This window comes from Streptomyces bugieae (assembly GCF_036352915.1).
Taxonomy (GTDB): domain Bacteria; phylum Actinomycetota; class Actinomycetes; order Streptomycetales; family Streptomycetaceae; genus Streptomyces; species Streptomyces endophytica.
On sequence record NZ_JAZBJP010000027.1, the window covers coordinates 1 to 57,671 of the forward strand.

Consider the following 57,671-nt stretch of genomic DNA (forward strand, 5'->3'; position numbering starts at 1 on the left):
CACGAGGGCCTCCTGCACTCGGCGGTAGATGTCGCAATCCACACCGAGCCAGAAGGCCCTCGCCTCTTTCAAGGACCACTCAAGGCATGTCGCCTGTCACCAACGTCCCGGGACAGCACACCTAGCCTGCGAGATCTTCGCCCGTGCCCAGGAACAGGGCACGCTGCGCGACGACGCCACCCCCGAGGACCTCGCCTTCCTCATCTGGTCCCCCGCATCATCCAGGCCACCCGGACCATTGCGCCCAACGCCTGGCGCCGCCACCTCGGCCTCACGCTCGACGCCTTCCGCGCCGACAAGGCCCACCCCCTGCCCGAACCCCCCATGACACCCGACGAGGTCAGTCGCGCCATGACCACCCTTGGGGGCTCGTGCGCCGAATGATCCGCTGAACCGTCCGCCCGGCGTGGGCCGGCTTCGGCAGCACGCGCACGACGACCGGCCACGGCGCGGGAACCCTCACAGGGCTCGACGCCGGCTGACATACGGGCATGCGGGCGCGGGCCACCGGCGAGGAGCGGCAGACGGCCGTATCCGGCGACCAGGCAGAGAACCGAGTGCCCTCACGGCGAGTGAAGCCGGCCGTCCGACAATGGGGGAGGGCCGGCTGCCGCCCTCGCGGCCGACGGCGAACGGCACGACAGCGGTGTGGCACAGCACGCCCAGCGGCACGCCCACTCGAGCCCGGGGGGAAGACGGCTGCCGCTGCTCTATTTGCACGCCTGTCCTCGGGCGATTTCGTCCCGGCACTGGAGCAGTTCCTCGGCGCCGCGGCCGGGCTCTCCTCGGCCACCGTCAACCGCCTCACCCAACAGTGGCAGGCCGACCACACCGCCTTCATGGACCGACCGCGACCTGTCCGAAGTCGACTACGTGTATGTATGGGCCGACGGCATCCACCTCATCGTCCGCCTGGAAGAGGCCAAAGCCTGCGTACTCGTCCTCGTCGGGGTGCGCGCCGACGGCAGCAAGGAACTGGTCGCACTCAAAGACGGCTACGTGAATCCGGCGAGTCCTGGGCGGACCTGCTGCGCGACTGCGTACGCCGAGGGATGCGCGCCCCGGTCCTGGCGGTCGACGACGGCGCTCTCGGCTTCTGGACGGCCCTGGCTGAGGTCTTCCCCGCCTTCCGGCATCAGAGGTGCTGGGTTCACAAAACCGCCAACGTGCTCAACGCTCTGCCGAAGTCGGCCCAGCCCGACGCGCCCGCAAGGCGCTTCAGGACATCTACAACGCCGAGGACCACAGCCTCGCGGTGCAGGCGATCAAGACGTTCGCCCAGCTCTACGGCGCGAAGTTCCCCAGGGCCGTCAAGAAGATCACCGACGGCGAGGCTGAGCTGCTGGCGCTCTTCGACTTCCCCGCCGAACACTGGATCCACTTGCGGACCACGAATCCCATCGAGTCCACCTTCGCCACCGTCCGCCTGCGCACAAGGTCACCCGCGGGGCCGGCTCTCGCACCGCGGCCCTGGCCATGGTGTTCAAGCTCATCGAGTCCGCCCAGCACCGATGGCGGGCGGTGAACGCGCCCCATCTCGTCGCCCTCGTCCGTGCGGGAGCCCGCTTCGAACGCGGCCGCATGGTCGAGCGCCCCCAGGCGGTCGCGGCATGACCGGCCCAGGGGCCAGCCCTTTCGGTGGCCGTCAGTCGACGTTCAGGCGGCTGCCCCAGGGGTGGCTCCAGCCGCCACGCCGGATGGTCAGTCCGGCGAAGGTGAAGGTGCAACCGACGCCGACGCCCCAGTCGTCGCCTTCGTACCGGACGCTGGGATCAGCCAAGGCGGAGCAGAGGCTGCCGATGGGGATCACGGTGAAGGCGTCGCTGTCCGTGTCGGGGTAATGCTGGACCTCGATCCAGTCATCACGGACAAAGGGGGCTAGAACCAGGACCACCACCGGTAGACGCCGCGCCCCCTGCGCCGCGCTGGAGAGCGCCGGGCAGCAGCCGCTGTTCGTCGAGACGCTTTTCGACGAGTGTGAGCCGGAGTGGCTGCCGCGCCACCGGCCGGTGGTCGACGTACGGGGCCTGGACGACTGGCCGCGGGGTGCAGCGTGAGCACTTGCCCGGCCGCCGTGCGTCTCGCGGAGACACTGGTGCCCGGAACAATCAGGTCGTGAAGTCGCCACCACCGGCAGTGATAGTCATAGCCGATGGGGGCACAGGAGTGTCGAAGCCTGTAGCCGCGACGCAGAAGAACGAAATTCCGATCCCGGACCCTACGCTGTGCGGTGTGCCGAGGGTGAAGGTGTTTTGCCCGTCTAGTACTCCAGCCGTAGATCGTCATCTCGGTGGTGAGGGGCGCCGAGGCAGCAGGTGGCCAGTGTCGATCATCTCGCCCGAGATCGCCCACGCCGTCGCGGGCGTCGGCTCCTTCTCCGTCTACCCGAGTTCACCGAGACGGAGGGCATCCCTTATCCCGCTGAGCTTCGCGGTCGTGGCCGGGGTCCGCTCCTGCGCTTGTTCAGCGAGTCGGAGGGTGTCGTCAATCTCGCTGAGCTTCACGGAGGACAGGACGGCCGCCCGCTCTATCAGGTCGTCCCGGGACACAGTGGTCAGCCACGTGCACGGGGTGAAGCCTGGACGCGGGAACGCGAGCCGCAGCACGCCTTCGAACGGCAGTCCTTCACCGGCGCCGACCGTCACTTCGATGCCCAGACCGCTGATGTCGACGCCCGCCGGAGCGACAACCTGCATCACCCGGATCCCGGACGTGTCGTCTCCCGACAGCAGTACGACCAACCTCCGCTCGTCGAACTGGACCCACCAGACTTCGCCACGTTGCACAAGTCCTCCAGACACATGACGGCAGACAGACGCTGCGCGACCCTGACGCGCTGTGGAGACGGGTGCGGCCACCGTTGATCATCGGTGTGTGAAGACTGAGGATCACGCGGTGGCCGCAGGTCACAGCGTAGACCCTGCCCGCTGGCAGGAGGCGTTCGAGGACCTGATGGCCCAGATCGCGGGCCGGTTCGCACGGGTCGAACCCCGACGTCGGGTCGGGCGGTTGGTGCTCGGGCTGCTGTCGGACCTGCCGCGCAAAAACTGCTGGACCATCGCAGAGTGGGCCGGAGAGAGCGCCCCGGACGGCATGCAGCACCTGCTCGGGCGGGCCAAATGGGAGTCGCTCGCTGCACTCGATGCCTTTCGGTGATTCGGACTCCGATGCGCTTGCTGCGTAGCCAATTCCACAGGTCTGGGCGGCCATATGCTTTGCCCCCATGCAGGCGTCCGGGCTTTTTGAAGAAGCAGCCGCGATCCGGGTTGTGTCTCGTTTGGTGACCCGACACCGCACCATGGTCTTCAGGCCTTCGCTGTCGTGGGTGTTGCCGGCCAAGATGCCGACGACCAGGGCACTCCGTTCGCGTCCGACAGGACGTGCATCTTGGAGCCCGGCTTGTCCCGGTCCACACGGCTCGGAAATGTGGTCGACGGTATCCTGGTCTACGACCTTGCTCCGCACTTCCACGAGATGGGGCCGGGCGGCGAAGTACGCGAGCCCGCTTGGCCCCGGGAGATGTTCGCCAACTACTTGACGGGCTCGCGCCGTTGATGTTCGTCAGTGGCCGGTGAAGCTTGATCACGGCCAGTTGTCGCGGCCGTATTGGACAAGGCCCCCAAACGCCGGTCCGCCAGCCGCGATGTTGTTGTCCTCGCCGCCGATGCCCAAGGGCCCGCTGACCTTTTCGTATCCGGTTTCGGTACCAATCGCTAGCCGATGGTCATCCCATCTGCCCCAGAACGGCGCTCCCGAGGCTCCCGGCTGGCCGTCGCCATGGTGCTCAATTTCCTGACCGTCTCCGTCCTCGTCGTCATCGCGGACGGTAATGCCGCCTTGCCAGCTCGGACGCTCTCCAGAGAAGATGTCGCTCGGGTAACCGGCCATATTCCAGTAGGCGCCACCCTGCATTGCGCTGTCATACGGATGGGAACCGAAGTATCCCAGCCAGTTCCCCAAAGGGTCGCTGAGGCGAAGTATCGCCATGTCATGTGCTGTGACACTCTGCCCGGCATAGCCGTGCATAGAGGTTGCCCACGACCATGCGCCGGGGCCAACGCTCGATGTCCCGTCGTAATACCCGGCAGCGAACTGCACCTTGGCGTTTGTAGAACCCCAGGGGAGTACGTGAGAGACAGTCATCACGGTGCGCGGACCGACGAGGAAGCCCACCGCCGCGTGATCCCACGTGGGCAGGCTGACATCGCTATACGAGAATACCTTACCAATGCACACAAACGGAAAGCCGGTTGGATAGTAGGCCTGCCGAGGAGCAAACTCTCCGTAAAGCCCGTCTGCGGTTCCGATAACGGGTGAGCCGTTCATCCGGCTGAGTGTTGTCTGCGAGGCTTCTCCGGCAGAGCGGGGGTAGTCAAGGAGGGGTTGCCAAGGTGGGCAGTACGACGACAGTAGCTCCTTGGGTGCTTTGAGTGAGCCGAATTCGTGAAGTTCGGTCGATTCCAGCGGCAACCCGACGAAGGCTCCTTCAGGTAGAGCCATGCTCCCCCCTTGCTCAACCAGCAGGTGCTCACTGCTCGGGAGCGTGATCATTGTTCGGCGCGTCGCAAGAGCACGTCGGACATTCTCCGGTTGGCTCTCCGTAGCGGGCTGGTCGGCCAGCCGCGCCACTTCGTCGAGAGCGAGCGGACGGGACGTGTCCGGAGGGGCGCTGTCCACGACTGATCACCTACTTCTGCTAATCGCTGATAGGGAAACCAGGGCTCCATTCCATGGTCTGCGCAGGCGGCACCTCAGGCCACTGGAAACGGGTGCGATCTCCCACTTCGGTGGACCGCACGCCGATCAGACTCGAAACGGCCCCGGGTATGCCGCCGTGCCCCAAACGCGGCTGCTGATAGCCCGAGCGCCGGAACCGCCGCCACGAACGCCGACTGACACGGCTCGCACGGCTCCTCGCGGAGCAGCCGGTGCAGATGCGCGCCCGACGCCGTCCCGCCGTCCGGGTGCGCGTGCTCGGCGTCCAGCCGGCGGCGCGGGTCCGCGGCGAGGCAGGGCGAGCAGCGTTCCTTGAGCGCGCGGTGCTGCCTGAGTGCCTTCCCGGTGCCGCAGGGCTGGCGGATGGTGCCCGGGTGTCGAGCCATGTGCCGTCGAAGTGGGTGCGCTGCCACCGCTCGTTGGGGGTGAGGCCGCCTCGGACTCCGAACAGCTCGAGCCGGTCATGGAGCGCATCCGGGTGCCCCGACTCGGGCCGGGGCGCCCGTGCAGCGCACCGGACAGCGTGAGCGCCGACAGGGCCTACAGCAACCGCCGGACCCGCTGGTACCTGCGACGACGAGGCATCTTGATGCAGGTGGCCTCACTCCTTCACAGCTGCTACCGGGCGCGGTGTAGCGGTGGGTCAGGGCGTAGGTGGATTACCGCGTCGAGGCCGCCGGTGGAGTGGGGGTGGAGTTCGATGGTGCCGCCGCTGGCTTGGGCGAGTTGGCGGGCGATGGTCAGGCCGAGTCCGGTGCCACCGGGGGGCGTGTTGGGTGCGCGCCAGAAGCGGTCGAAGGCGCGTTCGCGATCGAGGGCGGTCATGCCGGGGCCTTGGTCGATGATGTGCAGTTCCACAGGTGCGGCGGTCCGGTGGTACGGGGCGCGGGCCGGGATGCGGTGCACGGTAACGGTGCTTCCTGGAGGTGTGGCGCGCAGCGCGTTGGCCAGGAGGTTGTCGAGGATCTGTTCCAGCGCTCCGGGAACGGCTTGGACGCGGCCGACGGGTTCGCCGGTCAGGCTGAGGGTGACGTCGTGGTCGGCGGAGAAGGCGGACCAGGTCTCGACTCGGTCGTTCAGGATGGCGTCGGCGTCTACGGGGGTGGGCGCAGTGGGGTCTTCTTCCAGGCGGGCGAGGGCGAGGAGTCCGTGCACCATGCGGACGAGTCGGTCGGTTTCGGCGATGGCGTGGTCGAGGTGGTGCCGGGCGTCGGGTCGGATGTCGGGTTCGAGGTTCTCCAGCCGGAGGCGGAGCGCGGTCAGTGGCGTCTTGAGCTGGTGGGAGGCGTCGGCGGCGAATCGGTGCTGGGCGCGGAGGAGGTGCTGCAGGCGCGTGGCGGTGTGGTTGAAGGTGGTGGCGAGGCGCCGGAGTTCGAGCGGTCCGATGTCGGCTGCGGGTGGTTTCGTCAGAGTGCCGTCTGCGAGCTGGGCGGTGGCGTGTTCGAGCTCGCGTACCGGCAGGGTGGTCCAACGGGCGAGGGCGAGACCTATCACGGTCATGGCGGCGAGAACGGCGAGCCCGGCGCCGGCCAGCAGGGCCCAGGCGGTGTGGATGCGTTCCGTGGTGCCGCGGGTCGGCGCGCTGATGCGGATGGCTCCACGGACGGTGGGCCCGGAGGCGGCGGGCACGGTGGTGTAGCGGTCGTCCTCGCCGGAGCGGGAGTGGTGTCGGACGCCGTTGGAGGGGTGGTTGTGCAGTGCGGCGATGATGTCCGGTGCGCCGGCCAGGTGCTGTGCGGTGACGGGCACGTCCGTCGGGGTGGCGGCGAGGACGGTGCCGTGACGGTCGACGACGACGGCCTGGATGTTGTTGCCTCGGATGTAGCTGCGCAGCAGGTGGGGCAGGGCGCGGGTGTCTGCGTTCTCGATGTACTCGTCGGCGAGTTCGGCCAGGACGACGGCGTCGCGTTCGAGAGTGGTGGTGAGCGCGGAGGTCTGGCTGCGGGCGTAGAGGATGCCGAAGGGAATCTCCAGGGTCAGCAGGACGAGCAGGGTGAGCGTGAGATAGCTGAGCAGGATGCGGTGGATCACCGGGGGTGATCCCCTCCGTCGGCGGAAACGGTCAGCCGGAAGCCGACTCCGCGGACAGTCTCGATCCAGGTGGGGTTGCCCAGTTTGCGGCGCAGGGCAGCGATGTGCACATCGAGGGTCTTGCTGGGGCCGAAGTAGTTGGGGTCCCAGACGGTGTCGAGGATGTGCTGGCGCGAGTAGACGGCGCCGGGGTCCTCGGCGAGGAGAGTGAGGAGGTCGAACTCCTTCGGGGCCAGCGCGACTTGTGCGCCTGCGACGTGGACTTTTCTGGTCCGCCGGTCGATGAGGAGGTCTCCGAGGCGTTGCGGTGTGCTGCCGTTTGGCGCCGTCTCGCCGGTGGCGGGCATGCCGGGGGAGATCGTGTCGGTCAGTCGGGCACGGCGGGTCACGGCGCGCATGCGGGCCACGAGTTCCCTGATTCCGAAGGGTTTGGAGAGGTAGTCGTCGGCGCCCAGTTCGAGCCCCACTACGCGGTCGGTCTCGTCGCCCCGTGCGGTGATCATGATGATGGGGACGCGGGAGCGGCCTCGCAGGGTACGGCAGACGTCGATGCCGTCCATGTCGGGCAGCCCGAGGTCGAGCAGGACCATGTCGGGCGCCGGTGCGGCGAGGGCGGCCGCTCCGGTGCCGACGCGGTCGATCGCGAAGCCGTAGCGGCGCAAGCCCTCGGCAAGGGGCTCGGCGATGGCATTGTCGTCTTCGATGAGCAGCACCCGCATGTCCGCAGGGTCACACATCGCCCGGACCGGCGGTGACGGGATCACGGGAGGCTTCCCCTTTCGGGTGAGTGGATGTCACGGACGCCGCGGCGGTCCCGCTTGCCAGCAGGGCGGCCGTGCCGCCGAGGACGAGTCCGTACCGGGCGCCGAAGGTCTGGGCGATCCAGCCGATCAGGGGGGCGCCGAGGGGGGTGCCACCGAGGAGGACGAGGAAGTAGACGGACAGCACGCGCCCGCGCATGTCTGGGGCTGTGGTGAGCTGGACGAGCGTGTTGGCCGTGGTGGTCACCAGGACGGCGGCGGCACCGGTCGGAACCAGCACGACGGCACACGCGAGGGGAGTGGGCATGACGCCGGTTGCGGTTTCGAGCAGACCGAACGTCGCGGCCCACCCCACGAGCAGCCGCAGTGAGGGCGGGCGGCGGCGGCCCGCGCCCCGCAGTGCCCCGAGCAGACTGCCCGCGGCATAGGCGGAGGACAGCGCACCGAAGGCTGCTGCGCCGGTGTGGAATTCGGTGGTGGCCATGAGGGAGACCGTCACTTGGAAATTCAGGCCGAACGTGCCGATGACGGCGGTCAGGAGGAGCGTGCGGCGCAGCACGGGGGTCGTGCGGATGTGCCGCACTGCGTCGGTCAGCCGCACGTCCTTCGCCGCGCGGCGGGGAGCAGAGGTGAGCTCGCGGGGCCGCATCGTTGCCAGCCCGGCAAGGACCGCCGCGTACGACACGGCATTCAGCAGGAAGACCCAGCCATTGCCGACAGCGGCGATGGTCACCCCGGCGGCTGCGGGCCCGAGAATACGGGCGGCGTTGAACTGTGCTGCGTTCACGCTGACCGCGCTGGGCAGCCGTTCACGGCCGACCAACTCGCCGATGAAGGCGTTGCGCGCCGGTCCGTCCAGGGCAGTGGCCACCCCAAGGGCCAGGGCCAGGGCGTGCACGTGCCAGATGCGCACGGTGTCGCCGAGCGTCAGTACTCCCAGGAGCAGGGCCTGACCGGCCATGAGGCTCTGGGTGGTGAGCAGCAGCGTGCGTTTGGGGTAGCGGTCGGCGATGACCCCGCCCCACAGGCCGAGCAGGCTCTGGGGGAGGAACTGCAGTGCGGTCACGATGCCGACGGCGGTTCCGCTGTGTCCGGTGAGCTGGAGGACCAGCCAATCCTGCGCAGCCCTTTGCATCCACGTGCCGGTGTTGGACACCAACTGGCCGGCCACGTACCGGCGGAAGACGCGGACGCGCAGGGCATGCTGCGCGGGTCGGCCGGGGGGCGGTGCCTCCGCTTGCGGTGCGTCAGCCGCCGTGCTGGACAACGCTGCCTCCCCTGGACGGCTGGGGGCTCACGGCGGGCTGGAGCGTCTCGCAAGCTGTGCGTGCGGAATCGGGGGAAGCGGCGTCCAGGTAGTGGAACCCGGGTGCCGGGTGCATGAGGAAGTCGTGGTGGGAGATGTTCCAGGCGTACGCTCCGGCCATCGCGAATGCCACGCGGTCGCCCGCCCGCAGCCGGCCGACGGGTGCCCGCCGGGCCAGGACGTCCTTCGGCGTGCACAACTGCCCCACCAGCGTCACCGGCTCCCCGGCGACGGCCGGCCGTTCCCACGCCCACGGCCACACGTCGGTGGCCAGGATTTCGAAGGGCTGGTCGTGGTTCTTGGCGGCTGGGGTACGCAGATGGTGGGTGCCGCCTGCCAGCACGGCGAACGCCTCGCCCTGGCTGTGCTTGACGTCGAGTACCTGTGTCACGTACCAGCCGCAGTACGCGCTCACCGACCGGCCCGGTTCGATGCGCACCGTCAGCCCGGGGTGGTCGTCCAGGATGCGGAGCAGCCCGGTGCCGAAAGCCCGCCAGTCGAAGAGACGGTGGGGATCGGCGTAGTCGACGCCCATTCCTCCCCCGACGTTGACTTCGTCCAACGGGATCCCCCGGGCCCGGGCCCACTGTGCGGCCCAGGTGAGGAGGTGCTCGATGACCCGCAGCTGTTCCGTAGCGTCCAGGCCGGAGGCCAAGTGGGCGTGCACGCCTCGCAGCTGGATGCCGGGGTGGGCGGCGAGGAGCCGCAGACAGGCGTCCAGGCAGGTGGGGTCGATACCGAAGGGGCTGGGCCTTCCGCCCATCGCCAGCGGCACGTCGCCCAGGCCGATGGGCAGATTGACGCGCAGAAGCACTTCTACGGAGCGGCCCGCGGCGAGTGCACAGAGCATCCGCAGCTCGTGCTCGCTCTCCACATGCAGCCTTTCCACCCCGGGTTCCAGGGCCTGTGCCAGCTCGGCCGCCGCCTTGCCCGGCCCGCCGAAGGCGAGGCGGGCACCGGGCAGCACCTCTCGGGTATGCCGGAGCTCGCCGCCCGAGGCGACCTCGAAGCCGTCGACGACGTCCCGCAGGACCTCAAGCAGCCGGGGATCGGGATTTGCCTTGGCCGCGTAGAACAACTCCACCCGCTCGGGCAGCGCATCCCGGATCGCCTGGGCGTGCCGTCGCAGGCCGGACAAGTCATAGACGTACGCCGGTAGTTCGTCGTGGGGGAGGTGGCGCAGGTGGTCTTCCAGGTGTGGCTTCATCGCGTCACCTGCCGGGTGAAGTCGTCGGACAGGGGGCTGGGCAGCGGTACGTAGGTGGCATGACGGTCGGGCTGGCGGGCCCAGCGCAGCATGAGGTTGGCTTTGGCGGGCAGCGGTACCCCGGACAGCAGGGCCCTGAGCCGCGGTGGGTTGCCCGCGTCGGCCGCGTAGGCCGCGATGTGGTCGTGGACCAGCCCCCACAGGGCCGCCTCCAGCGCGGGCGCGGTGTCGGCCAGCGCACCGGCCATCTCCGCGACGTGGTTGACCAGCAGGCAGTACGCGACACGGTCCCAGCCGCGGGCGGCGCTGTAGGTCAGCGGATCGCGTACCTCCTCGTCCAGCGCCTCCAGCGTCTGTTGGTGGCGTTCGGGGACGAGCTTGGTGCCTTCCAGGTCGCGGAAAAGGATGTGCGTGGGCATGCCGTCCGGGCTCACGCCGACGAGCACGTTCTGCAGATGCGGCTCCAGGACGACGCCGTGCTCGAAGTACGCGGCCAGCACCGGAGGCAGCAGCAGCCCGAGGTAGGCGTCCCACCAGGCGAGCGGGTCGGTTCCCCGACGGGCGAGGAGACGGGAGATGTGCGCCGGGCTGTTGGGGTACTCGTCGGCCACGGCGGCGGCCAGCAGCGGGGTGACACCGGGCGGCAACAGCCGGCCGAAGCCCTCGCGCACGATCAACCCGAACCCCTCGTGGAGGTCGCGGCTGCCGTCGAGGTCGAGACTGCGATAGCCCGGCTCGCCCAGGAGGGCGCACCCCGGGTACCGCTCGCGCAACGCCGCGAACACCGGCTGGACGACCCCGTTCAGGACGACGGCGCCGGAGAGTTCGTAGACGGAGTTCTTCCGCACACAGTTGGTCAGACGCACGTTCAGACTGAATTTCAGGAACACGTCCGCACCCGGCTCGTACACGGTACGCACCGACGCCGTCGGCGCCACCGGGGGACCGCCGACACCGAGATCGTGCACATCGCCGCGAGTCAGCGCCGCACGCAGGGCACGGTGTCCGGACAGCATCCGGTACTGCCATGGGTGGACGGGCAGGACCACGCGGTCCGGCCGGACCGGCCCCAGGCCGTCCAGGGCAGTGCAGTCGCCCTCCGCTCGCAGCAGTTCAGGGCGTACGGCGAGATAGCGCAGCGGAAACCGTGCGCCGGTTTCCGGCCCGTGCTCCAGCCACTCACGCGGGTCTCCGGTACGGGACTTGGGGGTGGGGTGGAAGCGGTGCCCGTAGACGAGGGATTGCTCGGAGTCGAGATAGGTGTCAGGAGACGGCTGGTGATCGCGCCGGGCGTGCAGAACGGTGCGGATGGTGGCACGGCTGGCGGCAACCTGGGAGATGAACTCCTCGTTGTCCGTGCCGGTGCGCAGGGCGAGTTCCTCGTGGATCAGATCGGCCAGCGCGTCCGAGCCGAGCGGGGACCAGTCAGGGCCTTCGTTGCGCTCGGGTGGTCCGCTGAAGCGGTGAGCGCCGATCAGCGAGAGACGGCGCAGGGCCACCCGCAACAGCACTCCGCGCCGCGGCAGGCGCACCAGCAGGTGGCCACCGGCGACGGTTGCCTGGTGTTCGGGGCCGGAGACCTCGCGGATGAGGCAGTTGAGCAGGGTGTGAGCGGTCACCCTGTCCGCGGTGAGGCCCTCGGCGTCGGTAGCGGTCTCGGTGGTGGCGGCGGCCGGCGTGCCGAGCGTCGGAGAGGTCATCGCCGGCCCTCCGCTCGGGCGCTGCCGACGTGGGGGGCCACCGGGTTCGGCACGGCCACCCATTGCGCCGTGCCGGGGGTGTCAGCGAGCCGCATCGCGGTGGTGGCCTTCAGCGGCCAGCTACCGGCGAAGAAGGCTTCCTCGTCGCCGTCTTCGGCCCGCAGTGCGCCGAAGACCCCCCGCGCGACACCGGCGACCACGGCCCACAGGGTGTCCGGGTCGGCCCCGCGCGCCCGGGCCAGTACCGCCACCAGCTCACCGAACACGCCGCTCAGCAGCGCCCCGAACAGCTTGGCCCGCAGCGCGAAGACGTCCTCCCCCGCGCGGCTCCCGGCCAACTGCGGCAGTTCAAAACCGCACGCGGCCAGCCGTCGTCCGCTCACCCGCACACCGTCCAAGTCCCGGTACAGCACGCGTACCGGGCGGCCCTGCCGCAGCACCACCAGTGTGTTCTGGCCGTGCGCCTCCAGCGCGATGCCCATGGACAGCAGCGTCAGCGCAGGCGGCAGCACCAGTTCCGCGAACTCCCCGAGCCACTGCACCGGGTCACCGGTGATCAGGGCGGCGCCGGTGGCGTATACGGCGGTCAGGGGAACGGCGATCTCGCCCGTGCCCGTGTACCGGTCGGCCGCCTCCCGCACCATCGCGGCCAGACTCGGGCACGGCCGCCCGTCCACGCGCACGGCCCCGCCCCCCAGCTCCCGCAGCACGCTCAGCCGGTCCGCGTGGCCGGACTTGTCGACGACCGCCGCCACCAGGTCGGACAGCACGGGGCCGTCGGCGACCTCGGCCGGAGCGATGGTGCGCCGGTAGTTCGTCACCTGCACGTCCAGAGAGGTCTTGACATGGCAGCCCGGCAGCACGCCCAAAGGAGCGAGAGTGCGCAGGGACATCAGCGGACGCGCCCTGACCGACCTCCCGGACAAGGACAGGCCCTCGAACCGCGGGCGGACATGCTCACTCTGCCAGGGATGCAGCGGTACCAGCACGGTGTCGCCGTCGCGCAGTTCCTTCGGCCACGCACCGGCTTCCTGCCACCGGCGGGCGGGAACGGCCAGCAAGGGCACATCGATCACAGGCCGGTGCTCGGGCGCGTAAGCCAGGACCTCGGCGGGCGACAGGCCGGTACGGGTCCGGCAGCACGGGTGCTGGGGGTGGCCGTCGACCACGACCTGCTCGGCATCCACGCTGTCGCGCACCACATGGGGGCGGATATCGGCGGCGGCTCGGGCCAGGGCCAGGTTGGACACGCTGTTGGCCAACTCCGCGGCCAGTGTGCGGGCCGCGGGGGTGGACAGGCCCAGCGCGGAAAGGAGCCGCGTCGGGTCCGATACCGGGCCCGCGGGTGTTTCCACGGTGAAACCGGAGGATGCCTCGGCGAACCGCTCGGCGTAGGCCGCGTCTCCCACCAGGGACCCACCACCCCCCAACGACACGGTCAAGGTGCCGCCTGCGCGCCGCCGGTGGGAGATTCCCGGCAGTGGCTCGCGGGCGAACGCCCCCCACAGGCGGCCCAGTACCGTGGCCCGCGCGCCGGGCAAGGAGTGTAAGAACGGCCGCGCCAACGGTGTGCGGATCGTTCGTACGTCATCGATCACCGCCTGGATCGGATCGTCGTGCTGCATGGACGGGCGCAGGTCCCGCATGGGGTGTCCCTTCGAGTCGGGTGACCACGGGCATGCGTCAGCCAGAGCCGCCGCGAACTCCCATGGCTTCAGTTCTTCAAGCCTCGATAACGCTACGCAGCCGGAAGTGAACACAACGCCAGCAAAGGGAGAGGGGACGGACAGCGCCAAGCCAAGAAACCGAAGCCCGTCCGAAGGCAGTGGGGTGGCCTGAGGTGGGGTGCGTCATCGACGGTGAGGGCACCGGCGTGCCGGCACAGCGGAATCAGCGGCCACACCCCGGCCAGCCGCGTCACCAACTGTCCGGACAACACGCCTACGGCGTGAGGACGCTCCCCAGGAAGTGGAGGAAGTCGCTGGTCGCGTCCGCGGCTCCGAGGGCGGGGAGGCTCGCCGAGGCGAGTACCGCGACGGCAAGCAGCCGGGCGCGGGGGAGGGGGGCGGCTTGGAGGGCCGCGACGCGTCGGGTGACGGCCAGTTGGGAGAGGTGGAGCGCGGAGGAGAGACGGCTGCGGTGGGAGAGCAGGGCGGCGCGGGCTACCGCCCGGGCGGTGATCTCGCGTCCGGCGCCGGTCTCGGCCGCGTCCTCGTCCGCCCACCTCTCCAACAGGAAGGTGACCGTCTCCCGCAGGGGTACGAGGACCGGGACGACGGCAGCTGCGAGGTCTGCCACCAGTCGGAGGCGGTCGTGCCGGTGCCTCAGATGTGCGCGCTCGTGGGCCAGCAGTACTCGGCGCTCGTGCGCGTCCAGGCCCGCGAGCATGGCCGAAGAGACCACGATCCGGCCGTCGGTGCCGGGCAGCGCGAATGCCTGGGGGGTACGGGAGGTGACGACGATGAGTTCACTGTCCGCGGGGTGCGTCTCGCGCAGTCGCTGCAGGTTCCGCAGAGTGGCGCGATGGGTCCGTATGACCCGGTGGGCTCGGTACGTGCCCCATACCAGCAGGGCGATGGCCAAGACGGAGACGACCTCGGGGACGGGCTCGGGGATGTGCAGCCGGTTCTCCTGCGCCTCGGCCATCACTGCCGGTGTTTCGTCCAGGAGCGTGCCGCCCAGCAGTATCAGCGCCCACACCGAGGCCGCTGCCGTCACCCCACCAGTGATCACCAAAGCCCGTGCCGCGTAGGCCGGGGCGAGCAGCCGGCCCACCGGCGGGCCGGACGCGGCGAGCAGCACCGCGAGCACCAGTGGTACGTAGACGTCGACCCTCATGCGTCCGGACTCCCACCGAGCAGGCTCCGCAGGGCCCGTTCCTCCGCCGGGCTGAGGCCGGTCACGAACTGCTGGAGCGCGGCGATGGGGTCGGGGCCGCGGTCCAGGGCCTGATGCATCACCTCGGCCGTCAGCTGGGCCGCGTTCTTGGCCGGGCGGTACGCCCCGCGCCGGCCGTCAGCGTCGCGCACGACCAGGCCCTTGTCGTACAGGCGCTTGAGGATGGTGTGCACCGTGTTGTAGGCAAGACCGCCGATGTCTGCCTGGACCTCGGTGGGGGTCATCGGCCGCTCGGACGCCCACAGCGCGGCGAGGACCTCGCTCTCCAGCTCACCGGAGCTGCGGCGTTCGCCTTCGCCGCGGGAATTACCGGAAACCATGACCCCCACCTTACGGCGTGTAGGGGTGCTCAGGAGACGAGCAGTTCGGAACCGTGCTTGGCGTCGAGCAGGTCGGCGAAGAGCCGCTCCCATCGAGGTCGGAGAAGGTCCATGTCGTAGCGGCGAGCGGAGACCGCGGCCCGTTCGCCCATTTTCCCGCGCAGCTGCTCGTCCTCGATCAACCGGGTCATGGCGGCAGCGAGGCCGCCGGTGTCGTCCGGGGCGACGAGCAGGCCGTCCTCGCCGTCGGTGATGATCTCCCTGGGACCCTGCGGGCAGTCATAGCTGATCACCGGCACGCCGTGGCGCATCGCCTCGGCGAGGACCATTCCGAAGCCTTCGTGCCGGGAGCTCAGGACGAACAGCGAGGCCTTGGCGAGTTCCTCGTCCAGACGCGATGTGGTGCCCATCAAGTAGACGTGGTTGTACAGGTGGCGGGCGTGTATGAGGTCGCGCAGTCGCCGCTTCTCCGGCCCCGAGCCGAAGATCCGCAGCTGCCAGTCGGGGTGCTTGCGGGCGACCTCGTCGAAGGCAATGATCATTTGGTCGAAGCCCTTGGACTTGACCAGCCGCCCGGCCGCGACCACCAGCGGCCGACGCAGGGTCGAACGCTGGACCGTGGTGTCGTGGAGCGGATTGGGTATGCGCGCGATCCGCACATCGGACACGGTCAGCGCGGAACGGTAGGCGCGCTCATCGGCATCGGTGAGCACCGTGATCGCGTCCAGCTGGGGGTAGGACCCCCGGATGGCGTCGGCGAGCTCGGGCTTGTGGTGCGCGTAGTGCAGATGTTCCTGCCCCACCCTCGCCACGCTCTCCGGCGCATACTGCGCGATCAGCAGATTCAAGGCCGGCCGGGTCCCGACGACTATCCCGTCTTCCAATGACTGGAGATAGCGCACGATGCGGCGGTCCGTGAGCCGGTTGAACCGGTGGTAGCGCACTTCCGCCTTCGGTACCAGGCGACTTGGCCCCCGCATGGCCAGTGACTCCCAGCGGCGGCGCCAGCTGGGCGCGCCAGTGGATACGTCGAGCAGCGGGCGCAGGTGCACGCGGCTGTCGAGGGCGAAGGCGGGAGTCTCCCGGCGTCGCCACACGCTGACGACTTCCACCTCATGGCCGGCCGCGGCCAGGGCGTTCGCCTGGCTGATCACCGTCCGTACAGTGCCGCCGACGGTGTAGGCGTTGAGCAGCAGGAAGCGGATCTTCATGGTGCCTCCCGACTGCAGACGATCGACAGGTTGTCCTTTACCGTGTAATACGGCTCGATCCACAGGCCCGCCACTGCCTGGGCCGGGTAGGTGAAGATCTTCTTCTTCCCCACGATGTCGTCCAGGTGGCGCCCCAGCCGCAGCATGTCGGCCCGGCCGGGAAGCTTCAGATGCAGATCCCAGGTCTGCTCGGCTCCGGAGCAGGCTGCGGCCAACTCGTCGAGGCCGATGGACGCCTCGAAACGGCTGCCTCCGCTGGCGGTCGGCAGACGCAATTCGTTGCCTGTGGATTCCCGGGAGCGGACGACCAGTTTCCCGTCCTCCCCCGAAGGTCCGCCTGCCACCCTTCCGCGGATCAAGACCTGGCCGTCGCGCGGCCACACTTCCTCCACTTCCGCCTGGGCGGGTATGAAGACGGCAGTCGCCTCGTCCACCAAAAACACCTCCCACGTCCAACCCTACGTCCCGTAGGGTCTCTGAACCCTACATGTTGTAGTGCAGGAAAAGGGGAGAGGTAGATCACTTCCGGTGGAGAGCAGGACGGGTACGGAGAGGACGGGGTGCACTGCTCGGGCCATGTCGCATTTCCGGCGGCAGCCAGCGGCCAGCCGGCCGGCGACGGCCTCGCTCGGCCAGATCCGGTGAGCACTGTTAACCCTGCGCTAACCCCGCGCAGGGCGGGCCCTGGCCGCTCGGAGCCTAGCGTCGAGGCAGAGGCAGAAGATCGCGGCAGCGGTACGGGTGCTGCCGCCCTCGCTGGGAGGTGTCACCATGCGTCGTCCCTTCGCTGCTGCTGCCGCCGGCTTGGTGCTCGTCACCGGAGCCGGTGCCGGAGCAGAAGCCTGTTCGCCCTCGGCAGCCGCGCCGCCACGGCACCCGCACGGCGTTTCGGCGCCGTCTGCCACGACGCCGGCGCCGGCCGACACGAACCCGCCCGGGGACATCCCCGACACCCAGGTGTTCGTGCCGTGGTCGCCGCCGGGTGGCGGGCTCACGATGAAGGTACCGGAGGGCTGGGCGCGGACCACTCACGGGCAAGTGACCGTGTTCACCGACAAGTTCAACAGCGTGCGGGTGGAACGCATCCACGCTTCGACGGCCCCCACGACCAACTCCGTACGTGCCAAGGACATTCCGGCGATCCAGGCTGCGAGCACCCACTTCTCACTCGTCAAGGTAGCCGACGTCCAGCGCAAGGGAGGCCGGGCAGTGCTGGCCGAGTACCGCGTCGACTCAGCTCCCAACCAGGTGACGGGCAAGCGCGTACGCCTGGACGTCCAGCGGTATGTCTTCTACAAGCCGGGCAAGGGTGAAGCCGTGCTGACACTGTCCGGTGCTGTGGGATCCGACAACGTCGATCCCTGGCGGACCGTCACGGGCTCGTTCCGGTGGTCCTGATGGCCGCGCCCGTTCTCAGCGCCCGCTCCCTGTACCGGTTCTTCCGGGCCGGCGAGGAGGAAACGTTCGCGCTTCAGGGCGTCGGACTGGAGGTCGGGCGCGGCGAAACGGTAGCGGTGACCGGGCCTTCCGGATCGGGGAAGACCACTCTGCTCAACTGCCTGGCGGGACTTGACGAGCCGGACGGCGGCACGGTGCGGATCGCCGGCGAACGGCTCAGCCACCGGCCCGAACGCGAGCGGGGCCGCATACGGGCTCGGCACATCGGGGTGCTGTTCCAGTCGGGCAATCTGCTGGACCACCTCAGTGTGCGGGACAACGTGGCGCTGGTGCAGCAACTGGCACCCTCCCGGAGCCGCGCGCCGGCCCAGGAGCTCCTGGACCGAGTGGGCATCGGCGGGCGCGCCGGGGCTCTGCCGGGTGAGCTGTCCGGAGGGGAGGCGGCCCGCGCGGGCCTGGCCGTCGCCCTGGCGAACGCACCGGACGTGCTGCTGGCCGACGAGCCGACCGGGGAGGTGGATGCGGAGACCGAACGGCGGCTGCTGGACCTGCTGCGCGAGCACGCTGCCGGCGGAACCGCGGTGGTCGTGGTCACCCACAGCCGTGCGGTGGCGGGCGCTGCGGGCCGGGTGCTGCGGCTGAGGGACGGGAGGTGGGCCTGATGCACGCACCGGACAGCGTGGCCGGCACGGACGTGCGGGAGACCGGCACGCCGTTGGTCCGCTGCGAGAACGCGGCCCGGACCTATGGCAGCGGGGTGGGTGCCGTCGTCGCCGTGCACGGCCTGAGCTGCGAGGTTCCGCCCGGTGCGCGGATCGCGGTGGTGGGGCCGTCCGGGTCGGGCAAGTCCACGCTGCTGCACCTGATGGCGGGGCTGGACCGTCCGACGGCGGGCCGGGTGAGCCACCCCGGCCTCGGGGACGAGGATGCCGTCGGTCTCGCCCGGCACATCGGCATCGTCTTCCAGGGCCCGAGCCTGCTGCCTCCGCTCACCGCCGTCGAGAACGTCGCGCTGCCGATGCGGATTGACGGCGTGGCGGAGGACGAAGCGGGCTCCCGGGCGCGGGCGGCACTGGTGAGCCTCGGGCTGGAAGAGCTGGCGGGACGGCTGCCGGACGAACTGTCTGCGGGGCAGGCCCAGCGCGTCGCCGTGGCCAGGGTGCTGGCACGCCGGCCCCGGCTGGTCCTGGCCGACGAGCCGACCGGGCAGTTGGACCGCGAGACCGGCCGTCAGGTGCTGTCCGTGCTGCTGGGCACGGCCGACGAGCTGAGCGCGGCGGTACTGGTGACCACGCACGATCCGCGGGTCGCCCGGGAGCTGGACGTCCAGTGGTACATGGCCGACGGCCGCCTGATCCAGCCGGCGACGGACCCGGGAGCGGGGCGAAGGGAAGTACGGCCATGATCAGGATCTGGCTGGCCGGCTTGCTGCGGCGACGCGGCGGACGGCTGCTCGGGGTGGCGGCCGGGGTGGCCACGGCGGTGGCCCTGCTGGCCGCGCTCGGCGGCTTCCTCGGAGCCACCCGCGCGACGATGACGGCGCAGTCCGTGCGCGGGGTCGTGGTGGACTGGCAGGTGCAGGCGGCCGGCGGCGCCGACGTCCGGCAGGTGCTGACCACTGTGCGGCACACTTCGGGAACCCGAGCGGCCCTCCCGGTCGGATACGCGGCGACCAGCGGTCTGAGCGCCACCGCGGGCGGAACCTCCCAGACCACCGGGCCCGGCGCCGTACTGGGCGTGCCGGCCGGCTACCGCGCGACGTTCCCGGGCGAGATACGGGTACTGGCCGGGCGCGGGGACGGAGTGTTGCTCGCCCAGCAGACCGCCGCGAACCTGCACGCGGCCCCGGGCACCAAGGTTGCCGTGGGGCGGGCGGGGCTGCCGCCGGTCACGGTGCGGGTGGACGGTGTGGTCGATCTTCCGCATGCCGATTCGCTGTTCCAGAAGGTCGGTGCGCCTGCGCAGTCGCAGCCGACGGCGCCCCCGGACAATGTCGTGCTGCTCCCGCCGTCACGCTGGCACGCGGCCTTCGACGCGCTGGCCAGGACCCGTCCCGGCCTGGTCCACGACCAGATCCACGCACGGCGCAGCCACGCCCTGCCGCCCGATCCGGCCGTCGCCTACACCGCGGTGACCGGAAGCGCCCACCATCTGGACCTGAGACTGGCCGGTGCCGGTGTGGTGGGGGACAACCTGGGTGCGGTGCTGGACGCGGCGCGGTCCGACGCCCTCTACGCACAGATGCTGTTCCTGTTCCTCGGCGTCCCCGGCGCGGTGCTGGCTGGGGGACTGACCGCGGCGGTGGCCGGCGTGGGTGCCGCGCGGCGGCGCAGGGAACAGTCCCTGCTCCGGACGCGTGGCGCCGCCACGGGGCAGTTGCTGACGCTCGCGGCCGTGGAGGCCGGGGTGGTGGCCGTCGTCGGCGCTGCCGTGGGGCTGGGAGCGGCGGCGCTGCTGGGGCGCACGGCATTCGGTAGGGCCGGGACCTTCAGCGCCGGGTGGGCGCTGGCCGCGCTCGCCGTCGGCGTGCTGATCGCCGGCGGGACCGTGCTGCTGCCCGCACGCCGCGACATCAAGGCTGTCACCGTCGTGGCCGGACGGGCAGCGGTGGAGCGACGACGGGTGGCGCGCACCGCGTGGTGGGTGCTGGCCTTCGGTCTGCTGGCGGGAGCGCTGGTGGTCTTCCGGATCACCAGTCGCACCAACTACGCCTTGGTCCTCGCTCCCGAGGGCACGCCCACCCTGTCGGTGGACTACTGGGCGTTCGCCGGCCCGGCGTTGCTGTGGACCGGTGGGGCGCTGCTGGCCTGGCTGCTGATGGATGTCGCGCTCCGGCGCGGGCGGCCGGTGCTGGCCCGGCTGCTGCGTCCGGCTACGGGGCCCCTTTCCGGCACTGTCGCGGCCAGCCTGTCCCGGCAGCGGGGCACCGTGCTGCGGGCCGTGGTGCTGCTCGCGCTGGCCATCGCCTTCGCCGCCTCGACCGCCGTGTTCAACTCCACCTACCGCCAGCAGGCCGGGGTGGACGCGGTGCTCACCAACGGTGCCGACGTCACCGTGACCGAGTCGCCCGGATCCACCGGGGGTGCGGCCGATGTGGCCCGGGTGGCGGCGCTGCCCGGCGTGCGGAGCGTGGAACCTCTGCAGCACCGCTTCGCCTACGTCGGACCCGACCTGCAGGACCTGTACGGGGTGCGGCCGTCCACCGTCGTCGGAGCAGGCCGGCTCCAGGACGCGTACTTCTCCGGCGGGACTGCGCGCCAGCTGATGGACCGGCTCCAGCGACAACCGGACGGGCTCCTGGTCAGTGCCGAGACCGCCAACGACTTCCAGCTCTACCCGGGCGACCAGCTCCGGCTGCGCCTTCAGGACAATCGCACCCACCGGCTGCGCTCCGTGGCATTCCGCTTCGTGGGTGTCGTCAAGGAGTTCCCGACCGCTCCCAAGGACAGCTTCCTGGTAGCCAACGCCTCCTACGTGGCCCGGTCGACCGGCAGTGGCGCGGTCGGCACCCTGCTGGTCGACACCGGCGGCAGCGGGCAGCGCGCGGTGGCCCATCAGGCTCGGTCGGTGCTCGGACCCACCGCCCAGGTCACCGACCTTCCCTCGGCCCGCACCGTCACCGGATCCAGTCTCACCGCCGTGGATCTCGGCGGGCTGACCCGGGTGGAGTTGGGCTTCGCCCTGGTGATCGGCGCGGCGGCGGGCGGTCTGGTGCTCGCCCTGGGCCTCACCGAGCGGCGCCGCACCCTGGCGCTGGCGTCGGTACTGGGCGCCCGGCGACGGCAGCTGTCCGGGTTCGTGTGGAGCGAGGCGGGCCTGGTGGCGGTGGCGGGCGCGGCCGGCGGCGTCCTCCTCGGTTGGTCGCTGTCCGAAGTGCTGGTCAAGGTCCTCTCCGGAGTCTTCGACCCGCCACCGGCATCCCTCGCCGTGCCATGGGGCTACCTCGGTGCACTCGCCGCGGCCGTTGCGGCGGCCCTGGCTCTGGCGGCGTGGGCGGCCGTTCGGCACGCCCGGCGGCCACCGCTGACGGAGCTGCGAGAGCTGTGAGCCGCACGGCCGGAAGGGAGTGCGGGTGAGCCGCCGGGGCGTCACGTGTCCGGGGCCTCCCGGGCCCCGGCGACGAGCCAGGTGAAGCGAGGGTGCGGGGCTCTTCGGGAGACCATGAGGCGCCCGCCTTCCGCATCCACCAGCGAACGGGCGAGTGCCAGGCCGATGCCGTGGCCGCCGTCGCCGGCCCGCCGCCGGGCGAAGACGTCCGCCCCCTCGGTCAGGCCGGGCCCCTCGTCCTCCACGTCCACGGCCAGGACCCCGGCCGCGTCCCGGACCGTGACGGTCACGGTGCCGCTGCCGTGGGCGAGGGCATTGGCGAGAAGAACGTCCAGGACCTGCCGCCCGGCACGCGCCGAGCCGACCGCTTCGGGTACATCGTCCTCGACGCGGATCCTCAACGGCCGGCCCACGGCCGCCAACTCACCGTGCCAGCGCCGCTCGGCATCCGCGAGCAGCACCTGCACATCGAGCGGCCCATGCTCCGGGAGATCCCGCGCCAGCGCGAGAAGGTCGCCCACCAGGTCCTCCATGGCATCGAGCGAGGCGAGGGCCGCACGCAGCGCAGCCCGGGGGTTCCTTTCCGCGCGGGCGTCCGACGGCCCCGGGGCCGTCGCCCCCGCTCCCTCGTCCTCCTCAGCCGCCGCGCCTTCCAGCTCCAGCCGCACCCTCGTCAGTGCCGTGCGCAGCTGGTGAGAAGCGTCTGCGCTGAAGGCCCGCTCGCGCCGCAGCAGTTCCTCGATGCGTTCGGCGGCGCGGTTGAGCGCGCTTCCGACCTCATCGGCCTCCGGGAGACCGGACCGGGCCGCCCGCGCCGACAAGTCGCCGGTCTCCAGTCGACGGGCCGTCTCCGCCAGCGCCTCCAACGGGCGCGCGAGACGTCTGCTGGACCGTGTCCCGAGCACGGTGCCCACACCGACCGCGACGGCTGCCAACGCGAGCATGGCTGCCCAGGTGAGCGAAGCCCGGTGCAACGGCCCGTCGGCCGGCGCACTCGCCTGCACCACCGCCCGTACCCGCTCGCCCGAGCCGACCGGCACCGCCGCCACGAGGCGGTCGCCCAGCTGCTGGGATGCTGCCCGACCCGACAGGGCCTCGCGGACAGATCCGTCCCCGTGCGCCGGTCCCGCTCCGATCACCAGCCGCGCACGGTCGTCGTACACCCCGACCCAGGTATCGGTCTCGACGCGTGGCAGCTCCATGGGGTCACGGGGATGGTGCACGTCCGAGGGGACGGTCACCGCCACCCGGTCGGCGAGCCGCTCCAGCTCGCTCATCTCGTTCTGCCGGTACAGCCGCAGCGTCGCCACGGCCAGTGGCACCGAGAACAGCACCACCGCACACACCACCGCGACGACGACTGCCCGGAGGATGCGGCGGCGCACGGTCAGTTCTCCCCGGGTGGTTCGAGCCGGTAACCGAAGTGCCGCAGGGTCGTGATCCGTACCTGCTCACCCAGTTTGCGGCGCAGCACTGCCACATGGACGTCGAGCGTCTTGGTCGAACCGAACCAGTTCTCGTCCCACACGTCGCTCATCAGCTCTTCCCGGCTCACCGCACGGCCGGCGGACGCGGCCAGCCGGGCCAGCAGGTCGAACTCCTTGGGTCGCAGCTCCACCTCGCCCGCCGGGCTGAGGCAGCGCCGGGCCGTGCGGTCGATCAGCAAGGTGCCGTGCCGGATCCGGCCGGTGCCGCCTTGCCTCCCCGGTTCGGCACGCCGCAGATGGGCCGCGATTCGCGCCTGCAGCTCGGCGAGCCGGAACGGCTTGGTCAGATAGTCGTCCGCACCCGACTCCAGAGCCTCGATCACATCCATCTCGCCGGTGCGTGCCGTCAGGACGACGACGACGGCACCCGGCAGACGCTCCCGCAGGCCCCGGCACAGCTCGAATCCGTCCGCGTCCGGCAGACCGAGGTCGAGCAGCACCAGCTCGGCCGGCCCGCGCCCGGCGCGGGCCAGCGCCGCCGCGCCATCAGGGCACCACTCGCAGTCGTGGCCCTGGGCGCGCAGCATCGCCGCGAGCCTGCCTCCGATGGCGTCGTCGTCCTCGACGATCACAATCCGCGCCACGTCCTCACGCTAGCCGTGGGTGCGGTCCGGTACGACCTGGTGGCGGTGTTCGAGGCAGCGAGGGTCAGGCATGGTGCGGGCCGACGCCGAGGCTGACGGCGCACGTGCTCAGGATGCGTTCAGGTTGCGGATGGCACGGTCGGGCACCATGACTACTGATATCCCCGGGGCCGTCGAGGCCCATGAGCCACCCGGCAGCTCTTCCCCTGCCGGCGTCGGTCGTCGTCTCCGCTGGAACAAGGTCCCCGAAGTCACCGTGTACTTCTGGGTGATCAAGGTCCTTTGCACCACCGTCGGTGAGACCGCGGCGGACCTGCTGAACGAGAAGCTGGGTCTGGGCCTGACCGGTGTCTCGTTGCTGATGAGCGTGCTGCTCATCGCGGTACTGGTAGTTCAGTTCCGTACCACCGCCTACCGCCCCGGTGTCTACTGGCTCGCCGTGGCCCTGATCAGCGTCGTGGGCACGCTGATCAGCGACAACCTCACGGACAACCTGGGCGTACCGCTGCAGACCAGCACGATTGCCTTCGCGATCGCCCTCGTGGTGGTGTTCGTCGCCTGGTACCGCAGCGAGCGGACGCTGTCCATCCACCACGTCGACACCACTCGTCGCGAGACCTACTACTGGCTCGCCGTCCTGTTCACCTTCGCCCTGGGGACCGCGGCCGGCGACCTGGTCGCCGAGCAGATGGACCTCGGCTACTGGATCTCCGCCGGGCTGTTCGCCCTGGCCATCGCCGCGGTCGCGGTGACGCACTTCGCCCTCGGCCTGGACGCGGTGTGGAGCTTCTGGATCGCCTACATCCTGACCCGCCCGCTGGGCGCTTCGATCGGCGACTACCTCTCCCAGCCCACCGCCGACGGCGGCCTCGGGCTGGGTACCGTGATCACCAGCGTGCTCTTCCTGGCGGTCATTCTCGGCCTGGTGGTGTTCCTGACGGTGACCCGGCGGGATGTGAGCGAGCCGGAGCGGCTCACTTCGCAGGCTGCTTGACCAGCGGCTTTGCCCCGGGAAGAAGTACCGGTCCCCCCGTAAGAGGGGCCGGTTCCTCCGTCCGGGGCGGCTTTATGGGCGTGATCGGTGCGTGTTCAGGATGCGTTCAGGAAGCGGCTGAGAGGGTCGGGCGGCGTGCGGCCTCACCTGTCGCGCGGTGACACCTCGCGCCCGCGTGCTGCCGCAGTCCGCTTCCGCCCTGCACACCGCTCCCCTTGAAGAACGGGACCGCGGCCGACGAGAAGGATTGACCTTGGCAAAGCCAGAAGTTCTGACTGACCTGGATGTCGCCGGCACCAACAGGTTCGTGATGAAGAAGCTTCCGGAGGTGACCCTGGCCTTCTGGATCATGAAGATCGCGGCGACGACACTCGGCGAGACGGCCGGTGACCTCTTCGCCCAGACCCTCAAGCTCGGCTACTTCCTCACCACCGTCGCCCTGTTCCTGATCTTCGTCGTCACCCTCGTCGTACAGCTCCGGTCCCGTCGCTACAACCCGTTCTTCTACTGGACCGTCATCCTGTCCACGAGCATGGCCGGCACCACGATGTCCGACTTCATGAACCGGGATGCGAGCGCCAAGTACCTGACGGGCGGGGCGACTTCGCTGGGCTGGGGGCCGCAGGGTCTGGGCCTGGGGTACCCGGCCGGCGCCGCGATCCTGATCTCGCTGCTGCTCGCCATCTTCATCGTCTGGAAGTGCACGGGGCTGACGTTCTCCATCCGCGACATCGTCACCTTCCGCGCGGAGGCCCTCTTCTGGGCGGCGATCCTCGTGTCGAACACCCTCGGCACGTCGATGGGTGACTTCCTGTCCGACAGCTCCGGACTTGGCTACGCAGGCGGCGCGCTGCTCGTCACGGGCGTGCTTGCCGTACTCGTTGCCCTCATGCGGGTGCCGGCCGTGCCGAACGTGCTGCTGTTCTGGGTCGCCTTCGTCCTCACCCGCCCCCTCGGAGCCACCGCCGGCGACTTCCTCACCAAGCCCCTCGCCAAGGGCGGCCTGGACCTCGGTACGGCGGGTTCGTCGGCCGTGCTCCTTGCTGTCCTGATCGGTCTCATGGGGCACGCACACGTGCAGGAGCGCAAGAAGGCCATCCCCCGGGACGAGGTCCTGACCGGAGTTTCCTGAACACCGCCGAGGTCCGCGGACAGGATCGGTCAGCCGGCCGGCAAGCTGACCACGAACCCCGCCCCGGGTGCGTGATCGGCGTTGTAGGTCACCTCACCCCCGGCGGAGCGGGCCAGGCGTCGCGCCAGCGGCAGCCCCAGGCCCGCTCCGCCGTGTCCGTCCTCGGGGTCGGCTCGCCTTCCAGGCTGGAACAGCTCCGCGATGAAGGAGGCCGGGACACCGGGCCCGTCGTCGACGACCGCCACACGTATCCCCGCCGGCTCCTGCGAGCCCCGGATGCCGACGCCGGTGCGGGCGTAGCGCAGCGCGTTGTCGACGAGTGGGCTGACGATGCGTTCCAGCAGCGTGGCGGGTACCCCGGCCACCAGCGCGTCCGGGCCGGTGACTGAGACGGCGGGCTTCCCGGTGGCGCCGAGGCGGTCCGCAAGGCGCCGCAGCGCAGCCATGACATCGGCCGTACCCGGAGCGGTCTGTGCGGTGGCGCGTGCATCGTCGAGCAGGGTGTCGCAGATCGTGCGCATCGACTCGGCGGCCTCGGCGATGGACGCATGAGTGGCGCGGGTCTCGGCGGTGGAGCGGGGACGTACCTGCCACCAGTCGAGTTCCGCCGTGATCCGCGCCAAGGGATTGCGCAGCTCGTGGGATAGCTCCCGGGTGAGCTGTTGTTCATGGCGCAGGACCGCCCGGATGCGGTCCAGGAGCTCGTCCAAGGAGGACCCCAGCCGTGCGAGCTCGACGGGGCGGCCCATACCACCGAAGCGCTGGTCGGAGGCGACCACGCTCCACTGGGTGGCCTGGTCGGTTGACCGCGGCTCCGGCCGGTGCGGAGGCGGGGTGCTCCAGGAGCCGGGTGCCCGCGTAGATCCACACGTTGGTGTCGAGGAGCTCGTCGTCCGACGTCTCCAGGACCCGTACCGGATCATGGCCGGTGTCGACGGTCGCGGCCACCGCGGTGGCCCGGGTACGCAGCTCCTCGTCCGCCTGCTGCTGAAGGTGCTGGCGGACGACCACGTTGAACACCACCGTGAGGATCACCATCACCAGCGCGGCGGTGGTGAGCGCCACCAAGGACAGTCGGCCGCGCAAAGTGCGGGGGCGGCAGCGGGAGGCAAGGCCGAAGAGGCGAGGCGCGGCGGACTTCATGACAGACGGTGCCCCACCCCTCGGGCGGTGCTGATCGTCAGGGAACTGCCCGCCTCCCGGATCTTGCGCCGCAGGCGGCTCAGATACTGATCGAGCGTATGGTCGCTGACCTGCGCGCCTTCCGGCCAGCCGGCTCTGAAGAGCTCCCGTCTGCGGACCACCGACTCCAGGCCGGCCATCAGCGCGGTCAGCAGACGGAACTCGGTGGGTGTCAGAGCGACCTCGACGCCCCGTACACACAGACTGTGCTGAACAGGATCCAGGACCAGGTCGCCGATGGCGGTGGTGGTGCCGGCGGCGGGCTCCGACCGCTTGAGGGCGGCGCGCAGCCGAGCGGTGAGCTCGGCGAGGTGGAACGGCTTGGAAAGGTAGTCGTCACCCCCTGCGGAAAACCCGCTCAGGCGGTCGCTGAGGCCGTGGTGCGCGGTCAGGAAGACGATCGGGCGGAGGAACCCCTGCGCCCGCATCGCCTGGCAGACATCCCGTCCGTCCGCATCGGGCAGCCCCACGTCCAGTACCACCGCATCAACCGACTCCCCGACGAGCCGCAGGCGGTGGCACCGTCCGGGGCCGCCGCCGTCCCGAACCCCTCGTCACGCAGACCGCGCACCAGCACGTCCCGCAGAGCTTCGTCATCCTCGACGATCAAGATGGTGGTGGGATGCAACGTAGGTCACCTCACAGGCCCGTGCCTCGCACCCAGGAGTTCCGCGCCACGCGCTCGACGGAAGCGGAGCACCGAGCACGGACGGCATCGAGCGACTACGTCCATGTAGACGGTCTACGGCACTGTAGACGATGAATAAGAAGCGGAAGTTCCCGAGCGGGGAGCTCGGCGTCGTGCCACCCACACCGGAGTAGCCGGACGTTGGGACGCGCCCGGTCCGGCAGTTGCACCCCCGGTCGGGGCGGCTCACCAGCGGCCGGTCATGCAGAAGCGTCTCGGGTCTCGCCTCGATCCACTGAGCCGCCCGTTCCGCAAAGGGGTAGAAGCCACCGGTGGCGTCGCGGGCCTCGATCACGCCGTCGGTGTACAGCAGGAGGGTGTCACCGGGCTCGAAGGAGAACGCATCCAGGATGTAGGCGACCGGACCGGGTGCGCCGACCCCGAGCGGCGGTGCCGGGTGCAGGCTCAAGATGGTCACGTCGCCGCCGGGGCTGAGCAGCACCGGCGCGGGGTGTCCGCAGCTGGTCATCCGGGTCAGGTGGTCCTCGTCGGGGATCTCCAGCAATAGCGTGGTGGCGAAGCGTTCCCCGGCCTCCTCGGCCGGCTCGAAGTCGGCCAGGTAGCGGGCGACGCTCTGTTCCAGGGCGGCGGCCAGCTCAGGCAGGCTGGTGTGCCGGTGGGCAGCCTCGCGGAAGGCGCCCAGCACGACGGCGGCCCCCCCCCCGATGGCGGACAGGCCCTTGCCCCGGACATCGCCGATCATCACGCGAACGCGATGGCGTTGATGTACTCCTGCACAGGTCCATGTGGCCCATGGTGGTCCTCCCGCGAGCCCCCTCTGCTGCGGGCTCGGCCGCTTGCGGCCAAGCGTCAGGTGGCTGATCAGGGCAGATGGAGAACTGGGACGGGAGTATCTAGGGTCAGCTCGTGGCTTTCATCTTGGTGTGCGAGGACGACGCGGCGGTCCGCGGCGTCCTCAAGCGCGCCCTGGAGCACGACGGCCACACCATCTCGGTCGCCGCCACGGCCGACAGCCTGCTGCGGCAGCTTGCACCGGCGCCCCATCTGGTCGTCCTGGATCTCGGGCTCCCGGATGCCGACGGCCGCGACGTCTGCCTGGCCCTGAGGGCTCGCGGTGTCGACGTGCCGGTGCTGATGCTCACCGCGTTGGACGGCCTGCATCACAAGGTGGGCGGTTTCGAGGCCGGCGCCGACGACTACATGACCAAACCCTTCGACATCCCGGAACTGCTGGTCCGGGTCCGAGCCCTCCTGCGCCGGGCCACCGTGGCGCCCGCACCGCGCGAGGTCGTCCTCGATCCGGCGAAGCACGTGGTGACCTGCGATTCGGTGAGCGAGAGCCTGACCCCGACCGAGTTCCGGCTGCTGGGCCGCCTGATCGCCTCGCAGGGCGATGCGGTACGCCGCCACGCCCTCATCGCCGCTGGCTGGCCGCACGGAGCCCAGGTCAGCGACAACACCCTCGACTCCTTCGTGCGCCGGCTGCGGACCAAGCTCGGTCCGCTGGGTGTGGCCGAGCGCCTGGCGACCGTCCGCGGGGTGGGCTACCGATGGCAGTGACGGGCTTCCGTAAGCGGGTCGTCGCGCTCACTGTGGTCATCGCCACCGCCGTGGTGGCGATATTGGTCGTGGTCTCGCACGTGCTGCTAAGCCAGGTGACGGACGCCGACGCGCACGATCTGGCGCGTACCCGCGCCGAGGCGGTAGCGGCGAACGTCACCACCGTGGGCGGCCGTGTCGTACTGACGGAGAACAGCAGCGAGGCGCTGGACGAGGTTGCCTGGGTGTATGCCGACGGCCGTCTGATCGACGGGAACGTACCGGCGAGCGTGGTCGGGCGCGTCGAGAAGCTGGCGGACTCGGGGCGATCGCAGACCGCGACCGTCGGCGACTACTTCCTGTACGCGCGGCAGGTCCCGGTCGACGGCCACCACGTCATGGTGATCGTCCGGGTGGACCTCACGCCCTACGAGACATCCGAGCAGCGCAGCCTGACCTTGTCGCTGGTCCTGGGCGGCCTCACGATCCTCCTCGCGGGCGGTGTCGCGCACCTCGTGGTGCACCGCGCGCTGCGGGTCGTGCACGAGATGGCCGCCCTCGCCGACGACTGGGGTCATCACGAACCCGGGCGCCGCTTCAACCTCGGAGTCCCGCACGACGAGTTCGGGGAGCTGGGACAGACCCTGGACCGCCTTCTGGAGCGCGTCGACAACGCGCTGGCGGACGAGCGCCGGCTCACCTACGAGATCGCCCACGAACTACGGACACCTCTCACGGTCCTGCGGGGCGAGGCGCAGCTGGCGCAGCTGTCCGGCGAGCCGGTGGTGCCGGAGGCGGTGCTGAGCGAGGTCGACCGCCTCGATGCGGCGATCACGACGATTCTGCGGGCCGCACGCGCACGGACGGACGAGGGGACCCGGTGCGATCTGCGCTCAGCCGCGCGGCGGGCGATCGGCAGCCGCGCGGTCGAGGTCGCCTTTCCGGCGAAGGTCGAGGTGGCTGTGGCGCCCGATGTCGCCGTGTCGCTGCTGTCGCCCCTGCTGGAGAACGGCCTGCGGCATGCGAAGTCCCGTGTGTGGATCACCGCGCGCAACCAGGGCGAGGCCATCGTGGTCGATGTCCTGGACGACGGCCCAGGGTTCGATCCCGACGAGGTCGACCGGGTCTTCGAAGCGGGTGTGACCGGCGGCGCCGGGTACGGGCTGGGGCTGCCGGTGGTCAGGCGCGTCGCCGCCTCGGCCGGTGTGGAGGTCCGCGCGATCGCGGACGGCCGTGGCCACGTCGAGGTGACACTCCCGGCCGCACGCGCGGCCACGTAGTCAGGTTGCTTGCAGGTTCCCCGCGCAAACCTCCCTGCATGACAACGACAACGGAAGCACGCACGCGCAGCGGGCGCCTCATGCTCAACAAGGTGCCCGAGGTCACCATCTGGTTCTGGGTGATCAAGATCCTGTGCACGACGGTCGGTGAGAGCTTCGCCGACTGGATCAACATGAAGCTGGGCGTCGGCCTGGTGAACACGGCCTGGATCTTCACCGCGGTCTTCGTGGTGGTCCTTGCCGTCCAGCTGCGGCTGAAGCGGTACGTCCCGTTCCCCTACTGGCTGACCGTGGTCGTTGTCAGTGTCACGGGCACCCTGTACACCGACATCCTCACCGACCAGCTCAACGTGCCGCTGTGGATCAGCTCCGCGGTGTTCTCGGTGCTGCTCGCGGTGGTCTTCGGCGTGTGGTGGCTGCGCGAGCGCACCCTCTCGATCCACTCGGTCACCACGCTGCCGCGTGAGTCGTTCTACTGGCTCGCCGTTCTCGTCACCTTCGCGCTCGGCACCGCGACCGGCGACTGGACCCTCGAGCTCACCGGCTGGAGCCCGGGCGCCTCGGTGCTGCTGCCGCTCGGCCTCATCGCGGCGATCACGGCGCTGTGGAAGTTCGGCGCGAACCCGGTGCTGTCCTTCTGGCTCGCCTACATCCTGACCCGCCCGCTGGGCGCCAACATCGGCGACTGGCTCGCCTCCCCGAAGGTCGCTCAGCCGGGCGAGCCGACCGGCCTCGACCTGGGAACCTTCACCACCAGCCTGATCTTCCTCGGCCTGATCCTGGCGACCGTGGTCTACCTGACGGTGACGCGCTCGGACGTGACCGAGACCTACGAGGCCGCCCACGCCGCACACGCCAGCGGCGGACCGCGCAGGGAGCGCGTCGGGCTGGCCGGCTTCGGCCTGCTGGCCGTCGCGACCACGGGCCTGCTGGTCTGGGCCCACGGTCAGCCGCACACCGGTCCGGCGCCGGAGGAGGACAACACCTCCGCCGTCCAGATGGCTCCCGGTGTGGCGGTGAAGAAGTTCCCGCCCGCCAAGGTCGCCGCGCTGAAGAACCTCGCCTCCACCTCGCTCAAGGACGCACGCTCGGGGAACGCGAAGGGCGCACACGCGGCCGCCCAGTCGCTGCGTGACCTGTGGGATGCCGACCAGGCATCGCTGCAGCCGCTGGACAACACCGGCTGGACCTCCATCGACGCCCAGATGGACAAGGTGCTGGGGACTTTCGGAATCGACCACTCGAACCCGCCGATGCCGGCTGCGCAACAGGAGAAGGAACTCAACGCCCTTCTGACGGACATGGGCTGACGGACCACCCTGCGCCCGGCCGACTCATCCGGCCGGCGCGTTGAGTGTGCCGGGCCACGCCGAGAACCGTGCCGCCTCGGCAGACGCCGGCGAGCCGTGGACGGTGCAGGCGGCCGCCTGTGGCCACCCGGGCATGTCCGCAAACCCCCGTGGGGCGGTCGAAACCGGCGCCAACGGCTGCGACCGCCCCACTGCCATCCCAGGCTCATCGACGGCGACGGCGACGGCGGACGAGCGATGGGCGCCGGGCTGACGCCGTCTTCGTCGCAGCCCTGCGCGGCCCAGCACCCCTCCTGGAGCGCCTGGACCACGCAGTACGCCACCCCGTCTACCCGCTGTGCCTCGGTCGCCGCTCCTGCCCGCCCACCGGACCGGTCAGCCTCGGACTGCAGGCCGACGCCGAACTCCCGGGTGCGTTGACGGCCGTACCGTGGCAAGCATCCACCCACCGCCGCAACCGAGTGCGGACGACGGAGGTGACTTTGGAGGCCACAGTCGAGGACCTCGCCGGTGACCAGCTTGCCGTCGATGTCCCCGACACCTACGACCTCAAGACCGGCACCCTCTTCGGCCGACGAGCCGTTCGGCACCTGTGGGTCACCGTCCCCACCGGCCGGCAAGCAGCAGAACCCGCTGACCGGCAATCCCCGCCGGCCAACCCCGGCCACGACCCGTTCGTCCCCACCGCCTGCACGCGGCAATCCTTGCCGGTCTCGCCGTGCAACCCGTCACCGAACGCGTCCTGTGGCGGACGGAAAACAACACCCCCCACCGCACCGAAATCCTCGTCCTCACCGAAAGCCGCCCCTCCTGGCAGCACCTTGTAGACGAAGCCGGCTGGCCCGGAGCCGACGGCGGCCAACCGCTCATCGCCGACTACGCACCGCTGCTCGAATGCATCGCGCTCGGCAGGGAGTTCGGCTTCGACTGACCGCCAACCCCGTCCAGAGCGTGCGCCGCCCCACAAAGCCGAGCGAGCAGCAAAACGCCCGCCTCAAAACTCACGGAGAAGAGCCCCACGCCGCCGGCCACCGCCCGCGTGGCTTCCGCGTGGCCCACCGAACCGCAGCTCAGGCCGACCGGCTCAAGCACAACGTGGTGGCGCTGGCCAAGGCGGCGACGGTCCTGGGTATCCTGCTCGTCGTGACCACCACTTCGGCCGACAGCATGTGGGGGCCGACCGCCCCTGAGCTGGTCGAGGCGCTGCCCGCCGGCCAGGAGATCATCGACCGCAGCGCGGTCAACGCCTGGCGCGACGACCGCGTCCGCGAGGCCATCGAGGCGACCGGCCGACCGAAGCTGATCTTTGCCGGGGTGTCGCTGGAGGTGTGCGCGGCGCTGCCCGCCTACTCCGCCACGGTCGGCGGATACGACACGTACGTCGCCCTGGACGCCTCCGGAACCTTCAGCCGGGCCAAGCGGCAGGCGGGGCTGGTGCGCATGCAGCAGGCGGGCGTCATCGTCAGCGACTACGCCACCCTCATGGTCGAGGCCCTGGCCGACAACGCGGCACCCGAGTCCGGCGCCGTCTACGCCGCCCTCGACATGCCGTTCGCCGTCCTGGTCGGCCAGATCTCCGCGGCCCACCAGGCGTAGCGCCCCTGACCGGTTCCCGATGACGGAGCGGGTGGTACGGCGCAGGGGGCGTTGCGCATCCCGAACGGCCCGACATCCGGCGGACACGGCGACGACGCGCCGGCGGTCGCTCCGTCCGCCGCATACTGGGCCGGATGACCCCTCAGCGCCGTGATGAGGAACGGGTGGTGTCCGCACCCACGTCTCCACCACGGAGGTCACCCGTATCCTGAGCGGCGTCAAAAGGGCAGGTCTTGTCCGCCCTGGCAGCCCCTGGATCGACCACACATGGTCGACGACGTCACCACAGCGCCGCACGCGACATGCCCGGGTCGTCGTCCACGGTCAGGATGACGGTCGCCGCCGGACCGGCAGCCGATCCCTGGGCACCCCGTTCCCGGGCCACTTGCCCTTCCGTACCAGCTGCACGTGCCTGACCGGCACGCCAGCGCGTCAACGGTGTCCACTTCATTGGTGATCATCATGATTTGATACACAAGATCGTGGCCGACAGCGCTTCGCCGGGCCACGGAAACGACGTTCGGGCGTGTCGGAACGCAGGAGTTGATGATCATGGCTGGGCAGGCGGACATCGGCGTGACCGGGCTCGCGGTGATGGGCCGAAACCTCGCCCGAAATTTCGCCCGCCACGGGCACACCGTCGCGCTCCATAACCGCACCGAGGCCCGCACCCAGGCGCTGATGGACGCATTCGGCGACGAGGGGAACTTCGTGCCCACCGGGTCGGCGGAGTCGTTCGTCGCCTCGCTGGCACGGCCGCGACGGCTGATCGTGATGGTCAAGGCGGGGGCGCCCACGGACGCGGTCATCGACGAGTTCGCGCCGCTGCTCGAACCGGGCGACATGATCGTGGACGGGGGTAACGCGCACTTCGCGGACACCCGGCGGCGTGAGGCCGCGCTGCGGGACCGGGGGCTGCACTTCGTCGGCACCGGCGTGTCCGGCGGCGAAGAGGGTGCGCTCCACGGCCCGAGCATCATGCCCGGTGGCTCGGCCGAGGCGTACGCATCGCTCGGCCCCCTGCTGGAGGACATCTCCGCCAAGGTCGACGCCGCGCCGTGCTGCACACACATCGGGCCCGACGGCGCCGGCCACTTCGTGAAGATGGTGCACAACGGCATCGAGTACGCCGACATGCAGCTCATCGCCGAGGCTTACGACCTGCTGCGCCGGGCGCTGGGCATGGATCCGGTCCGCATCGCCGAGGTCTTCCGGACCTGGAACCAGGGCCGGCTGGAGTCGTACCTCATCGAGATCACCGCCGAGGTCCTGGGCCACACCGACGCCGCCACCGGCAAGCCGTTCATCGACGTGGTGCTCGACCAGGCGGAGCAGAAGGGGACGGGCCGCTGGACCGTGCAGACGGCACTGGACCTGGGCGTACCGGTGAGCGGAATCGCCGAGGCCGTCTTCGCCCGCTCACTCTCCGGCCACGCCGACCTCCGCGACGCCTCGCAGGGACTGCCGGGCCCGTCCGGCCGACGCCTCGGCGGGTCGGCGGCCGAGTCCTTCACCGACGACGTCGAGCAGGCGCTGTACGCGTCGAAGATCGTCGCGTATGCACAGGGCGTGCACCAGATCCAGGCCGGCAGCCAGGAGTACGGGTGGGGCATCGACCCGGGAGCCGTGGCGAAGATCTGGCGCGGCGGCTGCATCATCCGGGCCCGCTTCCTGAACCGGATCACCGAGACCTACAGCGGCCCGGACCAGCCGGTGACGCTGCTGACCGCGCCCTACTTCCGGGAGGCATTGGATGCGGCGCAGGACGCCTGGCGGCGGGTGGTGTCCTCGGCGGCCGAACTCGGCCTTCCCGCCCCCGGATTCTCGGCGGCGCTGGCCTACTACGACGCCCTGCGTTCACCGCGGTTGCCGGCGGCGCTCATCCAGGGCCAGCGGGACTTCTTCGGCGCACACACCTACCGACGCACCGACCGTGACGGGGCCTTCCACACGCTCTGGGGCGGCGACCGCACCGAGCACTCCGCCTGACGGCCACCCGAGCCCGCGGCGCGGCGCCCACCCGCGGCGCCGCTTCAGCGGACGCGGGATCAGCAGAGCACGCGACGTGCCGAGTCCCGGCACCCGCCGGATGGCCGCCGGTGGTTGCACGAGTCCGTGGTTGCGTCGAACGACTGCTGTTCCACCAGGCGTTGGACGAGCCGACCGGCGTGGTCCTCGATCCGCGGGGCGACTCCTTTCAGGGCGGAGTTGATCCAGTCGTTCATCACCGTGCCCTGGGCGGACGAGAAGACCTACATGATCGGTTCCGGAGGCCGCCGAACGAATCCATCGCACTGCGGTGTCGGCGTCCACGTCCCGATCGCCCTATCCGCTTTATGGGCCGGCGTCCTCTGCGTAGCCTGCGCCTGCCTCCTGGTCCATCGCGGCATCGGCCGCTACGCGCCCGGGTGTGAGTAACCGGTTGCTGCCTCCCAGTGTCTCGGTGCTGGCCCGGCAGGTGTCGGAGGCGTGGACGGCGGCCGAGCGGCGGCTGCCCGAGGCGGTGGCCCGCGCCGCGCACCGGGCCGATCCCGGGCTCGCGCCGACGCTGGCTCAGCTGTTGGTGGTGCCGAAGGGCAGGCGGGTCTCAGAGCTGGAGCGGCTGCGCACTCCGCTGGTGAAGTCGACGTGCACCGTGATGGTGCGGGCGATGGAGCGGGGGGAGGAAATCTCGGCATTCGCGCTGGGGCAGGTGAGCCTGTCGCGGGTGCCGGTGAATCGGCTGTTGACGCTGGCCTGGTACGGGCAGCTGAGCAAAGCCAGACGATCGAGCGGACGCCGGAGCTGCGGCGTCCCGCGTTGTTGACGGCAGTGGTGCGTCAGCTGGAGGTCCAGGCGGTCGATGACGCGCTGGACCTGTTCGCGGTGCTGATGGCGAACGGGCAGAGGGCTGGCCTGGCTTGACCACGACAGTCCGCTTCCCATCAACGAGGGGACAGCCATCCGCCTGGTCGTCGAGAAACTACCGAGCGGCGAGATGAACAAGCCGGTCTGGATGTGGTGGTCGGGCACCGCCGCCACCGAAGCGGCCCTCGACCACTGCTGGCAGTCCTTCCTACGACGTTTCGACAATGAGCACACGTTCGTCTGTTCAAGCAGACGCTTGGGCGGACCAAGCCCCGGCTTCGCATCTCGCAGGCGGCTGACCGATGGACGTGGCTGGTGATCGCCGTTCACGCCCAGCTCCGGCTCGCCCGAGCGCTGGTCGGCGACTTGCGGCGCCCCTGGGAGAGGCTGGCCGACCCAAACAGGCTCGCACCTGCCCGTGTCCGGCGGGGGTTCAGGAACCTGCGTGCGAAGACCGGCTCGCCGGCCGGTGCACCGAAACCGTCCCGTCCCGGGCCCGGCCGGCCGCCTGGCTCGAAGAACCGCCACCTCAGTCGTGTACCACTACTCGCAAGATCTCGACGCCGCGCTCATGCGTGTTCGACGTCTTATGGCCGTTCGACCAACTGAGGGAACGGCGGGAATCGATCCGGAACGCCCACCCGGTCCGGCGCGGCGAACTGGAGGAGGCTGCAGCGACGATGACGATGGGGCCCTCCCTCAGGTCACCGGGGGTGATGGCCGCTGATTCCGGTGCTCTTGCGTTGCGTGAAAGTCGGACGACCAGCGCCTGCCGAGCGCTCGTCGAACATGGAGACCGGCTGGGCACCCGCGACGACCTTCACCCTGATGGCCCAGTTCCCTCGCGGCGGTGATTTGGGCCGGACAGCTTGACTACGAGTCTGCTCTCGCATTCCGGGCTTAGCTGACCAGAGGCCCGAGGCTATGAGCGAGCAAGCTGAAGAAGGGTGAGGTGATGGCCGGAGATCTTTTCATCCTGGGTAAGCCGTGTCTGTGCGGTAGGAGGTAGACATGTCGGGTGAGCGGCTTTCCTCCGGGGTGGAAGGTGTACAGAATGACCAGGAACCAAGGCCCGGGATATGGAAGTGGGCGCGTGAGCTCAACTCGGATCGCGCCATCTAGACTGTCGGAGGAACGCCGATCGCAATTCTTGGGGGATTTTCGCTCAGCAATGCGGTGGTAGCGGCGGACGAACCGCAAGGGGGGTGGCGTGAGATAGCCATTGCGTGCTTCGGGGTCGCCGTCACCTTTTTGATCTCTGCCCTGCTGTTCATTCTCATGGCGACGCGCTATACCTCCAGTCCCGGGGAGCGGCTGGAGTGGGAGCCGGAAGCCAGATGGCAGTCGAAAAAGATGGAAGATATTCGGAGGTATCAGCGTCAAGACAAATGGTTGCTCGAACACTACTTCAGAAATATCGCTTGGGCCACCACCATCGGAATCGCGGGTGCCTTACTGGGAATGGCTGCGCTGCTTATCTCCTCCCATATCTCCTGGGCGGTCATTTTCGTGGTGTTCCTGCTGTGTTCATGCTCTGCCCTTGCGGTACTTGCTAATTTTCAGCGGCCGCGGCGGATCTTTCCGCGCCCGGAAAACGCTCCGGATGATCCACTGCCTGGTCTCACCCCTGAAGAATGGGAATGGGTTCGCAAGTAACCGCTGCCGCTCACGGTCTCCCGTGCCCCGCCGCTCACTCCTCCAGGCTATCGACCAGGGAATCCCCGACCGTTGCGATCCGCTGGAGATGGAGGTTCTTGGTCGATACCCCAGCAGCGGGCACGCAACGCTGGCCACAGCATCGCCCAAGAGCGCCTGGATCAGCCGTTCCCGGCCGACGAGTCGGTTGGCGTGGAGGAGCAGCACCGCCGCAACGGCACGTCTGCGCGGGCTGCCCAGGTCCAGTTGTCAGTCTCGGCGCCAGGCTCGTATCGGATCGTCGCTAGCACCGCTGGGGTTACCCGGGGAAGCTGAAGTGGGTCACGAAGTGTTGATCTGAGCGGTGCCGCAGACGTCGTGTTCCTTGCGGCCTCTCGGGCCGCAGGGGATCACGTCGTCTCCGCGCCCCCGCGATGTGGCTGGGGCTGGCCCAGGCAAGGGCTGGAATGGGCGATGTGTCCGTTCGGTTGCGTCAGGTACACCTACGGCGCGTAGGCCGGAGGGGCAGCGCGAAGGCAGGTCCGTCCGCCTTCTCTCCATGTCGTTACTTCGGCGCATCCTCCGAGACGTTGGCGGCCGGTTCGGGGCGGCCGAGCCAGGAGATGAAGAGCCCGTCGGGATCCCATGTGGTGCGGAGGTCGTCGAGGCGTCGGAGGTTCTCGTCGGTCAGGAAGCGGTAGGGGCGGTTGATCAGGTTCTCGTCGGCCAGTTGGATACCGGTGGCGTACGGCTCCCAGGCTCGCATGTGCTCGGTCACCCAGTCCGTGTACCGCCAGTCCTCGGCCGGATCGGACCAGGCCGCGTACAGCCCGTAGTACAGCTCGTCCTCCACCGAGAAGGCCATCGGCGGACGTTCGGGCTGTCCCTCGTATCCTCCCCAGTTGTACAGCACCATGTGCGAGGGCGCCGGAGGCCAGGTCCTCAGCATGGCCTGGAAGTTGGGCCACAGGTCGTCGAAGGACGCGTGAGTCCACATGTTGTCGGCCAGGTAGCGCTTGGTCTCGTCGTAGTGCGGATCGGTGCCGAGCCGACTCAGGGTGCCGGTGTCCGTCACTTCGTTGAGCCGAGTGGTGAGCACCCGCCCACGCGCCGGGCAGGACTCGAAGATCGACAGCTGCTCCCTGGCCTCCTCCTCGGTGTCGGTGAAGGCGGTGGCATTCAGGGAGATGAGCGGCTCGTCGTGCGTCATCGGATCCCGGTTGCACATGAGGTTGATCTCCGCAGGCGTCCGACGGCCGATCTCGTGCACGAAGCCGTAGACGTCCCGCGCGGCCGAGGCGGGCCAGAAGTAGCCGCTGTTCATCGTGATGCGCTTGCGCGGGTAGAGCTTGACGTGGAACCGGGTGACGACGGCGAAGAAGCCGGGACCGGCGCCTCGGGCGGCCCAGAGCAGGTCGGCGTTATGGGTCTCGTCGGCGTGGATCCGCTCCCCGTCGGCGGTGACGGCCTCGATGCCGGTGACCGACATACAGGCCGGTCCATAGTGCCGCCCGGCCCAGGCGAATCCGCCTTGCAGCAGATAGCCGCCGATGGAGACGCCCGTGCAGTGCCCCGTGGGAAAGAACAGGTTCTTCTCCGCCAGCATTGAACTGAGTTCGGACCCTTTGATTCCGGGCTGCGCAGTGCCGGTCATTGCCTCGGGGTCGACGGACACATGGCGCAGATTCGAGAGGTCGATCAGCAGCGTGCCGTCGCGCAGATGCGAACCGGACCAGCTGTGTCCCCCGGAACGCACCGCGATGCGCAGGCCTTTCTCCCTGGCCAGCTTCACTGCTCCGACGACATCGTCCTCGTTGTTCGCCAACACGATCACCTCGGGGTGTCGGTCGGGGACCCCCGCGTGCCAGCAAGCCTGTCTGCGCAGGCTCTCGTAGCGGTAGTCACGGCGCTGCAGCACCCTGCCCTCGATATGGTTCGCCATGTCCGCTCCCTTCGCGGAATCGATCGGTATCGCCTGCCGCCCGGTCCCCGGGACCGCAGGACGTCGGGCCGGTTCACTGTGATCCGCTGCGTGGGAACTCGTCGAAGAGTTCAGGGAGGAACACGGCGAGGTGGTTCATTTCCTGCGCGCAGTGCACGACCATGGCGCGGGCCTGCGCGTCCCCGAGATTTCTCACCCCTTCGGCGACCCTTTCGAGTTCACCGGTCGGGGAGGCTCCGCCGCGGGGGGCGACGTGGCATCCGCCCATCCAGAATCGCGAACGCATCTCGGCGCCACCGTCCACCCGCCGCACGTAGTGGACCAGATGGCCCCAGTCGAGCGGGACATCCGAGAAGCCGACCCTCGCGCAGACCGCTGTCGCCTTCAGTGGATCGAGCCTGCCCTCGTCGAATCCCAGACTGCGGGGACGGACGAAACGAATGGCGAGACGGCCGGGTACGTTGCCGACGTACTCGTCCACGAACGACGTGCCGTCGACGTACCTCTCGCGATAGGGAGCGCTCTGTTCCCCCGCACCACCGGGCCGTTCCGCGTACAGGTGGGCTCGTGGATACCACAGCTTGTACCGCTGGGTCTCCGTGGCGTGCCACCAGAACCACCAGTCCACCATCTCGGGGGAGACCCCGGGCATGTAGGTGAGCGTAGCGACGTGCATGGAACCGTCGTCGAAGAGGCTGTATCCGTTCTCCAGCTCCTGGTATGCGGCCTCATCCAGTGCTCTTGCGTCGTCCAGGCCCAGACACAGCGGAGGTGCCTGCGGACCGAGACTGAGCGCCTCCTTGATGTGCTCCGGCAGTGGAGCCATCACAGGGTTCCAGTACTTCGCGTACCACTTGCCGTCCAGTTCGCCGGGGCGCATTCCCAGATGGGTCTGACGGGCGGGATCGGGACGTGGCTCGGTCATGGGTCCTCTTTCAGCGGGACGAGCTCATGACGTCGGAGGACATGAGGACATGCCCTTCTTCGTCCAACGCCTTGACCCGGCCGTACGGCCCTGGGGCGTCCCTCGGGGCCGCCGTCTCGAAGCCGGTCCGCCCGGCGTGCCAGGAGGAGCTCGGGTGGGGGACGAAGGCGAGGTCGCTCTTCGGTCCGGCCGGACACCGCGGTGCCGACCGCAATGGGGCCGACGAAGGTCGTGCCGCGGGCCGTGCCCGGACGCCTCGTCGTCAGCGTGACCCGCCGCGGATGCGGGCCGGGCCCGGAGACGAAGCTCCCCACACCGCTGCCCAACGGGATCGGCGAAGCGTTGACCGCGCTGCCGGATGGCGGAGCGGGCCAGGTCGCGCACGGCCGTGGCGAACCAGGTCGCGCCACGGCGGTGGTGGGCCCGGTCGCGAGCCGGCCGGGGCGAGGCACTGCCATGTCCCGTCTCCTCACGGTCCTGTCTCCGTCTCCGCCCACGTCGCTTGAGCTGTCGCCCCTGGCGAAGTTAGGCGCCACCGCGGGCCTGCGCCTGTTGGATGCCACTGCAGTGGGCCATTGGGATGCTCTGGTGGCACCACACGGAAAGACGAGAGGGCCATTGCCCCTGGCCGGACCCTGACCGAGGCCCGGGTTCTCCGTCCTCGCTGCCGTCGCGACCGCCAACGATGAAGGTCGGACGACCGGCGCGGCTCTGCCGAGTGCTCGTCACGCGCGGAGACGGCTGGGCGCCCATGACGGCGGCCTTCACCCTGATGGCCCCACTGTGCTCGCGGCGGTGCTTTCAGACAGTTAGCTTGACTACGAGTCTGCTCTCGCATTCCGTGCCGAGCCGGCCAGAGACCCGAGGCCATGAGCGAGCAGGCTGACGAAGGGGGAGGTGCTGGCCGGGAGACCTTTTCGTCCTGGGTTCGTCCTGGGCAAGCAGGTGGTCCGTGCCCGTGCGGTAGGAGGTAGACATGTCGGGTGAGCAGCGTCCCTCCCGGCCGGAAGGTGCACAGAAGGACCAGGAACCAAGGCCCGGGGTATGGAAGTGGGCCCGTGAGCTCAACTCGGACCGTGCCATCTCGACTGTCGGGGGAACGCCGATCGCGATTCTGGGGGGATTCTCACTCAGCAATGCGGTGGTAGCGGCGAACGAACCCCAGGGGGTGTGGCGTGAGATAGCCATTGCATGCTTCGGGGTCGCCGTCACGTTCTTGATCTGTGCCCTGCTGTTCATTCTCATGGCGACGCGCTACACCTCCAGCCCCAGGGAGCGGCTGGAGTGGGAGCCCGAAGCCAGATGGCAGTCGGAGAAAATGGAAGATATCCGGAGATATCAGCGTCAAGACAAATGGCTGCTCGAACGCTACTTCAGGAATATTGCGTGGGCCACCACCATCGGAATTGCGGGGGCCTTGCTGGGCATGGCCGCGCTGCTGGTCTCCTCCCATATCTCCTGGGCGGTCATTTTTGTGGCATGCCTGCTGAGTTCATGCTCTGCCCTTGCGGTACTTGCCAACTTTCAGCGGCCGAGGTGGATCTTCCCCCGCCCGGAAAACGCGCCGGATGCTCCACTGCCTGTTCTCACCCCTGAAGAATGGGAATGGGCGCGCAAGTGACCGCTGCCGCCCACGGCCTCCCGTGTCCTGCCGCGCACTCGCCACCGCCGCAGGCCGCCGGCGGGCGCCGGGGCGGAGGGAATGCCTACGGACTGCCGCGCCCGGGCGAGCCGTGACCGGATGTCTCGGCCCCGGTCAGGCCGACGGCACGGCCCCGCCGCGGAACTCTCCTCCGGCATTCGGGTCCCGGTGGACGCAGCTGCCCGGCCGGGCTGGGCTGCAGAACAGCACTCGCCCCTCCGCGTCTGTCAGGACCATCGACTTCACGGCATTCTGCTTGGTCTTTCCGGAGACGAACTTGTCCCGGTCCTTTCGGCCTGCGGCCGGGCGTCGCACGCGGATCTCCGTACCGTCGATGATCCCTGTCTGATCACTGGCTCCCAAGTGCTCGATGACTTCCGCGAGAGTGCGCAGCCTGATGCCTCGTGCGACGGTGCACCCTCGTTGCGCCAGCAGTGGCCGCACCTCGCCGATCGCACGCGTGACGGTGGAGCGGCCCACGCCGAACCAGCAGGCCAGCACGTCGTGTTGGTGCCATGGCGCAGATTGACCAGTGTCGCCAGCAGGCGGTCGACGAAGACGAACTTGTGCTTCGCCCCGCTCCTACTGCCCGCTGCCGCGGGCGAGTCGCGAGCCGAGCGTGATGCTGCTCGTGCCACAACGGCCCCACCTCAGCAATGAGTTCTACGATTACCTCCGGCGACAGTCCAGTGACCCGGTATTCCGCCACGATCAACTCACGCGCACCGGCCCCCATCATGGACAGTTCAACGAGCTACCTGGGCGCCGAGCCACGGCCAACCGTGCACGAGGTCGTTAGGTGTATTGATCACGAGCGTTGTTAACAGCTGCTCGGCTTGATCAATGGCGAAGACCTCCCATGTGGTGGAGGTGTCTACGCGTCGCCACACGGAGGTCTTCGTGTCCCACCGTAGTGCCCGGCTGACTGTGCACGGCAGGCGGCTGCTGGTCGAACGTGTCCGATGCGGACGGCCCGTGGTCCACGTCGCCGCCGAAATGGGCACGTCGTGGCCCACCACCCACAAGTGGATGCGACGATGGCTGGCAGAAGGCGACACCGGCCTGCAAGACCGCTCCAGCCGCCCGACAGGACCCGTACACCGCACGGCGCCTGTGTCGAAGACCATGTCTGCACGCTGCGGCAAGCCCGCACGCTGGGTCCGGCCAGGATTGGCGCGATCCTGGGCCTGCCGGTCTCGCCCGTGCATCGGGTCCTGACCCGCCGTGGCCTGCACCGGCTGGCCGACCGGTGAGCCGATCCGCCGCTAAGAACGAACCATCCTCGGCGAGATGACGGCAGAGTCGAATGCTTCAACCGCACCCTGCTCGACGAATGGGCCTGCACCGCCCGTCCCATTGTTGAAGAGTTTGGCCGGCACCCGAGCCCGAGCCGAGGAACCGGACAGGGCCGGCTGACCACTCCAGATTGCCGCTCGACGCCCCGCCGCCCGCCGGGGGCCGCCGCGCCTGGCCTGCCGCACTCAGCAGCTGTTCGGTGGCGACAGCGACAGGCGGGGGACGTTGCACCCCCTCACCGGAGTCGCTGTCACCGCGACCCTGGTCAGCCTCCGTTGCCCACGCAGGAATCGATCCATGTGCACAGCTCCTCAAGGGCGGCCTCAGCGCGTTCCTTGTCCCCAGTGATGAGGTAATCGCTCTGCAGGCTCGAGAAGCCGCTGTTGAGCAGCGTCGCCTTGATCAGGGCACTGCTTTCGGGCAGGCCGCGGCGAACCAGGCACGAGGCGACAAATTCGGCACGACCTCGTACGAACGCGGCCCCGGGAAACGGTAGGCGGCCAGCGGCGGCGAGCCCTTCGATCTCCCGGAAGAGCCGGGTCATGGCGAGCTCGTCGGGGCCGAGGTTGCGCTCCCAGGCCGACCGCACGAGGTGGCCGACCTTGACCTCGGGGTCATGCCAGCCCGGCGTCGACCGCAGCGCCACCTGCTGGCGTTCGTCGAGCCGCTCAAGTACGGCCGCGAGAAGGGCCTTCTTGTCGGCGAAGTGATGGGTCAGCACACGGGTGCTTTGGCCGATCCCCGCCGACAGCGTGCGTAGCGAGAAGCTCCCGATCCCTGTGTCCGCGAGCTGGTCGATCACGGCATCGATCACCTCGCGCCGACGTTCCGGGCTGGCCGGTCTGGGCACTCCAACGCACCTCTCTCCTCGTCGTCATACTCTGACACACCGTTGGGGTAACGACTGTTACCCTCATTTCCATGAAGTTCTTAACCCGAGCCGGGCCGGTGTGGCTGTGGGCTCTGACACTCGCTGCCTTCGCCGTGCAGACGGACGACTACATCCTCATCGGTGTTCTCCCGGCGGTATCGCACACCGTCCAACTGTCCGAGACCGCTACCGGTCAACTGGTGACGGTGTACTCGCTCACCTACGCGCTCGCCGCCCCGATGTGGGCGCTGTTGCCGCTCCGGATTTCCCGCAGACGCGCCCTGTGCGGAGCGCTCACCGTGTTCGGGGCCGCGAACTTTGCGGTCCTACTCGTGGACGAGTACGTGCCGCTCATGGCCCTGCGTGTTGTGGCGGCACTTGCCGCCGCTCTCGTCCTTCCCACCGCCCTGGCCGCGGCCGGCGCCGAGGCTCCACCGAAGCGTCAGGGCCGCTATCTGGCAACCGTCATGACCGGCCTGACCGGTGCGGTCCTGCTGGGTGTGCCCGCCGGTACGTGGATCGGCGCGCTCTTCGGCTGGCGGGCGACCTTCCTGTTCGGAGGGCTGCTGGGGGTGGGCGCGCTTCTCCTGCTCCTCCGTACCCTCCCGCGCGCCGAGGCGCACGCGGTCTCGGAGCGCACAAGCCTTCGCGTCATGCTTCGTCCGCTGCTCAACGGTGGCGTGACGGTGATCCTCGTCGTCACGATCCTGACCGTCGCAGGCAATCTGGCGTTCCAGACATACATCGCGCCCTTCCTCGCCGGCGTCTCCAGCGTGTCGCCGACAGTCCTCGCCGTGCTGCTGGTCTGCGCGGGGATCGGTGGCCTGCTCGGGACGCAGGCTTCCGGACGCCTCATCGACCGCTTCACGCCGGGGCGGGTCTTCTCCCTCGTGAGCGTGGTGTTCTGCGGGGCGATGCTCGCCTTTGCGGGCCTCTGGCTCGTCAGGCCGGTCCCCGTCGCGCTTACAGCCGTGCTGCTGGTTGCCTGGTCGGCGGCGGCATGGGCGGTGCCGCCCAGCATCCAGTCCCTGATGCTCACTCGGGCGGGAACGGAGGCGGCCGCGCAGGCGATGGCGGTCCAAAGCAGTGCCGTCTACGTCGGTGCGGCACTCGGTGGGGCGGTGGGCGGCGGTTTTCTCGCTGCCGACCAGGGCTTGATTCCGGCAGCCGCCGCGGGGCTGGCATTCCTGAGCCTCGTGATCATGGTCCCCGTCATGCGGAGCCGTACCGCCGACCTGAGTTCGAGCACGAACCGGGATGTCGAGACGGAGACGGCGTAGGTGGCGTCGCCGACTCTGCCGGTCTGCAGGCGGACGAGGTGATCTCAAGGCTTCTCCGCAGCACTTCCTGCGCTCCACCGCCACCGGCTGCGGGGCGGTGCGGTTCACCGCAGAAGAGCCGAGTGAACCGCACCGCCGCGGCGGCTTCCCTGCATGGGATGAACTCCACCGGACTCGGAACGTGCCCTGTCGTGGGTCCTGGAGATCGGCAGCCTACGCGCGGTCGCCCCAGCGCCGACCGCGCGAAATAGGCCCCTCGCGAATCGCCGGCAGACCAGTGCGTCAAGGAAAGGTGGCTGACCTCCCGCGTAGTTAAAGACTCCGGAGCGGCGCAATACGAACGTCACAACCTCGGTGACCACTTGAAGCACATGAGTAATACCTGTCACATGCGTTACGTGTGCACTGACTCAAAGATGGTGCCTGCATTAATTGACCTCGCTGGCACACGGATTGCAGACTGTGAGAGACCGAGGTGATTTAGTGCACGACGACGGAGGCATATGGACGTTCGGCGTCCACACCTCGGCAGCTCCCTTTGTCTCCGCTTGGCCACTCGATCCGTGAGCCTTTCATTGGCGCCGCGAGTGAAGAGTGTATGCGCATTTCGGAGCAGAGGGATTGGTCGCTTCCGTTTTCTCGGAGATTGGAGAGCACCATGCGCAATGAGCGTACGGAATGGGCTCCGGCCGGTACGGCGTGGATGCCTGAGCGTACGGAATGGGCTCCGGCCGGTACGGCGTGGATGCCTGAGCGTACGGAATGGGCTCCGGCCGGTACGGCGTGGATGCCTGAGCGTACGGAATGGGCTCCGGCCGGTACGGCGTGGATGCCCGAGCGCACGCTCGCCTGACCGTTGCACACTGCGCAGCCGTCGCCCAAGCGGCGGCTGCGCCCGGTAGAAAACCCACCCAACAGAAAGGGAACCGCTATGTCGAAGAGGGTGCTGGTCACCGGAGGAGCGGGTTTCATCGGGCGCAACATGATCCGGGCCATGCTCGGCGACGGCTACACAATCACTTCCCTGGACAACTTCAAGATCGGCGGGTGGCAGCACGTACCTGAGGACATCCGTGATCACGTCGAATGGGTGCAAGGTGATACCCGGAACTTCGACCTGTTAATGCAGGTCACACGGCACAAAGAGGCAGTTATCCACTTAGCTGCACCGTCCTCCTTCCTCATGTATGAGGAGGACCCGGTCGGCGGCGCCTCGGTGACAACCCACGGATTCATCAACCTTCTCGAAGCCATGCGCCGACAGGACATCGGGAAGCTCGTGTACGCCAGCACGAGCGCCGTCTACGAAGGCAACGACGTTCCTTACCGCGAGGGAATGGAGCTGAACCCGCCGGACCTCAAGGCGCTCTCCAAGAAGTGGAACGAGGAGGTCGCCAAGCAGTATTCGGAGAGGTATGGCATCACGGCCATCGGGATGCGGCCTTTCAGCGTCTACGGCCATGACGAGTTCAGTAAGGGGGGATACGCCAACATCATTTCCCTCTTCGTGTGGGCGGTACTCAACGACGTCACACCCGTCGTCTGGGGCGACGGCAGCCAGACTCGCGACTTCATCTATGTGGAAGACGCCGGGCGTGCTTTCCAGACCGCGTTGGAACGGGACCTGCCGACACAGGAATTCAACGTCGGAACCGGCATCGAGACCTCATTCAATGAGGTTCTGAGCCTGATCGGGGAAGAGCTGGGAAAGGAGGTCAAGAAGGAGTTTGTTGAGATCCCGATCGCTATCTACGCGCAGCGGCTTCTGGCGAACGTGGAGCGTGCGGAAAAAGTTCTCGGTTTCCACCACGAGGTCGACGTGCGGGAAGGGATTCGTCGGGTGATCAAGGCCGCCCGCGGAGCACAGGCAACACAGCAATGGCCCGCCATCAGCAACGCACAGATGTACTTCGAGACGCTGCCCACCGGCTGAAGCCTCGGACGGGGCCCCGGTGGACGACGTCGGGGCCCCGTACTGCTTCCCTACGCCGCCAGAAGGAGCCGCACGGTGCCTAAGGTTCTCGCTCTCACCGATTCGTCCGAAGACATCAAGAACTTCTGCACGGAAGCGGACACATTATTCTTCCGGATCCGTCCATTGCCGGCCGCGGAGCACACATACGACCGCTTCCAGGAGATGTACCGGAAGCTCAAGGAATCCTGTGACCTCTCCTCGGTGGAGGTGGTCGTCGCTGAATACGTCGAAGCGGTGCCCCTCGTCTATTTCATGCGACGGGACGGTTATCACTGCCCGGCGCTGATGATCCCGCACAGTAACCCCTACCCCTTCAACCTCCTCTTCTACTTCTTGCTCCTCGCCGGGCACGCCCATCCAGCAGATCTCGTCATCTGCGGTTCACAGAATGCGGCACGAGCGTACGAACACTTCACGGGAATACCGGCCGCGAACATCTGCACGTTCGGGATCAAGGATGTCTACACCAGGCAGGACAAGACTGAGTGCCGAGAGCTACTGGGCCTGCCTCGGGACCGCGACATTCTGCTGTACACCGGCCGGTTTATGAACGACAAGGGCCTGTGTTCCCTGCTTTCCGGCTACCGCCGGCTGCGAGAGGAGCGCCCGAGCGCCCTCCTCGTCATGTCGGTGACCCATATTGATCCCCCGTACTTCAACCGACTGGCGGCCCGGATGGAGGACGTGATCGTCTTCCACCGACTCGAGAAACGACAGACGGTCTCCCTCTACAACGCTGCCGACCTATTCGTCTCCGGCGCTACGAGCATCTTCGAAACCTATGGCAAATCCCCGTTGGAGGCGATGGCCTGCGGAGTGCCATCCGTAGTGCCCCGCTGGGACGGCTTTCCATACTTCATCAATGACACGAACGGCGCGCTCGTCGACGTCGAATACCTCACACACAGCAACGACAACCCGTACGAGTTCGCCCGGATGTCCGAGAGTCACTTCGTAATGAAATGCCAGGAGGTGCTGAGCCACTCCGAAGCCTTTGCCCCACAGGTACCGGAGGGGGCCAGGTACGAGCGGACCATGGAAGTGTTGCCCGGTGTACTGGAACGCATGGCGGCGAAGCGCGCTGCCGGTCCCGTGCGCACCGGCTCCCAAGAGATCGACAAGAGTCGCTACCCCGAGTCCGTCGTCGCGGTCCTCGACCATTACGGACTGGTGAAGTGCGAGGACCTCCTGTCCAAGGCCGACCGCTTGGGGCTCATCGACCGGAGCACCCGGGGAGAGGAAACGCTCCTACGGAACCTGCACCACGACATGTTCATGGCGATGGAGTCCCATGTACCCGGACCGGCCTGGGGAGATGCGGATGACGGACGCACGGCGTGAGGCACAACGGATCTTCGACACGCTGGCCTCGGAGTACGACCGGTCAGGCGTCGACTACTTCGGCCCGGTCGGCGAACGGCTCGTCGCCTTGGTGAAGATCGGCTCGGGCGAATCCGTTCTGGACATAGGTTGCGGAAGGGGAGCCGTCCTCTTCCATGCTGCCAGAGCGGTCGGAGAACACGGGCGGGTCGTGGGGGTCGACCTCTCCACGGCCATGGTTGAGGCAGTGCGGAAAGAAGCGCGGGCGAGCGAGATGCCGCAGGTCGAGGCGATGGTGGGGGAAGGGCAGTCGCCACCCTTCCCCGAGCAGAGCTTCGATGTGGTGACCGGGGGGATGAGCGTACACATGCTCGCCGACATTCCCGCCGCCCTGCGGGCCTATCACCAGGTGCTGCGTCCGCGCGGACGGCTTGGCCTTTCCGCGCCCGCGACGGTCGAACGACCCGCGCCGGAGGTCTTCGGGCTGCGTTCCATCGCGCGGTTCTCCGCCGCCCACGACGCGGGAAGCGGAATCTACCCCTATACCGAGGCTTTCGGCGGTGCTCGGCGCCTGCGGGGCGACCTGCTGGCAGCTGGCTTCGAGGAGGTCGAGGTCCTGGAGGAACCGGCGTTCATCTGCACCGACTCCGCGGAGCGTTTCCTGCGCTGGACCTGGACCCACGGTATGCGCAAGCTCTGGGAACGGGTCTCACCGGATGAGCGACGCCGCGCAGAGCGTGCCATCACCACCGAAGCGCGAGCCCGCAGCGAGCGCACCGACCGCATCGTGCTGCGCACGCCGGTCATGTACGTCACCGCCGTCCGGCCGGCCCTCCACGCCACCGCCGGACCGTCAGACCGCGACCCCGCCTGACCGGTGGTGGCCTGGCCCCGCCTGAGCCGCCTGTGGGGACAGGCATCTCCCTCCGCGAGGTACCCCGGCAGCACCAGCACGTTCCGAGCCGACGTGATGTCACGGAAGGACGAGATGAAGCACGTAAGCACTGATCCGCCACCCATCATCCCGGCACGGCCGGGTGAGAACCGCCTCTGGGAATGGGCCCGGGAACAATTCGATCTGGACCCTGGCTATGTGCACCTGGCGCTGTCGATGCTGGCCCCTCACCCCAGGACGGTACGTGAGGCCATCGCATACCATCGCACCGAATTGGACCGAAACCCTGCCCTCCACTTCCATCAGCGGGACGAGCGCGTCCGGCGGGTGCTGGAAACGGCCGGTGCCTACCTCGGCGCGGATCCGGACTCGATCGCGCTCACCGAAAGCACCACCGCCGGCATGGCTGTGGTCTACACCGGCATGCGGCTCGGGCCCGAGGACGAGATCCTGAGTACCCGCCACGAGCACTACGCGGCTTCGGAGCTTCTACGCTTCAAGGCGAAGTCGAGCGGCGCCGGCCACCGGTGCATCAGCCTGTACGAGGACGGACCGACGGCTACGAGTGAGGAGATCGTCTCCTCCCTCGTCCGCGAAATACGGGACAACACCCGTCTCCTCGCCCTTACCTGGGTGCACTCGGGTACCGGGGTCAAACTGCCGCTTTCCCGCATAGGCGAGGCGGTGGCCGAGGTGAACCACGGCCGCCCTACCGACCGTCAGATCCTCATCTGCGTGGACGCCGTCCACGGCTTCGGGGTAGAGGACTTCACCGTCGAGGAACTTCGCTGCGACTTCTTCATGGCGGGCTGCCACAAATGGCTGTTCGGGCCACGCGGTACGGGTGTGGTGTGGGGGAGCGAGAGAGGATGGAACGCGGTCGAACCCATCATGACCTCGTTCGACGTCGAGGTGTTCTGGCCGTGGTACCTGGGCCGTACCCCCGACGCGGAAGCCCCCCGCGCCCGGCTGTGCACTCCCGGAGGATTCCCTGTTTTCGAACACCGTTGGGCTCTGGCGGAGGCCTTCGACTTCCAGCTCACCCTGGGCAAGAAGCCCGTAGCGATGCGCATCGCCGATCTCAATGCCTACTGCCACCGGCGACTCATGGAGACAGCCGGTATCACCGTGCGTACCCCGGCGGACAGAGCGCTGCGGTCGGGCATGACCTGCTTCGACGTCGAGGGCCGGGACCCCGGAGAGATCGCTGCCATGTTGGAGAAGCGGCGGATCATGGCAGGTCAAACTCCCTACCGAGACAGCGCAGTGCGCTTCGCTCCCGGCATCCTCAACTCGGTGGCCGACATTGACCGCGCCGTGGAAACGTTGGAACAGATCGTCCGTGCAGGGCCGCAGGAGCCCCCAGCATGAATACGGTGGGTCCGCTTGTCGCAGAGAGACCCCTTCCGGACTGCGCAGGCAGGGCATAGCGCCGGTGCGTTGGACTCCGCGCCGGATCCTGGCCGAGGAACAGCAATGGCGTGCCGCCCGAGGCCGAGCTGCGGACGGCAGGGCGCCCGCGCCGGAGGGGAGGATGTGCTGGAGCCGACCGCGCTCGCCCCGGTCAATCGGCAGCTGCGCAGGGCGTTCGAGGACGGCAAGAACGAGCCGGACGCCGCTGTTGCCGTTGCTAGCCAACGAGGGCTTGGGCGATTTGCCGGGTGGTCTGCGTAGTCGGCCGTCACTACTGGTTACGACAGCAGGACTCGTTTCCGGAGGAGTTGTAAGCCAGCCCGGCCGAACATTTGGCGCTTGAGCATCTTGATCCGGTTGACGTGCCCCTCGACCACGCCCGAGTTCCAGGGCAGCGTCAGACCGGCGATTACAGCGTCGCGGTCACGGTCGATGCCCGTTGCGAGGGTGTCAAGGCTCGGCAGGTCGTCCTGACGGACGGCGTCGGGCCATTCCAGGAGTCGTTCGCCCCGGCGCTCGGTGAGCATGTGTGCGAAGGGCCGGACGTGGCCTGTGAGGGCGTCGAGCTCGGCACAGTTGGGCAGGACGGCTTTGAGCCGGAGTTGTTCGATCTCGGTGAGGGATTCCGGGCGGCTGAGAATCCATCGGGTTACCACGCGAGGTGCCGGGGGCTGTGCGGTGATTGGCCGGGGTGACGTGCGCTTCTTCCGGATGTAGGCGCTGACAATGCCGTAGCTGCCCTTGTAGCCGAGCGGGACAATCTCCTCCCAGAGCTTCCAGACGCACGTGCAGCCCTCGCTCCAACGCTCGTCCAGGTAGGGCTTGTACTCGTCGAGGGCGGAGGTCCGGCTGTACTGCCACTGCCTGCGAAAGAGGTCCTCCGGTCTCGCGGCATCGGTGAGGCTTTTGACGGTGCGGTGGGTCATGCGGAGTTGCCGGCCGATGGAGCGGCGGCTGTGGCCAGCTTCGAGCATCGCGTGGACGGTGGCGTGCCTGGCCCGGATGCGGTTGGCGAACCGGTCGCCCCTCCAGGGCGATTCCGGGATCTCGTCAAAGGGTTCGGTTGTGTCGACCTCCTCCTTGACCGGTTCGGGGAGGAGGACGCGGAGGCACTGGCGGTGGCGGGCGACTTCACGCTCGGCGGCCTGGCCGAGGTTGTGCCACAGATGCCACCGGTCAGCGACCTGGACCGCTTGGGGTGCACCGGCTGTGGCGCCTTCCGCGAAGAATGGGGCCCGGTCCCGGCAGACGACCTCGATGCCAGGCCGCTTCGCCAGCCACTGAGCCAGGCTGGACGCCTCCCGGTCCGGCAGCAGATCGATGGGACGGCGAGTCTCAACGTCGACCAGCACCGTGCCATAGACGCGGCCCTTGCCGTTTGCGTACTCATCGACGCCATCCGCCCGCGGGGACGGGGCGTCAGGTTCGGGCAAGGCCGCGAGCAGCCGCAGCACGGTGCTGCGGCCGACGGATACCCCGAAGACCTTGGCCGTCCGTGCCCCGGCCCGGCCTGCCAGCGCTAGGCCGACCGCGGCCAGTGCTGACCGCAGCCTTTCGGCCCATCGACCGTGCCGTCGGGTCAGCCCCGGAATCTGCTCAGCGGATGTCCGTCGTCCGCACGAAGGGTCCGGACAGAAGAACCGGCGGATTCGCACGCACAGAAGCCCCTTTCGGCTGGCGCTGGGAACGTCGGCGGGAAACCGCTGGTAGGAGCTGTGTGGCCCACTCGATCGACTCCCACAGTCAGGGCAGTTCGCCCCGGTTGCCGTGCTGCAAACCTCAATGCGTATCGCCTCTTCGTCCATGCCCACCGACAGCACAGCGACATCCGCGATCGATGGGAACAACAGCTCCTCCAGCCGGAACACCGTCTTCTCCACGACCCCGGACTGTCGACCACACCAAGATCATCACGGATCATTTTGAGGCAACCCCGAGCAGACCCTCCCGGCCGTCAACCGTCACACTCCGTATGCGAAAGTTGAGCCACAACCACTATTGCTCGATAAAGCCATCGGTACGACGCGATTTCCGTCGTCGGGGTCCTTCCTTCATCGGCGTCCTGGCCGCAGAGGGTGAATGAGGAGCAGGGGAAGACGGGGGTTACGGATTGGGTTCCGGTGAGCTGTCGACTTCGCCGTGCGCGGTCCAGGTCTTGAGCACATGCTCGCGCCATCGGCCCTTTCGACGAGGCGGATGATTGCGTTCTCCCGGGTGCCATACAGCCCGACCCAACTGCCATAGGTGCGCAGGGCGGTGGCGTCGTCGGTCCACTCGCCGGTGACGGCAGGGGGTTCTCTGGGGTTGAGAGGTGCCGCGAACCAGGTTGGTGCAGCTCAGCAGTGGTGTGGTTGAGCGCAATCAGTGCAAAGGTGTGGTGCCACCGCTGATTCGAGCGAACCGGCTCGCCCGTAACGGCCCCGGACTCCTGTCTCTGCTGAGAACCTGATACTCCTCGCCTGTGGGCGAAAGCAGGGTGGACACGAGACAGGGGCGGGCCGTTGGATACGGGCGACTTGATTTCTGCTGTCAGCGCACTTGTTGCCGCTATTGCGGCGGGGGTGGGCTGGTGGCAAGCACACAGCGCCAGACGCGCTGTCAAGGCGGCCGAGGAACAGGCCAACGCGATGCGCGACCAAGTCAAGGCGGCCGAGGAACAGGTCAGTGTGATGCGCGACCAAATCGTGCTGGAGCACATGAGGCCCCGCTTTGAAGTCACCCACGCTACGACGATGCTGCTCCCCCGCGGCGGAGGGCGACTGGTAATTGAGGTTGCGCAGCTCACCGGTGTGCCACTCGATGACGTGAAGGTGGAGCTGCATGTCGGCAGCAGACAGGTCATGACCGATGGGGCGCACGACGGCGTCCACACCTGCCTGTACTCCGCGCCCGGCAGTAAGCTCACCTTTCGCGCTCACCTCGACGTAGAGGCCGCGCAGGCCCCGGCTGTCCGCGTCGAACTGTCCGGCACAGAGGCCCAAGGCACACGGCAGTGGGCTGAAAGACTCATCGCTCATCCGGTTCTCACGGACAACAGACTGCTCACTGAGGGGCGGACCGCTGCCGGACTGCCCCGGCGTGCTTCAAGCAGCCGCGACTACTCCGTGAACGACGAGCGGTGGCGGCAGGCCCCGCAGGTCTCCCGCGCCCCTGGCGACGTACGGGGCAGGCTGGCCAATCTGCGCCGGGGTATCCAGCAGGGTCGCAGTGTGGGAAGCAAAACGAAAGGTCAGGGGTCCGGTCCTGACAACGCCTCAAGGCAGGATGCGAGACCTGGTGGGACCACGTCGGGGGGCGTGGCCCCGGATGCCGCCGGCAACGACACCGACCCTGAAGATGATTCGAGCCGTTGATCGCATTCCCTCTCCGTGACGTCCTCTGAGACTGGAAGGCTCCTTGAGCGCCTTCGTCGTCAGCTCCGCCCGGTCCCGCCCGAACCGAAGATTCCGAAGCCACCGGTCAGCGACCGGGACGACCTCCAGATCGTCGTCGAGAACCGTCCAGTATTTCTGCCCGGACGGCAACACCACGGGAAACGCCCGCATTCCAAGCTCCTGCCACGAGTTGTGCAACAACCCGCCGCGGCCCCCCGAGAACGAGCCCCAGGGCCTCAACGAACCCGCCTCATACCAAGTCACACCGCACGCATCCCACCCCCAGAGAACGGGCCGCCCTCCTCGAATTGGAGGAGCGCGAGGTACTGGGTGGTCACCGGGCGGGCTCCTGTTGATCCGCCGTACGCGAGCACCAGACGTGACGTTGATACGCCGCGGCAAGGAGGGCCGGTGGCTGCGCCGTTTGATAACCCCTGCACGGACGAAGGCCAAGGCCTTGAGTCTGCGCACCCCGCGCCGCTGGGCATTAGGTCCCGTCAGCAGCCCCCTTTGACCGCGCGGACGCTGACGGAGTTGATTGCGCACCTCGACCAGTCCAGATCGCCAGCGGCTCCGAGTTCATCGAGGATGACGCGGTGCAGTCGGGCCCAGACACGCTCCTTGGACCACTGGGCGAAGCGTCGGTAGACGGTGGGCCAGGCCGGCCCGAACACAGGAGGCAGCTGCCGCCAGGAGCAGCCGGAGGTAGCGACGAAGATGATCGCTGCCAAACACTCATGATCTCCAGCTCGCCGACGCCCACCACCCTGCGGGCGTGTGACCACCGTCTCCGGCACCACTCGCCGAAACAGCACCCACAACTCTTCAGACGCAATCCGCTCAGCAAAGCCGGTCATGCTCAGACCAACGAGTCACATCGCCGAACGAAACGAGTCGGAGCCAGGGGCGGTGGGAACTCAGGTGCGGCATCGCACGGGCATCGCGCAGGATGGCCGGCGTGATACTGACCTTCCCGTGCGTGTGCTGCGGCCATCTGACCCTGGGCGAGCCGCCCGGCTCCTATGAGATCTGCCCGGTGTGCTTCTGGGAGGACGATCGCGTGCAGTTGCGCTGGCCCAACTGGGCCGGCGGCGCCAACCGGCCTTCACTGATTGAGGCTCAGGCGAACTTTATGGAGTTCGGGGCGTGCGAGGAACGGTTCGTGACCAAGGTCCGCCTGCCCCGGGATGACGAGCCGCTGGATCCGAACTGGCGCCCCATCGATCCGGAGCAGGACCACTTCGAGCCCCGGGGCACACAGGAGGCGCCGTGGCCCGACGACTGCACGGTGCTGTACTGGTGGCGTTATCGCGACACCGGATCCTGGCCTCGTGGCGGTTGAGATGAGCTGGCTTGCTCGTCGAGACAGGTCCGGCTCAACCGCCGTAATAAGCGCACGCCGGAAAGCTTCCTTGCACTCGCAGCCATAGCCACCAGCCTGATCAGCAACCGAAGACTCACCAAGTGAAACGACGTCTCACTCACGACTCGGCGAGCAAGCCCTCCCGCAGCCTTTGCAGGCCCGGTTCAACAGCCGGGAGATGTGCATCTGGGAGAGGTTGAGCTCCTTGCCGATGTCGGCTTGCGTCATCTCCGCCCCGAACCTGAGCTGGAGCAGCTTACGTTCGCGCTCGACGACTGGCTGGCTCCGCGGGTGGCGAAGGCCCGCTCAACCCTCGAAGCGGGGCGCTGCCGGCGTTTCTCGCAGATCTTGCCACCGCCGCGCCCGCGCTCGGACGCCCCACCGGGCACATCACCAGCCTCCCCATGCGTCCCTCCGCACTCACCCTGCGCACGTCCCCCGAGGTCCTCACTGCGGCCTTGCCGCAACTCAGCCAGGCCGGTCTGCTCACGTACACCTATGACGGCGACTCGGATGCCCCATATGCCACGACCACCCAGCTCCCTGGCGGCGCGTCCCGCCCGGCGTGCCGCGCGACGCTATCCAGCCCTTCCTCGGCTTCTCAGGGCTCTTTGCTGTGGCGCTGAAGGTGCCCAGTCGCGAGACGCCCTCAAGACCCGTTGGCAACGGCTGAAATGACGCCATGGGTGTATCGGGTGGGCTTGTCGCTCAGAACGCGTGCTGCGCATGCTCTTGCTGCAGGAGAGCGCTCCCAAGGGGGAGTTCGCGTTATGGGGGCGGTGTCGGGGTTGCGTGGCTGGTGCGGTGAGACGGCGCCTTGACCGTCGTGGTGGCCGGTGTCGCGTGCGGCGCTGGACTGTATGCGCCGAGCTGTCTGTCAGGAGCCTGGCTTCATCGCAACATCTGGCCATAAGGGGTCTTTTTCAAGACGACTGCCTAAATACGCACTTCACGCGAATTCCGTGACCAGTGAACTGATTGTCGGCTCTGTGCGTAGAGCGGTGCACGACGGTCGGCGATCGGGAGGGGCTCATGGCGCTCGGGGAGATCGGCCGCAGGAGCGAGAAGGCGCGGCTCCGGGCCGTGCTCGAAGAGTCCCGCAGGGACCGAGGCCCCGTCGTAGCGGTCGTTCGTGGCGAGCCGGGAGCGGGGAAGTCGACGCTGCTCGACGTTTTCGGAGCGGAAGCGTCCACGGCAGGGTTCCGCGTCGCCACGGTGCGCGGGACGGGAGCGGAGGACCGTCCGTACGCGGCAGCCAACCGGCTCATCGCCCAACTACGAGCCGGCGGTGGGAAACTCGTGGAGATCCAGCACCGGACACCGCCCGGCGATGGTCCCGGGGGGCTGATCGCCGCCGTGCCGACGGAACGGGACGTCCCGGTCGCTCTCTGCGTGGACAACATGGCTCAGGTCGACAGCTGGTCACTGCGGTGGTTGCTGGATCTTTCCCGGACGTTGCCGCCCGCGCCGCTGGCGATCGTGCTCACGGTCAGGATCTGGGGCGCCGGGGTCGAGGCCGTTTCCGGCCCTGTGGATGGGGCCTGG

At 68.7% G+C, this 57,671-nt stretch carries 44 protein-coding genes and 9 pseudogenes (1 of these 53 running past the window's edge); 28 read left to right on the top strand and 25 right to left on the bottom strand.

Features of this window, described 5'->3' with window-relative positions:
- Positions 1-699: 699 nt before the first annotated feature.
- Positions 700-1,614, top strand: a pseudogene (locus V2J85_RS29835) (IS256 family transposase); the annotation flags it as partial.
- Between the two features lie 31 nt (positions 1,615-1,645).
- Here V2J85_RS29835 and V2J85_RS29840 read toward each other — a convergent pair.
- Both V2J85_RS29840 and V2J85_RS29845 read right to left on the bottom strand, forming a co-directional pair.
- Entirely contained in the window at positions 1,646-1,897 is a 252-nt protein-coding gene (locus V2J85_RS29840; RefSeq protein ID WP_330823287.1) for a hypothetical protein, read from the bottom strand.
- Positions 1,898-2,381: 484 nt separating this feature from the next.
- Entirely contained in the window at positions 2,382-2,786 is a 405-nt protein-coding gene (locus tag V2J85_RS29845; RefSeq protein ID WP_330823288.1) for a type II toxin-antitoxin system PemK/MazF family toxin, read from the bottom strand.
- 166 nt (positions 2,787-2,952) lie between these two features.
- Here V2J85_RS29845 and V2J85_RS29850 point away from each other — a divergent pair.
- A pseudogene (locus V2J85_RS29850) lies at positions 2,953-3,153 on the top strand (IS701 family transposase); the annotation flags it as partial.
- A 429-nt stretch (positions 3,154-3,582) separates the two neighbouring features.
- Here V2J85_RS29850 and V2J85_RS29865 read toward each other — a convergent pair.
- From V2J85_RS29865 to V2J85_RS29920, 11 genes are all read right to left on the bottom strand, one after another.
- The gene (locus V2J85_RS29865) at positions 3,583-4,500 is read right to left on the bottom strand and encodes a trypsin-like serine peptidase (protein ID WP_261953960.1); all 918 of its coding nucleotides are present in this window, start codon (positions 4,498-4,500) and stop codon (positions 3,583-3,585) included.
- An 834-nt stretch (positions 4,501-5,334) separates the two neighbouring features.
- Positions 5,335-6,747 (bottom strand): sensor histidine kinase, encoded by a 1,413-nt coding sequence (locus V2J85_RS29875; protein ID WP_330823290.1) that lies wholly within the window; start codon positions 6,745-6,747, stop codon positions 5,335-5,337.
- A complete protein-coding gene (locus V2J85_RS29880; RefSeq protein WP_261953962.1) occupies positions 6,744-7,466 on the bottom strand; it encodes a response regulator transcription factor in 723 nt (240 codons plus the stop codon). Before V2J85_RS29880 ends, V2J85_RS29875 begins: the two co-directional genes overlap by 4 nt.
- A 10-nt stretch (positions 7,467-7,476) precedes the next feature.
- Complete coding sequence (locus V2J85_RS29885) at positions 7,477-8,775, bottom strand: MFS transporter (protein ID WP_261953963.1); 1,299 nt, start codon at positions 8,773-8,775, stop codon at positions 7,477-7,479.
- Positions 8,756-10,021 (bottom strand): type III PLP-dependent enzyme, encoded by a 1,266-nt coding sequence (locus tag V2J85_RS29890; protein WP_261953964.1) that lies wholly within the window; start codon positions 10,019-10,021, stop codon positions 8,756-8,758. The genes V2J85_RS29885 and V2J85_RS29890 overlap by 20 nt, the downstream gene beginning before the upstream one ends.
- Positions 10,018-11,721 (bottom strand): IucA/IucC family protein, encoded by a 1,704-nt coding sequence (locus V2J85_RS29895; RefSeq protein ID WP_330823291.1) that lies wholly within the window; start codon positions 11,719-11,721, stop codon positions 10,018-10,020. Before V2J85_RS29895 ends, V2J85_RS29890 begins: the two co-directional genes overlap by 4 nt.
- Positions 11,718-13,130, bottom strand: a complete 1,413-nt coding sequence (locus V2J85_RS29900; protein ID WP_330823292.1) for an IucA/IucC family protein — start codon at positions 13,128-13,130, stop codon at positions 11,718-11,720. Before V2J85_RS29900 ends, V2J85_RS29895 begins: the two co-directional genes overlap by 4 nt.
- A 532-nt stretch (positions 13,131-13,662) precedes the next feature.
- Positions 13,663-14,559, bottom strand: a complete 897-nt coding sequence (locus V2J85_RS29905) for a M56 family metallopeptidase (RefSeq protein ID WP_330823293.1) — start codon at positions 14,557-14,559, stop codon at positions 13,663-13,665.
- Positions 14,556-14,939, bottom strand: a complete 384-nt coding sequence (locus tag V2J85_RS29910; protein ID WP_330823294.1) for a BlaI/MecI/CopY family transcriptional regulator — start codon at positions 14,937-14,939, stop codon at positions 14,556-14,558. Before V2J85_RS29910 ends, V2J85_RS29905 begins: the two co-directional genes overlap by 4 nt.
- A gap of 29 nt (positions 14,940-14,968) precedes the next feature.
- On the bottom strand, positions 14,969-16,150 hold the full coding sequence (locus tag V2J85_RS29915) for a glycosyltransferase family 4 protein (RefSeq protein ID WP_330823295.1): 1,182 nt from the start codon (positions 16,148-16,150) through the stop codon (positions 14,969-14,971).
- The gene (locus V2J85_RS29920; RefSeq protein ID WP_330823297.1) at positions 16,147-16,584 is read right to left on the bottom strand and encodes a hypothetical protein; all 438 of its coding nucleotides are present in this window, start codon (positions 16,582-16,584) and stop codon (positions 16,147-16,149) included. Before V2J85_RS29920 ends, V2J85_RS29915 begins: the two co-directional genes overlap by 4 nt.
- A 337-nt stretch (positions 16,585-16,921) precedes the next feature.
- Here V2J85_RS29920 and V2J85_RS29925 point away from each other — a divergent pair, with 337 nt between their 5' ends.
- From V2J85_RS29925 to V2J85_RS29940, 4 genes are read left to right on the top strand one after another with little or no spacing between them, the layout of a single operon-like run.
- Positions 16,922-17,548, top strand: a complete 627-nt coding sequence (locus tag V2J85_RS29925) for a hypothetical protein (RefSeq protein WP_330823298.1) — start codon at positions 16,922-16,924, stop codon at positions 17,546-17,548.
- On the top strand, positions 17,548-18,210 hold the full coding sequence (locus tag V2J85_RS29930; RefSeq protein WP_330823299.1) for an ABC transporter ATP-binding protein: 663 nt from the start codon (positions 17,548-17,550) through the stop codon (positions 18,208-18,210). Before V2J85_RS29925 ends, V2J85_RS29930 begins: the two co-directional genes overlap by 1 nt.
- Positions 18,210-18,953, top strand: a complete 744-nt coding sequence (locus V2J85_RS29935; RefSeq protein ID WP_330823301.1) for an ABC transporter ATP-binding protein — start codon at positions 18,210-18,212, stop codon at positions 18,951-18,953. The genes V2J85_RS29930 and V2J85_RS29935 overlap by 1 nt, the downstream gene beginning before the upstream one ends.
- Positions 18,950-21,595, top strand: coding sequence for an FtsX-like permease family protein (locus tag V2J85_RS29940; RefSeq protein ID WP_330823303.1), 2,646 nt, complete (start codon positions 18,950-18,952; stop codon positions 21,593-21,595). The genes V2J85_RS29935 and V2J85_RS29940 overlap by 4 nt, the downstream gene beginning before the upstream one ends.
- Before the next feature lie 41 nt (positions 21,596-21,636).
- On the opposite strand, the gene V2J85_RS29945 is transcribed toward V2J85_RS29940, so the two are convergent.
- Both V2J85_RS29945 and V2J85_RS29950 read right to left on the bottom strand, forming a co-directional pair.
- Positions 21,637-22,980, bottom strand: coding sequence for a HAMP domain-containing sensor histidine kinase (locus V2J85_RS29945; protein WP_330823304.1), 1,344 nt, complete (start codon positions 22,978-22,980; stop codon positions 21,637-21,639).
- A 2-nt stretch (positions 22,981-22,982) separates the two neighbouring features.
- Positions 22,983-23,666, bottom strand: coding sequence for a response regulator transcription factor (locus tag V2J85_RS29950; RefSeq protein ID WP_330823305.1), 684 nt, complete (start codon positions 23,664-23,666; stop codon positions 22,983-22,985).
- 148 nt (positions 23,667-23,814) lie between these two features.
- Here V2J85_RS29950 and V2J85_RS29955 point away from each other — a divergent pair, with 148 nt between their 5' ends.
- Together V2J85_RS29955 and V2J85_RS29960 are read left to right on the top strand one after the other, a co-directional pair.
- Positions 23,815-24,660, top strand: coding sequence for a COG4705 family protein (locus V2J85_RS29955; RefSeq protein WP_330823306.1), 846 nt, complete (start codon positions 23,815-23,817; stop codon positions 24,658-24,660).
- A 253-nt stretch (positions 24,661-24,913) separates the two neighbouring features.
- Positions 24,914-25,792 (top strand): COG4705 family protein, encoded by an 879-nt coding sequence (locus V2J85_RS29960; RefSeq protein WP_330823308.1) that lies wholly within the window; start codon positions 24,914-24,916, stop codon positions 25,790-25,792.
- Between the two features lie 29 nt (positions 25,793-25,821).
- On the opposite strand, the pseudogene V2J85_RS29965 reads toward V2J85_RS29960, so the two are convergent.
- From V2J85_RS29965 to V2J85_RS29975, 3 genes and pseudogenes are all read right to left on the bottom strand, one after another.
- Positions 25,822-26,935 (bottom strand): annotated as a pseudogene (locus tag V2J85_RS29965) (sensor histidine kinase).
- Positions 26,932-27,602, bottom strand: a pseudogene (locus tag V2J85_RS29970) (response regulator transcription factor). The pseudogenes V2J85_RS29965 and V2J85_RS29970 overlap by 4 nt, the downstream one beginning before the upstream one ends.
- Positions 27,568-28,365 carry a PP2C family protein-serine/threonine phosphatase gene (locus V2J85_RS29975; protein ID WP_330823309.1) on the bottom strand — a complete coding sequence of 266 codons (798 nt, stop codon included), beginning with the start codon at positions 28,363-28,365 and terminating at the stop codon, positions 27,568-27,570. The pseudogene V2J85_RS29970 and the gene V2J85_RS29975 overlap by 35 nt, the downstream one beginning before the upstream one ends.
- A 164-nt stretch (positions 28,366-28,529) precedes the next feature.
- Here V2J85_RS29975 and V2J85_RS29980 point away from each other — a divergent pair, with 164 nt between their 5' ends.
- The 10 genes and pseudogenes from V2J85_RS29980 to V2J85_RS30025 all read left to right on the top strand — a co-directional run bounded on the left by V2J85_RS29980 (position 28,530) and on the right by V2J85_RS30025 (position 37,851).
- Entirely contained in the window at positions 28,530-29,183 is a 654-nt protein-coding gene (locus tag V2J85_RS29980; protein WP_261953967.1) for a response regulator transcription factor, read from the top strand.
- The gene (locus V2J85_RS29985) at positions 29,174-30,442 is read left to right on the top strand and encodes a sensor histidine kinase (RefSeq protein ID WP_330823310.1); all 1,269 of its coding nucleotides are present in this window, start codon (positions 29,174-29,176) and stop codon (positions 30,440-30,442) included. The genes V2J85_RS29980 and V2J85_RS29985 overlap by 10 nt, the downstream gene beginning before the upstream one ends.
- 38 nt (positions 30,443-30,480) lie before the next feature.
- Positions 30,481-31,752 carry a COG4705 family protein gene (locus V2J85_RS29990; protein WP_330823311.1) on the top strand — a complete coding sequence of 424 codons (1,272 nt, stop codon included), beginning with the start codon at positions 30,481-30,483 and terminating at the stop codon, positions 31,750-31,752.
- A gap of 149 nt (positions 31,753-31,901) precedes the next feature.
- Positions 31,902-32,279: pseudogene (locus V2J85_RS29995) on the top strand (type I-E CRISPR-associated protein Cas5/CasD); the annotation flags it as partial.
- A gap of 191 nt (positions 32,280-32,470) precedes the next feature.
- Positions 32,471-32,683, top strand: coding sequence for a type I-E CRISPR-associated protein Cas6/Cse3/CasE (locus V2J85_RS30000; RefSeq protein ID WP_261953971.1), 213 nt, complete (start codon positions 32,471-32,473; stop codon positions 32,681-32,683).
- Positions 32,684-32,802: 119 nt separating this feature from the next.
- On the top strand, positions 32,803-33,348 hold the full coding sequence (locus V2J85_RS30005) for an isochorismatase family protein (protein ID WP_330823313.1): 546 nt from the start codon (positions 32,803-32,805) through the stop codon (positions 33,346-33,348).
- Positions 33,349-33,900: 552 nt separating this feature from the next.
- On the top strand, positions 33,901-35,337 hold the full coding sequence (gndA, locus tag V2J85_RS30010; protein WP_330823314.1) for an NADP-dependent phosphogluconate dehydrogenase: 1,437 nt from the start codon (positions 33,901-33,903) through the stop codon (positions 35,335-35,337).
- Positions 35,338-35,791: 454 nt separating this feature from the next.
- Positions 35,792-36,154, top strand: a complete 363-nt coding sequence (locus tag V2J85_RS30015) for a hypothetical protein (RefSeq protein ID WP_330823315.1) — start codon at positions 35,792-35,794, stop codon at positions 36,152-36,154.
- 87 nt (positions 36,155-36,241) lie between these two features.
- Positions 36,242-36,804, top strand: a pseudogene (locus V2J85_RS30020) (NF041680 family putative transposase); the annotation flags it as partial.
- Between the two features lie 567 nt (positions 36,805-37,371).
- Entirely contained in the window at positions 37,372-37,851 is a 480-nt protein-coding gene (locus tag V2J85_RS30025) for a hypothetical protein (RefSeq protein WP_261953975.1), read from the top strand.
- Positions 37,852-38,395: 544 nt separating this feature from the next.
- Here the strand turns inward: V2J85_RS30025 and V2J85_RS30030 are convergent.
- Positions 38,396-39,772 carry an FAD-binding oxidoreductase gene (locus V2J85_RS30030; RefSeq protein ID WP_261953976.1) on the bottom strand — a complete coding sequence of 459 codons (1,377 nt, stop codon included), beginning with the start codon at positions 39,770-39,772 and terminating at the stop codon, positions 38,396-38,398.
- 73 nt (positions 39,773-39,845) lie between these two features.
- A complete protein-coding gene (locus V2J85_RS30035) occupies positions 39,846-40,697 on the bottom strand; it encodes a DAPG hydrolase family protein (protein ID WP_261953977.1) in 852 nt (283 codons plus the stop codon).
- 976 nt (positions 40,698-41,673) lie between these two features.
- On the opposite strand from V2J85_RS30035, the gene V2J85_RS30040 reads away from it, so the two are divergent.
- On the top strand, positions 41,674-42,318 hold the full coding sequence (locus V2J85_RS30040) for a hypothetical protein (RefSeq protein ID WP_261953978.1): 645 nt from the start codon (positions 41,674-41,676) through the stop codon (positions 42,316-42,318).
- A gap of 135 nt (positions 42,319-42,453) precedes the next feature.
- On the opposite strand, the gene V2J85_RS30045 is transcribed toward V2J85_RS30040, so the two are convergent.
- The gene (locus V2J85_RS30045; protein ID WP_330823317.1) at positions 42,454-42,840 is read right to left on the bottom strand and encodes a transposase family protein; all 387 of its coding nucleotides are present in this window, start codon (positions 42,838-42,840) and stop codon (positions 42,454-42,456) included.
- Between the two features lie 399 nt (positions 42,841-43,239).
- Between V2J85_RS30045 and V2J85_RS30050 the strand changes: the two are divergent.
- Positions 43,240-43,580 (top strand): annotated as a pseudogene (locus tag V2J85_RS30050) (leucine zipper domain-containing protein); the annotation flags it as partial.
- Positions 43,581-43,900: 320 nt separating this feature from the next.
- On the opposite strand, the gene V2J85_RS30055 reads toward V2J85_RS30050, so the two are convergent.
- Positions 43,901-44,437, bottom strand: a complete 537-nt coding sequence (locus tag V2J85_RS30055) for a TetR/AcrR family transcriptional regulator (protein ID WP_261953980.1) — start codon at positions 44,435-44,437, stop codon at positions 43,901-43,903.
- Positions 44,438-44,556: 119 nt separating this feature from the next.
- Between V2J85_RS30055 and V2J85_RS30060 the strand changes: the two genes are divergently transcribed.
- From V2J85_RS30060 to V2J85_RS30080, 5 genes are all read left to right on the top strand, one after another.
- Positions 44,557-45,786: an MFS transporter gene (locus V2J85_RS30060; RefSeq protein WP_330823319.1), complete on the top strand. Its 1,230-nt coding sequence runs from the start codon at positions 44,557-44,559 to the stop codon at positions 45,784-45,786.
- Between the two features lie 931 nt (positions 45,787-46,717).
- Positions 46,718-47,719, top strand: a complete 1,002-nt coding sequence (locus V2J85_RS30065; RefSeq protein WP_261953982.1) for an NAD-dependent epimerase/dehydratase family protein — start codon at positions 46,718-46,720, stop codon at positions 47,717-47,719.
- 75 nt (positions 47,720-47,794) lie between these two features.
- Positions 47,795-49,102: a glycosyltransferase family 4 protein gene (locus tag V2J85_RS30070; protein ID WP_261953983.1), complete on the top strand. Its 1,308-nt coding sequence runs from the start codon at positions 47,795-47,797 to the stop codon at positions 49,100-49,102.
- Positions 49,083-49,955, top strand: coding sequence for a class I SAM-dependent methyltransferase (locus tag V2J85_RS30075; protein ID WP_261953984.1), 873 nt, complete (start codon positions 49,083-49,085; stop codon positions 49,953-49,955). The genes V2J85_RS30070 and V2J85_RS30075 overlap by 20 nt, the downstream gene beginning before the upstream one ends.
- 114 nt (positions 49,956-50,069) lie before the next feature.
- Positions 50,070-51,347, top strand: coding sequence for an aminotransferase class V-fold PLP-dependent enzyme (locus V2J85_RS30080; protein ID WP_330823320.1), 1,278 nt, complete (start codon positions 50,070-50,072; stop codon positions 51,345-51,347).
- 320 nt (positions 51,348-51,667) lie between these two features.
- On the opposite strand, the gene V2J85_RS30085 is transcribed toward V2J85_RS30080, so the two are convergent.
- The gene (locus tag V2J85_RS30085) at positions 51,668-53,269 is read right to left on the bottom strand and encodes an ISL3 family transposase (protein ID WP_330823321.1); all 1,602 of its coding nucleotides are present in this window, start codon (positions 53,267-53,269) and stop codon (positions 51,668-51,670) included.
- A gap of 621 nt (positions 53,270-53,890) precedes the next feature.
- Here V2J85_RS30085 and V2J85_RS30090 point away from each other — a divergent pair.
- Complete coding sequence (locus V2J85_RS30090) at positions 53,891-54,742, top strand: hypothetical protein (RefSeq protein ID WP_261957579.1); 852 nt, start codon at positions 53,891-53,893, stop codon at positions 54,740-54,742.
- 477 nt (positions 54,743-55,219) lie between these two features.
- Here V2J85_RS30090 and V2J85_RS30095 read toward each other — a convergent pair.
- Positions 55,220-55,620 (bottom strand): annotated as a pseudogene (locus tag V2J85_RS30095) (transposase); the annotation flags it as partial.
- Between the two features lie 101 nt (positions 55,621-55,721).
- Here V2J85_RS30095 and V2J85_RS30100 point away from each other — a divergent pair.
- Positions 55,722-56,105, top strand: coding sequence for a CPCC family cysteine-rich protein (locus tag V2J85_RS30100; RefSeq protein WP_261953987.1), 384 nt, complete (start codon positions 55,722-55,724; stop codon positions 56,103-56,105).
- 139 nt (positions 56,106-56,244) lie between these two features.
- Here V2J85_RS30100 and V2J85_RS30105 read toward each other — a convergent pair.
- A pseudogene (locus V2J85_RS30105) lies at positions 56,245-56,396 on the bottom strand (sigma-70 family RNA polymerase sigma factor); the annotation flags it as partial.
- A 762-nt stretch (positions 56,397-57,158) separates the two neighbouring features.
- Between V2J85_RS30105 and V2J85_RS30110 the strand changes: the two are divergent.
- A protein-coding gene (locus tag V2J85_RS30110; RefSeq protein ID WP_330823323.1) for a LuxR family transcriptional regulator crosses the window boundary here: on the top strand, positions 57,159-57,671 show its start. Its footprint extends 2,352 nt past the window's final position; 513 of the gene's 2,865 nt are visible here — the first part of the coding sequence; it begins with the start codon at positions 57,159-57,161; its stop codon lies beyond the right edge, outside the window.

Excerpts from the sequence above, each read along its gene's own strand:
- V2J85_RS29865 (WP_261953960.1), bottom strand. The coding sequence starts at position 4,500 with ATGGCTCTACCTGAAGGAGCCTTCGTCGGGTTGCCGCTGGAATCGACC.
- V2J85_RS29880 (WP_261953962.1), bottom strand. The coding sequence starts at position 7,466 with ATGCGGGTGCTGCTCATCGAAGACGACAATGCCATCGCCGAGCCCCTT.
- V2J85_RS29890 (WP_261953964.1), bottom strand. The coding sequence starts at position 10,021 with ATGAAGCCACACCTGGAAGACCACCTGCGCCACCTCCCCCACGACGAA.
- V2J85_RS29895 (WP_330823291.1), bottom strand. The coding sequence starts at position 11,721 with ATGACCTCTCCGACGCTCGGCACGCCGGCCGCCGCCACCACCGAGACC.
- V2J85_RS29905 (WP_330823293.1), bottom strand. The coding sequence starts at position 14,559 with ATGAGGGTCGACGTCTACGTACCACTGGTGCTCGCGGTGCTGCTCGCC.
- V2J85_RS29910 (WP_330823294.1), bottom strand. The coding sequence starts at position 14,939 with ATGGTTTCCGGTAATTCCCGCGGCGAAGGCGAACGCCGCAGCTCCGGT.
- V2J85_RS29915 (WP_330823295.1), bottom strand. The coding sequence starts at position 16,150 with ATGAAGATCCGCTTCCTGCTGCTCAACGCCTACACCGTCGGCGGCACT.
- V2J85_RS29925 (WP_330823298.1), top strand. The coding sequence starts at position 16,922 with ATGCGTCGTCCCTTCGCTGCTGCTGCCGCCGGCTTGGTGCTCGTCACC.
- V2J85_RS29930 (WP_330823299.1), top strand. The coding sequence starts at position 17,548 with ATGGCCGCGCCCGTTCTCAGCGCCCGCTCCCTGTACCGGTTCTTCCGG.
- V2J85_RS29935 (WP_330823301.1), top strand. The coding sequence starts at position 18,210 with ATGCACGCACCGGACAGCGTGGCCGGCACGGACGTGCGGGAGACCGGC.
- V2J85_RS29940 (WP_330823303.1), top strand. The coding sequence starts at position 18,950 with ATGATCAGGATCTGGCTGGCCGGCTTGCTGCGGCGACGCGGCGGACGG.
- V2J85_RS29955 (WP_330823306.1), top strand. The coding sequence starts at position 23,815 with ATGACTACTGATATCCCCGGGGCCGTCGAGGCCCATGAGCCACCCGGC.
- V2J85_RS29975 (WP_330823309.1), bottom strand. The coding sequence starts at position 28,365 with ATGATCGGCGATGTCCGGGGCAAGGGCCTGTCCGCCATCGGGGGGGGG.
- V2J85_RS29985 (WP_330823310.1), top strand. The coding sequence starts at position 29,174 with ATGGCAGTGACGGGCTTCCGTAAGCGGGTCGTCGCGCTCACTGTGGTC.
- V2J85_RS29990 (WP_330823311.1), top strand. The coding sequence starts at position 30,481 with ATGACAACGACAACGGAAGCACGCACGCGCAGCGGGCGCCTCATGCTC.
- gndA (WP_330823314.1), top strand. The coding sequence starts at position 33,901 with ATGGCTGGGCAGGCGGACATCGGCGTGACCGGGCTCGCGGTGATGGGC.
- V2J85_RS30030 (WP_261953976.1), bottom strand. The coding sequence starts at position 39,772 with ATGGCGAACCATATCGAGGGCAGGGTGCTGCAGCGCCGTGACTACCGC.
- V2J85_RS30035 (WP_261953977.1), bottom strand. The coding sequence starts at position 40,697 with ATGACCGAGCCACGTCCCGATCCCGCCCGTCAGACCCATCTGGGAATG.
- V2J85_RS30040 (WP_261953978.1), top strand. The coding sequence starts at position 41,674 with ATGTCGGGTGAGCAGCGTCCCTCCCGGCCGGAAGGTGCACAGAAGGAC.
- V2J85_RS30060 (WP_330823319.1), top strand. The coding sequence starts at position 44,557 with ATGAAGTTCTTAACCCGAGCCGGGCCGGTGTGGCTGTGGGCTCTGACA.
- V2J85_RS30065 (WP_261953982.1), top strand. The coding sequence starts at position 46,718 with ATGTCGAAGAGGGTGCTGGTCACCGGAGGAGCGGGTTTCATCGGGCGC.
- V2J85_RS30075 (WP_261953984.1), top strand. The coding sequence starts at position 49,083 with ATGACGGACGCACGGCGTGAGGCACAACGGATCTTCGACACGCTGGCC.
- V2J85_RS30080 (WP_330823320.1), top strand. The coding sequence starts at position 50,070 with ATGAAGCACGTAAGCACTGATCCGCCACCCATCATCCCGGCACGGCCG.